The sequence below is a fragment of the Massilia rhizosphaerae genome, assembly GCF_016093545.1.
Lineage (GTDB): Bacteria > Pseudomonadota > Gammaproteobacteria > Burkholderiales > Burkholderiaceae_D > Telluria > Telluria rhizosphaerae.
Genome location: NZ_JADKYX010000010.1, coordinates 1 through 56808 on the forward strand (window position 1 = coordinate 1; position 56808 = coordinate 56808).

The window sequence follows — 56808 nt, forward strand, 5'->3', positions numbered from 1 at the left end:
ACTTGGTTCGACCGCACCAAGCTTTAGGTCAGAAGCCGCCTTCCTCTCGCTACGCAGCCAGCGCAAGACCGTATCCCGAACAACTGCCCGCTATTGAATACGACACAGGTGACGAAGTCAGAAAGGTCCTTGGCAGCGGATGCATCAGCTTTTCGGGACGGCAGTTGTTCGTTGGCGAAGGTCTGGTGGGGGAACCCGTCGCTGTCCGGCCGAGCGACACCGATGGGATCTTTCACGTCATCTTCTGTAACCGGAAAATTAGCGAAATCGATCTACGAATCGAGCTGTAAAATGACTAGACATGTGTCACCTATGTCTCTAGACATGTGTCACCCATGTCTCTGTGCCATACAACCCCGTGCCCACCATGCGTTCACGGAACGCATCCTTTTGGTGGGCTCGGGGAGCCCACCCTACTTCTTGGCTTTCAAGTCGGTCAACTCGGCCCGCAGCTTGCTGCGCTCCGCCGTCGACTTGTCCAGCTTCGCGCGCAGGTCTTCCAGCTCGGCGGCCAGGCTGTCGCGGGCCGTCGTGGCGCCCACCAGCTCCATTTCGGCGCGCAGGCGCGCGTCCGATTCGGCCGCCATGTCGGCCACCTTGCGCTCCAGTTCCTGGCGCAGCTGCGTCAACTGCTGTTCCTTGCCGTCGATGGCCAGCTGGTCCTTCGCCTTGCTGACGAGGGCGTCCATCGCGACCTGGCGCGCATTCTTCAATTCCGCGTTCAGACGCTCGATGGTTTCGTCGCGCTCGGCGATCGCCTCTTCCGACGCGGCCGTGATGTTCGCCACTTCGTCGAGCAGCGAATCGCGCTCGCCCTCGAGCGCCTCGCCCGCTTCGCGCAGGGCTTCGATGTCCGCCTCGTTGCGGGCCAAGGCCTCACGGTCGCCGGCGCCGGCCTGTTGCGCGAACTGCAGCGCCCAGTCGGCCAGGCCGGCCAGCAATTCCTGCGGCAGTTCGGCCTTAGGCGGGGCCGGCGGCTTGACGTTCGCCGCGCGCCATGCGGCCAGGTGCTTGAAGATCGCGTTCGGCGAACCCTCGCCGAGGAAGTCCTGCACCGTCTCGATGGTGACCGCTTCCCCATCCTGCTGCAAACTCTCGGCCGCGCGCGCAACGTCGTCGAATGTGACTTCTTGGCCTGCCATAAGGTGTTGACTCCTGCTTCGTTGAATTTCGGGAGACCGTATGATACTTCCCGTAGAGAAATTCCGCAGGCTTCACAGCATAAGTGTTGCGCGTGCGACGCGCCCCGCCCCGATTCATTTCACGGTTGATCACATCAGCCCGTTTGGGCGATGCGCTGCGGCAGCGGACGGATCTGGTTGCGTCCGCCTTCCTTCGCTTCGTACAGCATGGCGTCGGCCCGCAGGAACAATTCGTTCTCGCTGCGGTAGGCGGGATACGCGGCCAGGCCGCCGCTGAACGAGAAGTGGCGCACGTCGCCCGGCGCGACCTCGAACGGGTTCGCGCCGAACGCGGCGCGCATCGCATCCAGGCGGCGCCAGCCCTGCTCCAGCGTGCAATCCCAGAACACGACGACGAATTCCTCGCCGCCGAAGCGGCTCAGCAGATCGCCCTCTTCCAGGCGCGCCGCCAGGGTCAGCGACAGGCGCTTGATGACGATGTCGCCGAAATAATGGCCCCAGGTGTCGTTGATGGTCTTGAACTTGTCGATGTCGATGACGCCCAGGCACAAGGGCTTGCCTTCCAGGGCGGCGCGGCAGATCAAGGCCTGAGCCTTTTGCTGCAGGCCGACCTTGTTCAAGAGGCCCGTCGCGCGGTCCTTGCCGATGAGGTCGCGGCTGATGCGGATCTTGTCGGCGCGGTTCAGCAAGCGCCGGGCCAGCAGGTCCGGGTCGTCCATGTCGAACTGCGCGTCGAATCCGCTGTCGAGCGCGCGCCGGGCCAGTGCCGGATCGGTGCCCCGTTGCAGGAGGATGATCTCGCGCACGGGATCCGCTTCGATATTCCGCTTGAGCACGCGCACGACGGCTTCCGTCCGCTCGAATTCCACGTCGGTGATCAGCACGATGTCCGGCTGCGACTCCTTGACGCGCAGGTGCAAGGTCTGCGGGTCGGTGTGGTAGAGGATTTCCATCCGCTGCGCCAGCAGCGCCGCCTCGTCCCAGCCCGGCGGCGCGCCCAGCATGGCCACGCGCACGAGATCGGCGCGTTTCTGCTGGACGAACAGGTTGAACAGCTTGTCGACGAGGACGTCGTTGGCGATCGGCTTTTCTGCGAAAGCAAGACAATTGCTGTCGACGAGACGCTGCTGCAGGATGAACCGGCTGCCCTGGCGCACGCTTTGCAGGTAGACGTAGCGGTGGTCCGCCGGCAGGCGCTGCAGCAATTCGCCCAGCAGCAGCGTCTTGCGCTTGGCGTGCATGTCGGACTGCATGTTGTACAGCGCGTCCAGATCGATCAGGTAGAGGCTGTCGCCGTGGTCGCGCTCGACGGCATCCACGAATTCGCTCAGTTCGTGGAAAAAGCGGATGTGGAAGTCGTATTTGTGGGCGTGCAGCAGGAGTTCGGCCTGGTTATCCTTGATGAAAAAGCTGTGCGACAAGAACAAGACATGATTCTTGTACAAAGGAAGATGCCCCGCCATGTGTTACACGCCTTCAAGATGATTGACCACGGATCGCTTCGCGCCGGCCTCCAGCATACCTGTGTTTGAGACATGCATCGGTCCACACGACGGTTTTTTTTGGCGGCGCGGCCCCGATCTGCGTGTTATCAGGAAAATATGTTGCGCAGGGACAAATTATTGACGATTAGGACAGGATTCGTGGCCGCAAATGGTCCAGGCTGCCCAGCTTGTCCGGATTGCGCACGACGTAGATCGCGGCGATGCGGCCCTCCTCGATGTGGATCGACGTGATCGCATCGGGCGCACCATTGCGCCACGTCAATAGACCCGGCATGCCGTTGACGGTGATGACGTCGTGGCGGTTGTCGATGCCGGACCACTTGCGCTCGATGCCGGCCACGAGGCGGCCGACGCGGTCGGCGCCGGCCACCCGCTTGACGGTCGTCTTGACCTTGCCGCCGCCGTCGCCCGTGTAGGTCGCGTCGAGCGCCAGCAGCGCCTGCACCTGGGCCGGATCGCCGGAGCGCGACGCCTGCACGAAGCGGCCCAGCAATTCCAGGTGCAGTTCGCGGTTGACGGCGAAGCGGGGACGCTCCGCGCGCACGCGCTCGCGGGCCCGTTGCAGCACCTTGCGGCAGGCGGCCTCCGTCTTGCCCACCATCGCGGCGACCTCGGCGTAGTCGAAATCGAACACCTGGTGCAGCAGGAACACGGCGCGTTCCTCGGGCGCCAGCCGTTCCAGCATCAGCAGGAAGGCCGTCGAGATGTCGCCGGCCGCTTCCAGCGCGCGTTCGGGCGAGTCGACGGCCTCTTCCACCAGCGGCTCCGGGAGCCACGGGCCGACGTAGTGCTCGCGTTCCGTCAGCGCGCCGCGCAGGCGGTCGATCGACAGCCGCGTGACCACCGTGACGAGCCAGGCTTCCGGTATGCGCGCCTCCGCGCTGCCGCCGTTCTGCCAGCGCAGCCAGGCTTCCTGGACGATGTCCTCGGCGTCCGCCCGGATGCCGAGCATGCGGTAGGCGATGCCGAACAGGCGCGGACGCAGGCGGAGGAAGGTATCGGGTGCGGTGGCGGTCGGGGTATCCATATCCATGAGACGGGTGAAAGGCCCGTTTTGTGACAGGCCCGTCGTCCATGCATTGTAAGCGCCGGCCGCGCGGCGCGTGTCCGGGCCGTCAGGCCGCCCCGCACTCGGCGTCGAGCCGGGTGCGGGCATGCCGCTTTCCCGGCCGCACCCGCATCGGTGCGCGCGGCGTGTCGATGCGTACCGGTGTCAGCTTGCCCGCGTAGGGCGGCATGTCCGGCTCGATCTCGACCGCGCCGCCGCCCGCCGGCACGCCCGCCAGGAAGGCGCCGATGGCGATGCGGACGATCATCCGGTTGCCCGGCTCCGCCTTGAGGCTCAGCTTCTTATTGAAATACAGAAAAGTACACGACGCGCCCGACGGTGTCGTGATGTCCACTTTCTTCGGCAGGGAAAACCCGTAACGGCCCGTCGCCCACAGCTTGACGACACAGGTCCCGTGCTCCGATGACGAAAAAGTAAAGTTCATACGGCAATGCTAAACGCCGCACGACATCGGTACGTTTCGAATTTGTTCCAAACCGTAACGGCTGGAACAGTTATTTCCGCATCACATCTTCAGCTCGACGTTCACGCCGACCCGCGTGGCGCCCTGCTGCCAGCTGGATTGGCGCGCCAGGCCGCTTCCATCCTCGTACGCGCTGTCCGACGCATTGTCCATGCCGAGGATGTTGTTGAGCGTGAAGCGCAGCTGCACGTGCGCGTCCAGCTTCCACGCGGCGTAGGCGTCGACGTCGCGCCGCGTAGGCTGGCGCCGGCGCTGCGCGTCCGAGATGCGCACCCAGCCGCCCTCCCGGTAGGCCATGCTGGCGCCGAAGCTCAGCTTGTCCTTGCGGTAGTCGAGGCCGGCGTTGGCCGACATCGGCGTTTGCCCGTCCAGGCGGTTGTCGGGGCCGGGCACCGTCGACACGGCGGACCAGTTCCGGGTGACGCTGGCGTGCACGTCATAGCCGTCCGCCGCCTTGCTCACCATGCGCAGCGGCAGCTTGAGCTCGGCCTCCAGCGAATGCACGCGCGCGCGGCCGTCGTTCAGCGGGCGGTAGATCCAGCGGCCGTCCGGGCCCTGGTCCAGGCGCGTGCGGATCGTGTCGCTGATCAAGCGCTGCGCGCCGCTGACGGACACCATCGCGCCGTCCGCCCAGAATTGCTCGAACGCGACGTCGATGCCGTTCGCCAGTTCCGGCCGCAACGCCGGATTGCCGCTGGAATCGGGCGAGAAGCGCGTGTTCAACGCCGCCAGGTAGCGGCGCGCCGTCAGTTGGCCGACGGTCGGCGCCTTGAACGTGCGCGTGAGCGCGAGGCGCAACTGGCGCCCGCTCTTGTTGGGGAATTTGTACAGCGTCTGGGCGACGGGGCTCAGCACGTGGCCGCGCGACGCCGTCGCCGCCATGCCCGTCGCGGCGCTGTCCGTGCGCACGCCTTCCCAGCGTCCGCCGACGTACATCGACCACTGCTTCGTGACGTTCCACTCGTCCTGCACGAACCCGGCCAGCCGCACGACTTGCGGTTGATAACCCTCGACGACGCGGGTCGCGGGCCCGTCGTCCTGCCGGTCGCGGCGATCGAGCGTGTCGTCGTTGCGCTGGCGGCTCGCGTCGATGCCCGTCGCGAGCGCGTGGCCGTCGAACAGCGAGCGCGTGAACTTGGCGCGGAACGACGTCCGGCGCGGGCGATACACGGTATCCCAATCCCGCGCGAGGTGGTGCGTCCGGCTGGCCGAAAAATAATCCGTGACGTTGTCGTTGTCGTCGCGGCTGCGCTCGCCCGACAGGCTCAGGTCGAGCTTGCCGCCGCCGACCTTGGCGATCCAGCCGGCTTCCGCCCGCATCATCCACTGGTCGCCCGACGTCCGGCCCGGCATGTCGACCCAGTCCGGATCGCCGAACGACCCCACGCGGATGTCGTTGTGCGAGGCGCCCGACCACGCGTGGCTGCTGGCCTGCAAGCCGGCCGACAAATTCAGTTCGTTGGCGTCGTCGATCTTCCAGTTCAGGCGCGGGAACAGGACGATGCCGCGGTAGGCGCCCCCGCCCCGGTAGTTCGCCAGCCGCTGTTGCGCCACGGTGCCGTCGGGCCGCGTGAAGCGGTCGTCCGTGCGCGAATAAAACGCGTTGTGACCGCCGAACGCCGTCCCGTTCAGGAAGTACGACAGACCGCCCGTCTTCCCGCCCCACGTGCCGCCGACGGTGCTGCTCCGCTGCAGCGGCGAGCGCGACGCGTTCAGGCGCAGGTCGCGCTGCGGCTTGGCCACCACCTTGCGCAGCACGATGTTGATCGTGCCCGCGATGGCCTGCATCGAATACTCGGCGCTGGCGGCGCGGATCACCTCGATGCGCTCGATCTGGTCCGGCGTCAGCGCGTCCAGCGAAAAGCCCGGCGGCGGACGGTCGCCGTTAACGAGGATCTGCGTGTAGCCGGCGCCCAGGCCCCGCATGCGGATCGTCTTGTCCGTCACGGTGACGCCCGGCGCCCGTTTCAGCACGTCGAAGATATTGTCGTCGCCGTATTTGCGAATCTCCGCGGCCGACAGCACGGTCTTGCTCGCCGTGACGTCGCGGCGCGGGTCATAGCCGGCGGCGCCCTTCACTTCCACGCGCTGGATGGTCTCGTCCTTGTCCTTGGCCTTGGCCACGGGCTGGGCGTCGGTCGCGGGAGCAGTTTGTGCGTAGACGGCGGCGGGCGGGAACAAGGCGGCGACGAGGGCGAGGTGGAGGACGGTCGGATGCATCGTGAACTGGTGGAGGATTGCGTCAATACGTCCGGCCGCGGCAGCGGATGCGCTTGTTAAACGGACAAACCGGCCGATTATGCGCAGCCCGGCCGGTCGGCGTCAAACCGGCTGTGGCGCGCCGCACGCGTACACTCTTGATTTAGCGAAATGTCTGTTCCGTCAAGATATAATCTGACGGCCATGTTCCTGCGCCACCTCCCGTCCCTGCTGCTTGCCCTGATGCTGTTCGCGGCAGGCGGCCGCGCGTGGGCCGGCACGACGTACACGTTCAACGGCGGCGCCGTCGGATCCTGCACGCTGGCGGGCGCCACGTACACGTGCGCGAGCCTGCCGCTGCCGGAAGGGGACGACGCGATGGTCATCGCCAGCGGCTATACGGTGAAAATCACGTCGGACGTCAATTTCGGCTACAACCACGGCCTGACGATGAGCGGCACGGCGGTCCTGGCCAGCACGGGCAATCTGAACATCGGCGGCATCGCCACGAACAACCTGAAGATCGCGGGCGGCACGCTGGTCGCGGGCGCCACGTTCAGCGTCGGCGCCCAGAACCAGACGCTGACGGCCGATGTCCAGGCGGTCACGGCCAACCTCGGCACGGGCTCGAGGCTCAGCCTGACGGGCAGCGTCGCGGCCACCGGCACCGTCACCGTCGCCTCGCACGCGACGATCAACGGCCCCATCAGCGGCGCGACGGTGACGACCGGCTCTCCCGTCACGCTGAACGGGAACATCGTCGCCACGAAGTCGTTCACGCTCGCATCGGGCAGCGCCGTCACGGGCAATGTGACGGCGCCCGTCGTCAGCCTCCTCGCGTCCGGTTCGACCGTCACCGGCAACGTCACCGCGACGACGTCGCTGCAACTGGGTTCGTCCGACACCGTCACCGGCGACGTCACGGCGGGCACGCTGACCCTCGATTCGTCGGACGCCACCATCTACGGCAACGCGACGATCGACAGCGGCGTCTTCAACTGGCACGGACGGGTCACGCAGACCATCACCTGCAGCGCCGGCACCGCCGCCGGCCGCTGCGACTGCGTGACGAACAACAGCGGCTACGACGTCAACACGGCCTACGGGCCGCACTGCCAGGGCAACGCGGTCGCGCTGGACCATTTCGTCATCGGCTACGACCGGACCGGCAGCGTGTGCACGCCGTCCACCGTGACGATCACCGCGTGCGCCAACGCCGCCTGCACCAGCACGTACGGCGGCGGCGCCGACGTCGTTCTCGCGCCGACCGGCCAGGCGGTGGCGATTCCCGCGTCCGGTTCCGTCCAGGCGAGCGTGGCCTGGCCGCAGACCGGCATCAATACGCTCGGGCTGACGGGCGCCACGACGGTCAACCCGACCACGTGCTGGCGCAGCGGCGACGCCGCGCCGGGCGCCAATTGCCAGGTCGACGTGAAGAGCGCCGCCTACACGCTGAGCCTCGGCACGGCCGGCGGCTACACGTCGGACACCCCGCAAACGCTCACGATCACGGCCCAGCAGCAGTCGAACAACGGCAGCTGCGTGCCCTTGTTCAAGAACGTGCAGCGCAGTGCGACGTTTTCGTGCGCCTATTCCAACCCGTCGACCGGCACTGCGCCCGTGCGCCTGAACAACGTCGTCCTGCGCGGCCAGGCGACCGGATCGGCGTGCGACGGCGGCGGCCCGTCGATCGCGTTGGCATTCAACGGGGACGGCGTGGCCACGCTGCCGCTGCAGTACGCCGATGCCGGCAAGGTGACGGTGACGATCAACGACACCGGCGCCGGCAGTCCCGGCACGGCCAGCGTCACGCCGGTATTCGTCCCCGCCAAATTCCAGATCGCGCTGCCGGGCGGGCCCTACGTGGCCGGACAGGTATTCAAGCCGACGGTCACGGCCCTGAACGCGAGCAACAACCCGACGCCCAATTTCGGCCGCGAGTCGCCGGGCGAAAGCGTCAAACTGGACGCCGCCGCCTGCAAACCGAACACCGGCAACGGCCAGATTCACACCTCGGCGCAGATCGACGGCGGCGTCGAGACCTTCGACGCGACCTGGAACGAAACGGGCACCATCGATCTCGTGGCCAGCCTGCAGAGCGGGAGTTATCTCGACAGCAAAATGGCGCCGCTGGGCGCGACGACCAACACGATGGCGCCCGACTGCTCGGGCGCCGCCGGCCCGTTCAGCCCCGCCTTCTTCACGGTCGACGTCGACCCGGCCTGGCAGCGCAAGGCGTCCACCACGGCCGGCACGTCGCTGCAATATTATTCCGGCGAACCCGCGATCACGCTGACGGTCACGGCGCGCAACCAGCAGAACGGCGTGACGCAGAACTACACGGGCAGCTACGCGCACGACCTGACGTTCACCGCCATGGACCCGGTGCACGACGCGCTCGTGGGCGTCAGCGGCAAATTCAGCCGCTCGACGGGTTATCCGGCTTCGGACCTCACCGGCACGGCGCAGATCCGCGCGCTGGACTTCGGCGCCAACGGCGCGGCGCCCGGCGTCGCGACGTGGACCGGCAGCTTCACGTTCGCCAAGAGTCGCACGGCCCAGACCCGCCTGCGCGTGCGCGTGTCGGAACTGCCGTCCCTCCCGCACCCGGCCAGCTCCGCAACGATTCCTTCCGATGTCGGCGCCGAGCCGATCCTGATGATCCGCAGCGGCCGCGTGCGCCTGCCGAGCCGCTTCGGCAGCGCCGACACGCTGCTCAAGATTCCCGTCTCGCTCGAGTACTACACGGGCCAGACCTGGGTACTGAACGCCGAGGATTCGACGACGACCATCCCCGCCGGCGCCATTTCGACCGGCGCCTTTTCGACCGGCACCACGAAGGACAAGATCACAAGCGACATCACGGCGTTCGCGAACGGCACCGCGACGCTCAGCCTCACGCCCCCCGCGAAGTCCGGCCGCGGCAGCTTCCCGTTCGCGCTCGACCTGGGCAGCGACGCCGCCAACACCTCGTGCTACGCCGCCAAGCAGGCGATGACGCCGGCAACGAGCCCCGCCGGCCTGCCGTTCCTGCGCAGCGACGATCCGTCCTGCACGGCCGCCGGCGCCGTGGATCCGTCGGCGCTCGCCACGTTCGGCGTCTACGCGCCCGAGACCAAGCGCATCATCCACATGCGCGAGGTGTTCAAATGACGGTCTCTCCCCGCGCGTCCGGCTTCACGATGGTCGAGCTGGTGGTGGTCATGATCCTCATCGGCGTGCTGGCGGCGATCGGCATTCCGCGCCTGATGGGCGACAAGACCATGGAGGCCGCCGTGTTCGGCGACCAGGTCGTCAGCGGCCTGCGCCAGGCGCAGAAGATCGCGGCGGGCCACCGCCGCACCGTGTGCGCGAGCGTCGGACCGAAGGCGGTGATCGTGCGCCTGAAGGACTGCGGCAGCGCCGGCATGCCGCTTACCGGTCTCGCCGACGACGCATTCGCGACGACGGACAGCGTCCTCGCCGTCACGACGGCGACGCTGTACTTCCAGCCGGACGGCCGCATCACGACCGACGCCGCGGGCACGGCCGTCGTCGCGGGCGGCACCGTCGCCATCACCGGCACCGTGGACGGGCAAGCGACGACGTTCCGCACCATCCACGTGGAAGGATCGACCGGCTATGTCGAATAGATTCGCGCGCAGCGCCGGCGTCACGCTGGTCGAACTGATCGTCGCCCTCGTCATCGTGGGCGTGGCGCTGGCGGGCATGGTCGCCGTGTACACGGCCACGACGCGGTCCAGCGTCGACCCCGTGATCGTCCAGCAGATGCAGGCCGTCGCCGACAACATGATGGAAGAGATTTTGATGAAGCCCTTCGCGCCGCCGGACCCGGCCAACGACGCGCCGGGCAACGCGGCCGGCGGCGCCCGCATCAATTTCGACAACGTGAGCGACTACGACGGCTACGGCCAAGGCTTGACCGGCATCCGCGACGTCGAGGGCAATCCGATCCCGGGACTGGAGGGCTACACGGTGGCCGTCAGCGTCCAGAACACCGCGTTCGCCGGCATCGCCAGCAAGGACGCCCTGCGCGTGACCGTCACGGTCGCCATCACGGGGTCCAACCCGAGCTACCCGCAACCCATCGTGCTGACCGGCTGGAGGACCAACCCATCATGACCCGCCAGCGCGGCTTCACCCTCGTCGAACTGATCGTCGTGATGGTCATCGTCGGCGTCATCGCGGGCGTGCTCGTGCTGCAGCTGCGGCCGGCCATGCAGTCGTATCTCGCGATCCGCCAGCGCGCCAATCTCACGAGCCAGGCCGACGCCGCGCTGCGCCGCATCGTCGCGGAAGTGCACGCGGCCGTGCCGAATTCGCTGCGCTACACGCGGGATCTGCAGCAGCAGTCCGAGTGCATCGAGTTCGTGCCGACCAAGGACGGCGGCCGCTTCCGCACCGACATCGACACGCGCACCGGATCGGGCAAGCCGCTGGTCCCCGGCGCGGCCACGACGTCGTTCGACGTGCTGACCGACCTCGACGGGTCCGACGCGCAGGGCGACCTGGTCGTCGTCGGCAACGTCAACCGCGACGATGCCTACGACGCGGCGAAGGTCGGGATCATCGATACGATCGCCGGGCCGACGGCGGGCGTCGCCACGCACACGATCACCCTGAAGACCGCGACGACCTTCCCGGCCGGCTACGACGGCGGCCGTTTCGTCGTCGTGCCGCAGAGCGAACCGGCCGTGACCTACACGTGCACGAATCCGGGCACGGACGCCAACGGCACGGGCACCGGCACCATCTACCGCGTCACGGGGTACGCGCCCGGCATCGCGCCGTCGACGACCTGCCCGACGGGGCCGGCCATCCTCGTCACCAAGGTCAGCGATTGCAACATCCTGTACCACGAAAACGAAGGCGCCACGCAGCAGAGCGGCTACCTGCAGCTGCGCCTGGGCCTCGCGGAGGGCGGCGAAGCGGCCCGGCTGACGATGGGCGCGCACGTGGAGAACGCGCCATGAGCACGCGGCGCGCCGGCGGTTTCGCCTACATCGCGGCGATCGTGTTCCTCGTCGTGCTGGCGGGGTTCGCGCTCGCGGCGCTGCGCCTGTCCGGCACGGCGCAGGCCACCGTCGACCAGGCGGTGCTGGGCGCCCGCGCCAACCAGGCGGCGCGCGCCGGCCTGGAATGGGCGTTCTACCGCCTCAAGACGCCGGGGGCCACCTGCACGGCGCTGGACAACCCGCCGGACTTCAGCGCGGACACCGGCTACCGCGTCGCGCTCACCTGCGGCATGCTGACGTACGGCGAAGGCCAGAAGTCCAACGGCGACGCGCTGATGAAGAACATCTTCCAGCTCACGGCCACCGCGTGCAACATCGGCAGCACGTGTCCCGCGGACGACGCCAGCGTCGCGAGCCCGGACTACGTCGAGCGCAAGCGCAGCGCGTCGATCTGCATCACGGCCGACGGCGCCGACTGCTACTGACGGGGATCCCATGACCGCGCCGACCTCGCCCGACCCGCGCCGCCTCCTGCCTACGCTCACGGCATTCGACGCGCTGCTGACGGACGGCCGCGCGCGCCGCGTCGAAGGCTGGCGCCGCGGCGCCGTCGAATTCCTCTGGTTCGGGATCAAGGAAGCGCGCGCTTGCCTGTTCGCCGGCCTGTTCTTCGCGTGCGTGTTGCTGGTGCCGCGCGCGGGCCTGCTGGGCGTGCCGCGCTACGACGTGCTGCTGGTGGCGGCGCTGGCGATCCAGGCCTGGATGCTGGCGAGCGGCCTGGAGACGCGCGACGAATTGAAGGCGATCTGCCTGTTCCACGCGCTCGGGTTCGCGCTGGAGGCGTTCAAGACGTCCGGCGCCGTGCACTCCTGGAGTTATCCCGACTTCGCCTATACGAAGGTGCTCGGCGTGCCGCTGTTCTCGGGCTTCATGTACGCGGCCGTCGGCAGCTACATCATCCAGGCGTGGCGCCTGCTCGACCTGCGCGTGCGTCATCATCCGCCGCACTGGATGGCGGCGCTGGTGGCGGGCCTGATCTATGTGAATTTCTTCACGCACCACGCGCTGGGCGACGCGCGCTGGTATCTGGCGGCCGTTGCGCTCGGCCTGTACGCGCGCACGACCGTCAGCTTCCGCCCGCTGGACCGCGAGCGGCGCATGCCGTTATTGCTTGGATTCGTGCTGACCGGGTTCTTCATCTGGCTGGCGGAGAACCTCGGCACGTTCTGGGGGTTATGGCGTTATCCGAACCAGTTGGGGGCCTGGTCGGCGGTCCACGTCAGCAAGTGGAGTGCGTGGTCGCTCCTGGTCATCATGACGTTCACCATCGTGGCGAACCTCAAGCACGTCAAGGCGCGGATCCACGTGCCGGAGTCGTGACGTCAGGCCAGCACCATCGCGACGGGCAGCGCGCACAGCACGAGCATCACGCCGATGCGCACGCGGCGGGCGCGCTGCTTGTGTTCCTCCAGACGGGAAACGCGGAATCCTGCAACTTTGCTCATGGAAGTCCTCTCATGTGATCTGAATAGCCAATCATAGTATGGAGCCGGAGAAACCCGCGACACGAATGGCTTTCCCCGGCATCCGATTCCACCCGCGCAATTTAAATTGCAGCTGGGTAAAAGATCAGATTACACCGCCTGGCGACACAAATCCATGAGCGAACACACACAAACGTAAAATCCGCGAAACCGTCTGTTTTTTTCCACGACAGTCCGTCAGCGCCCGCCGCCGCACGCCACGGCGCTGCCGTCCGACGACTTCTCGCAATAGGTCGCGCGTCCGCCGCAGGCCACGTCGTTGCCGGATGAGGACTTGAGACAGTAGTTGGCGAGGCCGCCGCAAGCGACGCGCCGGCCGTCGGCCGATTGCTCGCACATGGTGGCCCGTCCGCCGCAGGCCACGCGGTTGCCGTCGGCGGATTTTTCGCAGAAACTCGCCCCGCCTTGCCCCGACGTGCCCTCCGGATGGCCTCCCGCGGCGATCACGCAGCCGCCCAGCAGTGCGACGAGGGCGGCGGCGGACAGCGCGGTACGGCAGGCGGATTTCCAGTATATCGACATCATTCAACGTTCCTCGAGGTAAAAGCGACATCGTACCCCGGCGGAGCGGCTTCATTTCTCGCGGAATGTCACACCGGTCAGCTGCGGTCGACGACGAGGGCCAGTTGCCCGTCGCGCACGACGAATTCCGATTCGCCGCGCAGCATCAGCCGGGTGCCCGCCGGCGGTCCGCCGGGCAGGTCGATGGCCAGCTGCCCGCGCCATGCGACCGCCGCGACGAGCGTGTCGCCGCGGGGCGCGAGCGCCGTGACCCGCTGCTCGCGCTGCGCGAACATCGTTTTCGCCTGCTCGGCCAGCACGCGGAAAGCGTCGCGGCCATCGCTGGCCGCCGTCAGCTGGCCGCCGGACCAGTTCTCGAAGCGCACGTCGGGACTCAGGGTCTCGAGCATGCCGTCGACGTCGAAGGCGTTGTAGGCGGCCACGTAGCGCTCGATCAACGCCAGTGCCGCGGGAGCGATCGTCTGGTGGGACATGCGGATCTCCTTGTCGAGGTTCAGGCGAAGCGCCAGGCGATGGCGGAGGCGTCGTCGGCCGGCTTGGCCGCCAGGCCGGCGGCCTCCTTGCCGGCCTCGAACGCGCGCAGTTCGTCGAGCAATGCGTCCAGCCCGCGCGCGCGGCAGGCGTCGAGCAGGCTGGCGTCGCCGTGCACGCCGTAGGTGTCGACGAGGCGGTACAAGCCGTCGGACGACAGCAGCAGCAGCGCGCCCGGCACCGCCGTCGCCCGCGCCGCGCGCGCCGCGAACGGGCCGCGCGGTTGCAGGCACAGGACGGCCGGGCGGCCGGCCGTGTTCTGTTCGTGGCGGCGCGCGCGCAGCATGGGCAGCAAGCGCGTCCAGCGTGCGGCCGGATCGACGACGCCCTCGGCGACGAGCGCCGCGACGGCCGCCTGCGTGGCCTGCTCCTGCGGATTCTCGAACGGGTCGAGGTCGCGCACCGTACCGTCCGGCGCCTGCAGCAGCACCTTGCTGTCGCCCAGGCAGAACAATTCCAGCGCGTGGACGCCGGCGGCATCCGGATCGCGCACGCGCACCCAGGCGAGCGTCGCGATGGGCCAGGCGTACGGCGGCACGTCGGCGCCGCCGCCGGCCGCGCGGTAGGCGGCGCGGGTGCCGGCCAGCGCTTCCAGCACGAGCGCTTCCTGGCTCGCGTCGGCGCGCAGCACGCGGCCCAGGTCCTGCGCGAACCGCCGCACGAACCACGCCGGATCGCTGGCGCCGGCCGGCACGCAGCGGTCAAGCGTGAGCGGCGTCGCGCCGTCCATCAGCACGAGGTCCGTGCAGCCCTCGCGCTCGAACACGACGACGAGGTCCTCGTTGATCCGGCCCTTGCCGGCCGACGAAGCGAGGCTGTAGCGCATGCGATCTCCCGAAGTGTTGTCGACGTTACTATAAGCGATCCCGGTGACGCACGGATGACCTCGCGTGCGGTGAGAGTTGGTGAGTATTGACGGCGGGTTTTGCCTGTACGATCCGGGAAGAGCCATTCCGGCTCGACTTCACGAGGAACCCATGACAGCAAGCCAATCCATCCAGACCTGCTTTCAGAAATACGCCACGTTCAACGGCACCGCGAGCCGTTCCGAGTACTGGTGGTTTTTCCTGTTCACCCTGGTCATCAGTAGTGCCATCGCCGTGTTCAGCAACAAACTGTCGATCGTGTTCTCGCTCGCGACGCTGGTGCCCTCCTTCGCCGTCGCCGCGCGCCGCCTGCACGACACCGACCGGAGCGGCTGGTGGCAGCTGATCATTCTCGTGCCGCTCATCGGCTTCATCGTCCTGCTCGTGTTCCTGGCCCAGGAGGGCAAGTCCAACCGTTACGGCACGGCGCCCGCCTACGCGGCCTGACGCCCGCTACAGCAGCCGGATCCCCGGCAGGTTCCGCAACGACGTCTCGCGCATCACCTGGACGAAATCCTCCAGGTAGGCGTCGTCGCGGCCCGCGTCCTTTGCGCCCTTGCGCGTGACGGCGTACAGGCGTCCCGTCAAGCCGTCGGCGCCGATGCGCTGCTGCGCCACGTAGCCGCGCTGCAGGTACGTCTGCACGGCCCACAGCGGCAGCGCCGCGAAACCCCGTCCGCTGGCCACCAGCTGCAGCATCGCCACCGTCAGCTCCGTCGTGCGCCGCGCGGGTTCCACGCCGGCGGGGCGCAGCACCTGGCGCACGAGGTCGAGCATCTCGTCCGGCACCGGGTACGTGATCAGGGTCTCGCCCGCGAAATCCCGCGCTTCCAGGTGGTCGCGCGCCAGCAGCGGATGGCCCAGCGGCAGGATGGCGACGATGTCGAACTCGAACAACGGGTGCACGGCGACGTCCCGTTCGTCCACGTCCACTTCCGACACGATGGCGACGTCGGCCCGGTCCTGGTGCAGCAGGCCGACGGGGTCGGACTGGAAGCCCGACACGATGTCCTGTTCCACTTCCGGCCAGCGCAGGCGCAGCGCGTCCATCGACGGCATCAGCCAGTCGAAGCAGGTGTGGCATTCCACGGCGATGCGCAGCTTGCCCGCGCCGTGGCCACCGAGCCGCGCGACGTCGCGCTCGGCCTTTTCCACGGCCGGGATCACATCCTGCGCCAGTTCCAGCAGGCGCCGCCCGGCCGGCGTGAACGCGACGGGCGCCGACTTGCGCTCGAACAGCGTCAATCCATAGAACTCTTCCAGCGCCTTCAACTGGTGCGACAGCGCGGACTGCGTCACGTTCTGCAGCGCCGCCGCGCGCGACACGCTGCCCCCTTCAGCGAGGGCCAGCAGGGTGCGCAGGTGGCGCAGGTCGAGGATCGAGGTCGGCATGAGCGGAATTCATGTGGTCAGAAAAATAATTCGTTTGAATTATGCCGGCTGCTCATCGATGATGACAAGACTTATTCATCCAGACGAGGCAGTAACATGATCAAAACTCATATTCTTGGCTATCCGCGCATCGGCGCCCAGCGCGAGCTGAAATTCGCGCTGGAGCGCCACTGGCGCGGCGAGACCGACGCGGCGGCGCTTGAAAGCGTCGCGCGCGACCTGCGCGCGCGCCACTGGGCCGAGCAGCGCGCGGCCGGGCTGGACATCGTCACCGTGGGCGACTTCGCGCTGTACGACCAGGTGGCGGACCACGTGCTGCTGTTCGGCTGCGCACCCGGGCGCTTCGGGTTCACGGGCGCGGAGACGCCGCTGCAGCAGTTGTTCACGCTGGCGCGCGGCGTCGCGACGGAAGCGGAGGGCAGCTGCGGCTGCGGCCACGCCCATGCCCCGGCGGGCAGCCCGGCGCTGGAAATGACCAAGTGGTTCGACACGAATTACCACTATCTCGTGCCGGAATTCGACGCGGCCACGCGCTTCGCCCTGGCGCCGCAGCGCCTGCTCGACCAGGTGACGGAGGCGCGCGCGCTGGGCCACCCGGTCAAGGTCGGCCTGATCGGCCCCCTGACGTTCCTGTGGCTGGGCAAGGCCAAGGACGGCGCCGCGCGCCTCGCCCTGCTCGAGGCGCTGCTGCCGCACTACTGCGACCTGTTGGCGCGCCTGAAGGCGGCCGGCGCGGACTGGGTCCAGCTGGACGAACCGATCCTCGGCCTCGACCTGCCCGGCGACTGGTCGCTCGCGTTCGAGCGCGCCTACCACCTGCTGCACGGCGCCGGCGTGCCGCTGCTGCTGGCCACGTATTTTTCGCCGCTGCAGGAAAACATCAGCCTCGCGTGCAAGCTGCCGGTCGCGGGCCTGCACGTGGACGGCGTGCGCGCGCCGGAAGAACTGCGGCCCGTCGCCGACTGGCTGCCGGACCACAAGGTGCTGTCGGTCGGCATCGTCGACGGCCGCAACATCTGGCGCGCCGACCTCGACGCCTGCCTGGCGCGCCTCTTGCCCGTGCTCGAGCGCCGCGCCGGCGCGCTGTGGCTGGCGCCGTCGTGCTCCCTGCTGCACGTGCCGTTCACGCTCGCGCAGGACGCGGCGCTGGACGCCGAACTGCGCACCTGGCTGGCCGGCGCCCGCGAAAAGCTGGACGAGCTGCAGATCCTGAAACTGGCGCTCACCGGGCAGGACCAATCCGCGGAATTGAGCGCCGCCCGCGCCGCGCTGGCGGCCCGCCGCGCGAGTCCCCGCGTCGCCCGGCCCGACGTGGCGGCGGCGCTGGCGGCACTGCCCGCCGACGCGGACCGCCGCGCGTCGCCGTTCGACCGCCGCCAGGCCGTGCAGCGCACGCGCTTCGACCTGCCGGCGTTCCCGACGACGACGATCGGCTCGTTCCCGCAGACCCCGGCCATCCGCGCGGCGCGCGCCGCCTGGCGCCGCGGCGAACTGGCTGACGCGGATTACGACGCCGCGATGCGCGCCGAGATCGCCCACGCCGTGCGCGTGCAGGAAGACCTCGGGCTGGACGTCCTCGTGCACGGCGAGGCCGAGCGCAACGACATGGTCGAATACTTCGGCGAACGGCTGGACGGCTTCGCGTTCAGCGCCAACGGCTGGGTGCAGTCGTACGGGTCGCGCTGCGTGAAGCCGCCCGTACTGTATGGCGACGTGGCCCGCCCCGCGCCGATGACGGTGGCGTGGACGGCCTACGCGCAAAGCCTGACGGCAAAGCCGATGAAGGGCATGCTCACCGGTCCCGTCACGATCCTGCAATGGTCGTTCGTGCGCGACGACCGGCCGCGCGCCCTCACCTGCGCCCAGATCGCGCTGGCCATCCGCGCCGAGGTGACGGACCTGGAGCGGGCCGGCATCGGCATCGTGCAGATCGACGAGCCGGCGCTGCGCGAAGGCCTGCCGCTGCGCCGCGTCGCCCGTGACGCCTACCTGGCGTGGGCCGGCCGCGCATTCCGCATCGCCGCCGGCGGCGCCGCGGACGCCACGCAGATCCACACCCATATGTGCTACGCGGAGTTCAACGACATCCTGCCCGCCATCGCCGCGCTGGACGCCGACGTCATCACCATCGAAACGAGCCGCTCGGACATGGAGCTCCTCGAGGGCTTCGGCGCGTTCGCCTACCCGAACGAGATCGGTCCCGGCGTGTACGACATCCACTCGCCGCGCGTGCCGGCGACGGGCGACATGGTACGCCTGCTGCGCAAGGCCAGCGCCGTCGTGCCGGCCGAGCGGCTGTGGGTGAACCCGGACTGCGGCCTCAAGACGCGCGCGTGGCCGGAGACGGAAGCCGCGCTGCGCAACATGGTGGCGGCCGCGCGCCAGCTGCGCGCCGCCTAGGCCGGATGGATGCCGCGGGTGGTGAAATACGTTTCCAACGCGTCGCGGTCGCCGGTGCCGTCCACCATGGCGACATAGGTGTCCGGCCGCACGAGATAGGCGGCGTCGCGCGCGAGGCCCGCCGCCTGGCAGGCGTCGCACCAGTCGTAGCGGTACAGCGCCAGGCCGCGCCCGGCGCACCACGCTTCCAGCGCCGGCCGCACCTCGCCGTACACGTGCACCTGCCATGCGATCGTCTCCAGCGGCACGTGGTTGTCCGGGCCGCCGTAGCCGGTCCACGGCAGGCGGTCGCCGCCGCGCACGTGGCCGACGTGGCCGGCGGACAGCGGGCTGTCGGGATAATGGATGCCCATCTGCGACAGCACGCGGAACATGAAGGACCGGACCGGCTCGATGCCGTAGGCGGCCGACGCGAACAGCGGCGCGATGCGGGTCCGGACGAAGTCGGCGAATCCGCCCTCGGCGATGACGAACGAGAACACGCGGTCCGTCGTCTCCACCAGCTTGCGGGCGAAGGCCTTGCGCTCGGCCTCGTAGGTGTCGATCAGCGACTCGGGCGCGCGGCCGCGCAGCACGTGCGCGAGCTTCCATGCCAGGTTCACGGCGTCGCCGATGCCGGTGTTCATGCCCTGGCCGCCGGCCGGGCTGTGCACGTGGGCCGCGTCGCCCAGCAGCAGCGCGCGGCCGCCGCGGTAATGGCCCGTGACGCGGTGGTGCACGCGGTAGGTCGAGAACCAGTTGACGCGTTCGATCGTCAGGCCCAGGCTCGCGATGGCGCGCTGGCGCACGTCGTCGAACGCGAGTTCGTGGCCCTGCTTGAGCGCCTCGTCGCGCACGGCGCCGACCAGGCGCGCGCTGCCCTGCAGGTCGTACGCGAACAGCGCGGCGAAATCGCCGTCTTCCAGCGACAGGTGGATCTCGCCGTTCGCGGACGGGCCGGACACGTCGACGTCCGCCACGTAGAACGTGTGCTCGTACGTGCCGCCCTCGAAGCCGGTCCCCATCTTGTGCCGCACGAGCGAGTGGGCGCCGTCGCAGCCGGCCAGCCACTTGGCCTTGCACACGGTCTCGCCCGCGGGCGAGCGCAGGCGCGCGACGACCGCGTCGGCATCCTGGTCGAAGCCCAGCAGTTCGGTGTTGCGTTCGACCCGCACGCCCTCCTCTTCCAGGCGGCGCACGAGCACCCGTTCGTGGCGGTCCTGCGGATAGATCAGCACGAACGGATACGGCGTCAGTTCGCGGCCCGCGTCGCGGAACGACAGGCGCGCGCGCCGCTCGCCCTTGACCCACATGTTGATGGCCGGGTTGCGCAGGCCGGCCTCCACGATCTCGTCCGCCAGGCCGAGCTGGCGGTACAGCTCCAGCGTGCGCGCCTGCACGGCCATCGCCCGGGAACTGGTGCCGGGGCCCGCGCTGCGGTCCACGATGCGCACCTTGATGCCCTGGCGCGCGAGCCACAGGGCCAGCACGAGGCCGGTCGGTCCGGCGCCCGCAATCAATACTTCGGTCTCGTCCACAATCGCCTCCGTAGCAACAGAGTTGATGACAGGAAAGCGCCACGACAGGCGCCGTACCACAACGATACCGTATGTTACCGTCAGCCGCCGGACTTCAGGCGCGCCATCAGCTTGCGTGCGTCTTCGGCCTGGGCGAACCGCATGTCGCCCGCGAGCAGGCCGTCCAGTTCCTTGCGCGCGCCGTCCTTGTCGCCGCTGGCCGCCAGCGCGGCCGCCAGGTGGTAGCGGATGTCGCGCGCCTTCGGGGCCAGTGCGCGCGCGTCGCGCAGCACCGTCACGGCGCGCGCGGCGTCGCCCTTGCCGACGAGGATCCAGCCCAGCGTATCCATCACGTCGGGCCGTTTCGGCGCGAGCTTCAACGCCGCTTCGGCCGTCGCCTGCGCGCGCGCGTCGCCCAGCGCCTGGTAGCTGACGGCGAGGTTGTTCAGCACGACGGCGTTGTCCCGCTGGCGCCGCGCGACCGCTTCCAGCTGGGCCGCGGCGCGCTTGAAGTCGCCCGCGGCGATCCACGTCTGCGCGCGGTACGCTTGCACGCGCAGGTCGTCCGGATGCGCCGCCAGCCACGCGCCCAGGCGGCTGTCGGCTTCCGCCGTGCGGCCGGCCTCGCGCAGCGCGTTGTCGATCTTGATCGCGAGTTCGTTGGTCGCGTGCAGGGCGTAGGCGCGCAAGAACGGGGCCAGCGCGGCGGCCGGCTGGCGCTTCGCCATCAGGATGTCGCCCTGCAGCTGGTAGCCGGCCGCGCCCTGCGGATGCTGGCGCTGCATGTGCTCCGCGATCATCAGCGCCAGGTCGGGCGACCCTTTGCGCACGTACAGCGCGGCCAATTCCAGCTGGGCCGACGGGAAGTCCGGCTGGATCGCGAGGACGCTCTTCAGGTCGTCCTCCGCCTGCGTCGTGTTGTTCTGCATGAGGCGCAGGGCCGCCACCTGCATCAGCGCGGGCGCGGAGCGCGGCAGCGCCTGCGCCAGCTGCTTGTACGATTCCAGCGCGGCCGGCAGGTCGCCGCCCGCCAGCTGCGCCTTGCCCAGCAGGTCGAGCAGGTCCGGATTTTCCGGATGGCTCACCTGCAGGCGGCGCGCGAGCGCCAGTGCCTTGTCGGCGCGGCGCGTGCGCAGGTATTGCGCGCACAGGTCGACGCCGGGGCCGATCGCGCGCGGGTCGACCGCCGCGGCCTGTTCGAGCCAATGCGTGACCTGGGCGGTGTCGTGCGCCCGTTCGGCCAGCGCCGCGAGGCCGGCCATCGCCTCCACGCTGGTCTTGTTGCGGCCCAGGAAATCGGCGAGGACCTGGCGCGCGTGCGCCGGTTGCTGCGCGTCGAGCGCCAGTTGCGACAGTCCGGCGGCCGCGCGGTAATAAGCTGGATCGAGCTGCAGCGCATGCGCGAAGCTGGCGCGGGCGGCGTCGGGCTTGCCCTGCGCCGCCAGCACCTGGCCCGCCAGCGCATAGGGCAGCGGCTTGCCGGGCTGCGCCCGTTCCAGCGCGCGCGCCGCGTCGAGGGCGGCGTCGCGCCGGCCCAGCTTGAGGTTGGCCTGCACCAGGGCTTCGCTGGCCTCGGGCGCGTTCTTGTCCAGCTGCGTCGCGGCCTGCAGCTCGCGCACGGCGTCGTCCGTTTCGCCTTCGCCGAGGCGCGACAGCCCCAGGCCCGTGCGCAACGACGCCGACGTCGCGTCGAGCGCGGACGCGCGCGCGAAGAACTCGGCCGCCTGGCCGAAACGGCGGGTTTGCAGATTCGCGTCGGCGGCCAGGCCGAGCACCTGGGCGTCGACCTGGCGCGCGTCCAGCACGGGTTCCAGCACCGTGCGCGCCTCGTCCGCGTGGCCGGAGCCGATCAAGGCCTGCGCCAGCAGCTTGCGCGCGTAGACGTTGCCGGGATTGCGCTCGAGGAAGCGGCGGAAATACTGCTCCGCCTGATAATACGATCCGAGCCTGAGGTCGACGGCGCCCGCCAGCAGCACGCTCGGCATATGGTTGGGGACGGCCTTGAGCACCTTGTACAGCACGTCGCGCGCGGCGTCCGGCTTGTTGGTCGTATAGTCCAGCAGCGCCTGCGTGTAGCCCACCAACAGGCTGCCCGGCGCCATCTTGGCGGCCAGGTCCAGCTCCGCCTGCGCCATTTGCGGGCGGTGCAGGCCGATCGCGAGATACGCCTTTTCCACGTGGGCCGTCCGGTGCTGCGGGCTGATGGCCAGCACGCGGTCGTACAAGGCCAGCGCCTGGGCCGGCTGGTCGCCCGCGCGCACGAGGTCCGCCTTGAACATCAAGCCGTCGACGTTGCGCGGATCGCGCGCCAGGATGCGGTCGGCGTAGGCGTGCGCGACGTCCGCATGTCCCTCGACGATCGCGAGCCGGCCCATGCCCACGAGCGCCGCCGGATCGTCCGGCTTGTGCGCCAGCACGTGCTCGTACGCGGTGCGGGCCTCGTCGTTCCGGCCCAGCGCCAGCCAGGCGTCGCCGCGCGCGGCGGACAGCGCCGGATCGTCCGGTCCGTCCCGGGTATCGTCCAGCGCCTTGCGGTGCTGCCCTTCCATCACGAGCGCGGCGGCCAGCGCGGCCAGGGCGGGGCCGCGCGCGTAACCGCGGTCCAGCGCCTGGCGCGCTTCCTTTTCCGCCGACGTGCTGTCGCCGAGATCGAGATAGGTGCGGGCCAGCAGGTAGCGCGTCTCCGTGCTGGCCGGCTCCGCCTCCAGGGCATTCTTGAGGACGATGAGCGCGCCCTTGAAATCCCCCTGGCCGCGCAGTTGGACCGCCTGGGCGCGCTGCTGGGCCGCCGTCGGCCGGTCGCAGCCGGGCAGCGTGGCGGCCAGCGCCGCCACGAGCAGTGCGCCGGCGAGCCGGCGCGCGGCGGCGGTACGCATTATTGAGGGAGATCGGGAGGGCATCGGTGATCTTGTTATAGATTAAACGCCTATTCTCGTGGCGCAAGCCGAAATATGGCAAGCAAAACCCATCCGGTATGTCCGCAATACGACGGCGGGGATTTTCGTTGCAAAAAAATCACTGTCGTTATTGATATTAAATAATTTATTTACAAGTTGTGTTTATCTGTGGCATGATCTCGGCTGAAACTGGTCAAACTGCGAACCTACGAGGAGAGTCTGTGAACAAAGCGATCAAGCTGGCCGCCGCCGCGGCCGCCTGTGTCCTTGGCTTCAGCCAGGCCGGCGCTGCCACGATCCTCGATTCCGGGATGACCGATTACTACGGCGCCGACAACAAGGGCGCGGCCGACGTGATCGGCGGCAGCACGTACGATATCTCGCAGGCCGCGATCGCGCGTGCGGGCAACGTGCTGACGATCACCGTCACGACGGGCTTCGCCGGCAACGCGGGCGCGGACGCGTCGTGGGGCAAGGATCCGCTGACGAACACCTACGGCACGGGCATCGGCTATGGCGACGTGTTCCTGTCGGATACGTGGAACGCGGCGGGCACGGGCACGGACCACTACGCCACCGACAATGCCAAGAAGGGCACGGTGTGGGACTACGGCCTGGCGCTCGACAACCGCTGGAGCAACTCGGGCGGCACGTTCAAGCTGTACGCGCTGAACGGCGCGACCAATGCGCAGAACATCATCAACTCCAACAGCTTCATCACCTGCGGCACGTCGTGCAACTACCGCGAGAACCACGAAACCGCGGTCAACACGAAATCGGGCACGGTCAAGGACACGGGGCTGGCCGGCACGTGGACCGTCACGACCGACAAGAACCCTGCCCTCGGCTACCTCACCTTCAAGATCGACCTGACCGGCTCCGAACTGCTGGACTACAGTTCGTTCGCCATGCACTGGGGCGAGACCTGCCAGAACGACGTGATCGAAGGCCTGGCGATGAACGTGCACGTGCCGCTGCCGGGCACCGCCGCCCTCCTGCTGCTCGGCCTGGGCGCGCTGGGCGTCGCGCGCCGCCGCGGTGCACCGGCCCTGCCGCCGGGCGCCGCCTGACCGCCTGATCGCCTGATCTTTCGATCAGTGTCCTCGCGGCGCGCCGCGGGTAGACTCGCGCTGTCATCCCCAACACGCGAGGTCCCATGGACAACCTTACCCAAGACAATGCCGGCGTCGTGCAGGAATTCGGCGCGCTCGCGCCGGTGCGCATCGGCCTGCCCGAACAGACCCGCTCGCAGAGCGTGCGCGCCCTGAACCGCCTGCTGGCGCACACGATGGCGCTGCGCGACGCGTACAAGAAGGCGCACTGGCAGACGTCCGGCGCCACGTTCTACGAACTGCACCTGCTGTTCGACAAACACTACGAGGAACAGGTCGCGCTCATGGACGCCCTCGCGGAGCGCATCCAGACGCTGGGCGGCGTCACGTTCGCGCTGGCGGGCGACGTGGCCGGCGAATCGTCGATCGCGCGCGCCCCGCGCGGCCGCGAATCGGCCCACGCCCAGCTGGAGCGCCTGGCCGCCGCCCACGAGACGATCCTGCTGGACGCCCGTCCGCTGGCCCGCCAGGCGGCCGACGCGGGCGACGACGGTAGCAACGACCTGATCGTCAGCCAGGTCGTGCGCGCCAACGAGCTGCAAAGCTGGTTCGTCGGCCAGCACCTCGCGCTGCGCCCGGAGCGGGGCTGACGGCATATCCGTTCGTATAGCTGGACCTGAGGCGCCTTCGTCCCGACAATGCGCAAGGCGCGGCACCGTCCGCGCCGCCGATTCACGGACGAGGAGCCTTGCATGACCACCGACACGCGCCCCATCACGCTGCTGATCGCGGACGACCATCCGCTGATCCTGGCCGGCCTCGCCGCGCTGATCCGCACCGAGCCGGGGCTGGAACTGGCCGGCGAAGCGAGCGACGCGATCGCCGCCGTCGACCACTATCTGCGCCTGCGGCCGGACGTCATGCTCATCGACCTGAACATGCCGGGCGGCGGCGGGCTGGAGGCGATCCGCAAGATCCGCGCCCTCGTGCCGGACGCCCGCATCGTCATCCTCACGACCTACGACGGCGACGAGGACGTGCACCGCGGCCTCATGGCCGGCGCCAGCGCCTACCTGCTCAAGCAAGCGGGCCTCGACGAGGTCGTGCAGTGCGTGCGCCAGGTGGCCGCCAACCGCCGCTACCTGTCGCCCGGCCTGGGCGAAAAACTGGCCGGGCGCGTGGACGCCAACCGCCTGTCGCGGCGCGAACTCGAAATCCTCGCGCATCTGGCGGCCGGCATGAGCAACAAGATGATTGCGCGGACCGAGAACATCGGGGTGGGGACTGTGAAGTATCACGTCAACAATATACTGTCCAAGCTGGACGTGTCGTGTCGGACCGAGGCGGCGTGCGTGGCGGCGCGCAGGGGGTTGGTGCACGCGTTTTAGTGGTGTTTGTCGGGCTTCGTTTGGCGGTGGTGGAATTCGGGGTCAGAGCGCAAAAAGGCAAATTCGCGCTCTGACCCCGGCTTCGCTTTGGGGTGGTGGTGTGCCGGTTGGTGGCGGCGGTTTGTTGTACAATCGGCCACCGTAAGTTCCTCCGCAAGACATTCCATGACCCCACCCAGCGCCACGCCGATCCGCGTGCTGATCGCGGACGACCACCCGATGATGCGCGAAGGCATAGCCGCTTCGCTCACGGCGCACGGCGGCATCGAGGTCGTCGCGCAGGCCAGGGACGGCGACGAAGCCATCCGGTTGTTCACGAACCGGCGGCCGGACGTCGCGCTCCTCGATCTGCAGATGCCCGGCAAGGACGGCCTGGAAGCCATCCGCGCGATCCGCAGCCTCCATCCGGACGCCCGCCTCGTCGTGCTCACGACCTTCGACGGCGACGCCCGGATCGCGGCCGCGCTCAAGGCCGGCGCGTCCGCCTACCTGCTGAAGAACGTCCCGGGCCGCGACCTGGCCGCCACCGTGCGCGAGGTGTACGCCGGCTCGCACGTCCTGCCGCAGGCGCTGCGGCGCGAAGTGGCGCTCCACTACGCGGGCGACGCCTTGTCGCCGCGCGAGCTGGACGTGCTGCGCCTCGCCGCCCAGGGCCACTCGAACCGCGCGATCGGGCAGCATCTGCACATCGGCGAGACGACGGTCAAGACGCACATGAGCGCCGTCCTCGTGAAGCTGGGCGCGAACGACCGCGCGCACGCCGTCACGCTGGCCGTGCAGCGCGGCTTCATCGACCTGTGACCGGCGCCGCGCCGATATAGGCTTCCAGCCCGGCCACGAGCGCGTCGAACGCGACGCGGCAGCGCGCGCTGGCGCGCAGGTCCTCGTGCATGGTGACCCACGTGTCGAGCGGGAACCCGAACGCGTCGGGCAGCACCCGCACGAGCGCGGGCGCGCGCGCGGCCAGCGGCACCTGGCACACGCCGATGCCGGCGCCGGCGCGAATCAGTCCCAGTTGCGCCGCGTCGTTGTCGGTGCGCAGCGCGAAGCGGTCGCGGGAAAATACCTGCAGCGACTTCGCGGCCTCGCGCAGGAACGGCGTCGGCCGGTCGTAGCCGATCAGCACGTGCGCGGCCAGGTCGTCCAGCGTGGCCGGCGTGCCGTGCCGCGCGAGATAATCCGGATGCGCGTGGAATCCCAGTTCGATGGCGCCGACACGGCGCGCCACCAGTTGTTCCTGGCGCGGCGCCGTCATGCGCACGGCGATGTCGGCCTCGCGCTGCAGCAGGTCGTGCACGCGGTTCGACAGCACCAGCTCGATCTTCAAGGCCGGATGGCGCCGGGCCAGGTCGGCCACGATGGCCGGCATCACTTCCACGCCCACGACTTCGCTGACGCTGATCCGGATCGTACCGGTAGCCGCGTCGACGCGCTCGCGCAAGCCGGACGCCGCCCGCTCCAGCGCGGCGGCCGTGTGTTCCATCGCTTCCGCGAGCGGCCGCAGCGCGTGCGCGGCCTCGGTCGGCAACAGGCCCGCCTGCGAACGCGTGAACAGCACGAGCCCGAGCGCGCCCTCCAGCGCCGCCACGTGGCGCCCGACCGTCGGCTGGGCGACGCCCAGCGCCCGCGCCGCGCCAGACAGCGAGCCTTCGCGCAGTACGCCGAGGAAGGCGCGATACAGTTCCCATTCGATGCCGGACGTCATAGTGCTCTACAAATTTGAATAGTCGTTGGTACTTCTTATGCAATTCCATTGAGCCAGACGGACCGCTAAGCTGTCAACACTTTCAACGCACGGAGGACGGCATGAACGGATCGAACGAACGGAACACGGCACTGGTAGTGGGCGCCGGCGGCGGCATCGGCGGCGAGGTGGCGCGCCGGCTGGCGCGGGCAGGCTGGCGGGTGCGGGGCCTCAAGCGCGGCCTGGCCGCGGAGACGGTCGACGCGGACGGCATCGCCTGGATGACCGGCGACGCGATGGAGCGCGCCGACGTCGCACGCGCCGCGCAAGGCTGCGCCGTCATCGTGCACGCCGTGAATCCGCCCGGCTACCGCGACTGGGGCAAGCTCGTGCTGCCCATGCTGCGCAACACCATCTCGGCTGCCGCCGCCAACGGTGCGCTCGTCGTCCTGCCCGGCACCGTGTACAACTACGGGCCGGATGCGTTTCCCGTCGTCGCCGAAGACGCGCCCCAGCACCCCGCCACGCGCAAGGGCGACCTGAGGGTGCAGATGGAAGCGGCGCTGGAGGCCCATGCGGCCGGCGGCGGCCGGGTGCTGGTCGTGCGCGCCGGCGATTTTTTCGGGCCGCGCGCCGGCAACAACTGGTTCGCGCAAGGGCTCATCAAGCCAGGCAAGCCAGTCGGCCGCATCGCGAATCCGGCCGCGCCGGGCGCCGGCCACCAATGGGCCTACCTGCCCGACGTGGCCGCGACGATGGTCGCGCTGATCGAACGCCGCGCCGACCTCGCGCCGTTCGCGCGCTTCCACATGCAAGGCCATTGGGACCCGGACGGCACCGCCATGTGCGACGCCATCCGCCGCGCCGTCGAACGCCGCGGCGGCCGCGCGGGCGTCGGCGCGTTCCCGTGGTGGCTCGTGCGGCTCGCGACGCCGTTCAACGAGACGCTGCGCGAACTGTGGGAGATGCGCTACCTGTGGCGCCAACCCGTGTGCCTGGACAACCGCCGGCTCGTCGGCGTGCTGGGCGCGGAGCCGCACACGCCGCTCGACGAGGCCGTCGAGCGCACGCTGGAGGGACTCGGCTGCCTGCCGGCGCCGGTGCCCGTCGGCGGCGCGGCCGCGATCTGTTAAGCTCGGCCTCGGCGACCGCCGGGCACGCACCGGCCGCCCCATGAAAACGCAAAGGAGACGACATGACAGTGGCCCTTCCGCGCTCCGCCGCCTGGTCCACCCGCTACCTGCTGTTCATCGCCGGCATGGGCGGGCTGCTGTACGGGATCGACGTCGGCATCATCGCCTGCGCGCTGCCCTACCTGGAATCGACGGCCGCGCTGGCGTGGAAGCTGAATGCACAGCAGCTCAGCTTCATCGTGGCGGCCGTGCTGCTCGGGTCCGTGCTGTCGTCGCTGTTCGCCGGCGTGCTCGCGGACGTCGTCGGTGTATCTCGCCGAATGCCTGGACGCGCGCCGGCGCGGGCGCGGCGCCGCCCTGTTCCAGCTGCTGCTGACGGTGGGCCTCGTGGCCGCCGCGTTGATCGGTCTCGTGCAGGCACGCCCACGATCTTCTTTTTCGGCGCCGCGTGCACCGTCGTGTACTTCCTCGCCTCGGCCTTCCTGCTGCCGGAAACGCGCGGCAAGACGCTGGAAGAGATCGAAGGATTTTTCGCGCGGCCGGCCGCGGAGTGAATGCCGGTCACGCGTGGACGAGGATGTTGACGAGGCGCCCGAACGGATCGCGGATGAAGAAGCGGCGCACGCCCCACGGTTCGGCCGCCGGGCCATATTCGGGGGCGAGGCCGGCCGCGGCCACGCGGCGCAGGACCTCGTCGAGGTCGTCCACCTCGATCGACAGGTCCGGCACCGGCGTGCCGGAACCGCCTTCCGTCGCGAAGCTCAACTGCGGCGCCGGGTTGCCGCCGCCGCTGCCGGCCAGGGTCACGATCCAGCCTAGATCCATCACGACTTCCATGTCGAGGATGTCGCCGTAGAACACGCGGGCGGACGCGAGGTCCGCGGCGTGGACGTTGGCGACGATGCGTCTGACGCCCATCTCATTCTCCTTTCGATGCAGGTGCGCGGTGCGCGGCGACGCCGTCCAGCACCGCCAGGATGTCCGCCGCCATCACCGGCTTGACGAAATGCCGGTCGAAGCCGGCGGCCAGCGCGCGGTCGCGGTCGTGCGCCTGGCCGTAGCCGCTGACGGCCACCAGCGGCACGTCCGCCATGCCCGGCAGCGCGCGCAGGCGGCGCGCCAGTTCGTGGCCGTCGAATTCGGGCAGGCCGATGTCGAGCACGCACACGTCGGGCGGTTGCGCGTACGCGTGCGCGAGCGCCTTGCCGGGGCTGTGCCACACGGTCGCCCGGTGTCCCACGGCCTCGATGTACATGGCGAGGATCTGCGCGGCGTCGACGTTGTCGTCCACGATCAGCACGTCCAGCGCCTCGGCCGGCGCCCGCGTGCCCGTCGCCACCGGCTCGTCGCTCCCGTCGTCGCCCTCGCTGCGCAGGCGCGGCAGCACGACGGCGAAGCGGCTGCCCCGGCCCGGTCCGTCGCTGTGGGCGGTCACGGTCCCGTCGTGCAGTTCCACGAGGCTCTTCACGAGCGCGAGCCCGATCCCGAGGCCGCCCTGCGACCGGTCCGCGCTGCGCTCGGCCTGGGAAAACAGCTCGAACGCACGCGCCGTCAGGTCGGGCGTCATGCCGATGCCGTTGTCGACGACGTCCACGGCCACGCTGTCCGGCGCCAGCCGCAGGTGCAGGTCGATGCGGCCGCCGTCCGCCGTGTACTTCGCGGCGTTGCAGAGGATGTTGGCGAACACCTGCACGAGCCGCTTGCGGTCCCCCGTCACCTGCGCGTCGTCGGACGGCAGGTGCAGTTCCAGGTGGTGGTTCTTCGCCCTGACCTGCGGCCGCACCTGTTCCACCGCTTCGGCGATCACCCCGGCCAGCAGGACGGGCGCGCGTTCCAGCGTGATCAGCCCGCGCGTGACGCGCGAGACGTCGAGCAGGTCGTCGATCAACCCCGTCATGTGGCGGGCCTGGCGGCCGATGATCGTCGTCACCTGGCGCACGCGCTCCTCGTCCGGCCGGCCGACCTTGAGGAAGTCGGCCGCCGCCGTGATCGGCGCGAGCGGATTGCGCAGCTCGTGCGCCAGCATCGCGAGGAATTCGTCCTTGCGCCGGTCCGCCTCGCGCAGGGCACGCTGCGCTTCCTGGATCGACGTCACGTCGACCACCACGGCCAGGCCTTCCGTCGGCGGATCGTCGGTCGTGATCGACGCCATCTGCACGCTCACGCGGCTGCCGTCCTTGCGGAAGTATTCCTTGACGAGGCTTTCCACGCGTCCGGTCGCGCGCAGCCGTTCCACCGCGCCGGCCGACGCGTCCGCCCACTCGGGCGGCGTCATGGCGCGCGAATGCAGGCCGTCGCGTTCGAATTCCGCGCGCGTGTAACCCACCATGTCGAGGAAGGCCTGGTTGGCGTCGATGAGGGCGCCGTCCATGCGATAGCGCACGATGCCGACGACGTTCGACTCGGCCAGGCGGCGGAACCGCGCCTCGCTCGCGCGCAGCGCCTCCTCGTTGCGCTTTTGCTGGTGGATGTCCGTGCACGTTCCCATCCAGCGCACGATGCGCCCGTGCCCGTCGCGCACCGGCAGCGCGCGCCCCAGCAGCCAGCGGTATTCGCCGCTGTGGTGGCGCATGCGGTACTCGATCTCGTACGGCTCGCCGGTCGCGAGCGACGCCTGCCACGTCTCCCAGGTGCGCGCGCGGTCGTCCGGATGCAGCATCCCGCTCCAACCCACGCCGTCCGTCGCGCCCTCTTCCGTGCCGGTGAATTCGTACCAGCGCCGGTTGTAGTAATCGTGATAGCCGTCCGGCCGCGTCATCCACACCAGCTGCGGCATGGCGTCCGTGAACACGCGGAACGCGGCTTCCGTCTCGCGCTGCCGGGTAGTCTCGGCGACGACGCAGGAAAAGCCGCGCACGACGCCGTCGAGGTCGCGCAGCGGCGCGAACGCCAGGTTGAGCCACGGCGGCGCCGCGGCGCAGTCGGCCAGCGCCCCCACCGGCAGCTCGACCTGGAACGCCGCGCCGGCCAGCACGCGCGCCACGTGGGGCTGCAGTTCCGCCCACGCCTCGGGCCAGTCGCGCAGGCTGCGTCCCAGCGTCGCCGGATGGCGCGCACGCAGCACCGCGACGGACGCGTCGTTGTACAGCATGCAGAGCGCGTCGCCCCATGCGAGGAACATCGGAATGGCGGCGTCCAACATGAAACGCGCCGCGTGGGCCAACGCGGGCGGCCAGGCGGACGGCGCGCCGAGCGGCGAATCCGACCAGTCGCGCTCGCGCAGGCACTGCTCGACGCCGGCCACGTGGGCGTCGGCGGAAAAATCGTTCATGGGTTCCAGTCAAAGTCACGCGTCGACCGCGACGCAAAGCGCATATTAAAACGGTTTCGGCCGGGCCCCGTGCACGGTACACCCGCGCGCCGGGGTGTGTCGTGGATGCAGGCGTTCTCCGTGTTACCATCGGCGGCGCCGAGTACGGCAAGCCAGCGCAATGGGAGAATCCACGACATGCCGCTACAACGCCCCGACGACGTGCTCCACGCCTTCCAGGCCGCCTGGAACGACCACGACCTGGACGCCTTCCGCGCCCTGTTCCACCCCGACGCGTCCTTCGTGAACCGCTTCGGCCACTACGTGCGCGGCGCCGACGCGATTGTCGCCATGCACGCGCCGATCCACGCGACGATCTACAGCGATTCCACGCTGGCCAACGAATTGATCGCCGTGGACGCGGTCGGCGCGGACGGCGCCATCGTCCACTTCTGGAGCCGGCTGACGGTCGGCGCGGCCCATCCGGCCGGCCCGCACGCCGTCGACACGCTCATCCTCGCCGTGCTCACCCGGGTGGACGGAGCCTGGCGCATCCGGGCGCTGGAAAACGTCACGCTGACGAACCCGCGCACGGGCGAGACCGTGCTGCGGGACGGGCCGAGCGCATGACGGCGATCGTGAAGCGGCTCTTTGCCGTCGCCGTCGCGATCTGCACCACGGCCCCCGCGCACGCCGACGGCGCCGCGGCACCACCTCCGCTCACCGCATTCGTGCACGTGAACGTCGTGACGATGGACGACCCGCAAGTCCTGCGCGACCGCACGGTGCTCGTGAAGGACGGCACGATCGCGGCGATCGGCGCGGCGCTCCCCGTGCCCGCCGGCGCGGCCGTCGTCGACGGTGGCGGCAGCGCCTACCTGTCGCCCGGCCTGGCGGACATGCACACGCATTCCACGACGAAGCGGGACATGGCCGTCTATCTCGCCAACGGCGTGACGACGGTGCTCAACATGGGGGATGCGACGCCGGAATTCGTCGGGCAGGTCCGGCCGGCGATCGAGCGGGGCCGCCTTCCCGGTCCCCGCGTGGTCGTGGCCTGGCGCGTGGACGGCAGCCAGCGCTACGGCAACGTCATGGTGACGTCCGCCGACGAAGCCCGCGCGCTGGTGCGCCTGGCGCAGACGAACGGCTATGCCTTCATCAAGGTGTACAACGACCTGTCGAAGGAAGCGTTCGACGCGTTCATCGACGAGGGCCGGCTCCGCCACGTGCCCGTCGTCGGCCACGGCGTCACCAGCGTCGGCATCCTGAAGCAGCTGGCCGCGGGCCAGGTGCTGGTCGCGCATACCGAGGAATTCCTGTACACGGGATTCACGCAGCCGCCCGCGGCGTACCCGAACCAGGCGCCGGCCGTCGCCGAGATTCCCGCCATGGTCCGCACCGTGCGCGCGACGGGCGTCTACGTGACGGCCGACCTGAACACGTATGCGACCATCGCCCGCCAGTGGGGCAAGCCGGACGTGCTCACGGACATGCTCGCGGCGCCCAGCACGCGCTACGTGTCGCCGGACCGCCGGCTCGACTGGCGCGGCGAGGACTACGTGCGCCGCCACGGCTCGCTCGACGCGCGCCTGGCCTTCCTCGGCCGGTTCACTAAAGCGCTGGCGGATGGCGGCGTGCCGCTCGTCGTCGGCACGGATGCGCCGAGCATTCCCGGCATCGCCCCGGGATTTTCCATGCACGACGACCTCGATCGCCTCGTCGCCGCGGGATTGACGCGCCGGCAGGCGTTGACGGCGGCCACCCGCACGCCGGGCGAATTTGTTTCGAAGTATGTACCCGGCGCCCAGCCGGCGGGCGTCCTGCGCGTGGGCTACCGCGCGGACATGATCTTGAGTACGGGCAATCCGCTCGACGACCTGGCGACCTTGCGCAAGCCGCTCGGCGTGATGGCCGCGGGCCGCTGGCATGCACGACCGGAACTGGATGCGCTGCTCGACACGGTCGCGAAGCAATACGAAAGTGTCTGCGGCAACACCGCCCACTGAGACACAGCGGAATCGGGCCGCACCTGGCAACGTAGAACGTTCGACCGCATTCCCCCTGGCATTCTTCGTAAGGCGGTCCCCGCATTGCCGCGCGCAAATGAAAAGCGCGGCGTGTTCAGGATGTGTACGATTGTTTTTAAGTCAAACAATCGTTTCGATTCCATGGCCGGCGAGAACCCACCTGCGCAGGACGCGGGCGACAAGGACAAGGAGGACAAACCCCAGGTCTCGCCCGAGAAGAAGCGCAAGATCCGCAGGGCGCTCATCGTGGGCGGCGGCGTCGTGCTGCTGGCCGGCGGCGGGTGGTTCGCCTACCACGCGCTGGTCGGCAAATACCACGAGACGACGGACGACGCGTACATCCAGGCCGACGCGGTGACGGTGTCGTCCAAGGTCGGCGGCTATGTCGACGCGGTCCTCGTGCGCGAGAACCAGGACGTCCAGGCCGGCCAGGCCCTCGTACGCATCGACCCGCGCGACTACCGCGCGCAAACCGAGCAATTCCAGGCCCAGGTCGACATCGCCAAGGCCAATGCGGACGCGGTCCGCGCCCAGATCGCGGAGCAGGAATCCAGGGTGGCCGCCGCCCGTGCCCAGCTGGCGGCGGCGCGCCAGAACGCGGCGTTCACCGCGGGCGAGGCGCGGCGCTACGGGCCGCTCGTGGCGATCGGCGCCGAGAACGCCCAGGCGCTGGCCGACCGCCGCAATCGCGCCGCGCAGGCGGCCGACCAGGTCGCGGCGCAGCGCGCGCAGCTCGTCAACGCCGAGCGGCGCATCGCCTCGCTGCGCGCCCAGGTGCGCCAGGCCGAGGCACAGGGCGAGGCGGCGGCGGCCCAGCTGAAAGCGGCCGGCGTCGACCTGCAGGCGACGACCGTCGCCGCCAGCATCGCGGGCCGCGTGGGCGACGCCACCGTGCGCGTGGGCCAGTTCGTGCAGCCGGGCACGCGCATGATGACGCTGGTGCCGGTCGGGAGCCTGTACATCACGGCCAACTACAAGGAAACGCAGATCGGCCGCATGCGCGTGGGCCAGCCGGCCGAGATCAAGGTCGACGCGCTGCCGCACGTGAAGCTGCGCGGCCGCGTGGAAAGCATGGCGCCCGGCACCGGCGCCCAGTTCTCGCTGCTGCCCCCGCAAAACGCCACCGGCAACTTCACCAAGATCGTCCAGCGGGTCCCGGTCCGCATCGCGCTCGACGCCAGTCCCGAGGTGCGGCAGGTGCTCGTGCCCGGCCTATCCGTCAAGGTCACCGTCGACACGAGCGACGCCAAGGACGCCATCAAGGACGTGCGCCAGGACGAGAAGGCGCACCAGCAGCGGGAGGACGGGCGATGAGCGGCGCCGAGCCGCGCGCCGACGCCGCCGCCTGGCTCGCGGTCGCCGCCGGCACGCTGGGCGCGCTGATGGCGACGCTGGACATCTCGATCGTGAACTCGTCGTTGCCCACGATCCAGGGCGAGATCGGGGCCAGCGGCACCGAAGGCACGTGGATCGCCACCGGCTACCTCGTCGCGGAAATCGTCATGATCCCGCTGTCCGGCTGGCTCGAACGCGTGTTCGGCCTGCGCACCTTCCTGCTTTCCGTGGCCGCGCTGTTCACGGGGTTCTCCGTGCTGTGCGGCCTGTCGACGTCGCTGGGGATGATGATCGCGGGGCGCGTGGGCCAGGGCATCACCGGCGGCGCGATGATCCCGACGGCGCAGACCATCATCGCCACGCGGCTGCCGCGCAGCCAGCAGCCCATCGGCACGGCGATGTTCGGCGCCACCGCCATCCTCGGCCCCGTCGTCGGTCCGCTGATCGGCGGCTGGCTCACCGAAAACCTCAGCTGGCACTACGCGTTCTTCCTCAACGTCCCGATCTGCATCGGGCTCGTCGCGCTGTTGCTCGTCGGCCTGCGCCACGAGCCGGCGCGGCTGGACCGGCTGGCGGACGCCGACTGGATCGGCGTCGTCGGCCTGGCCGCCTTCCTCGGCGGGCTCACGGTGGTGCTGGAAGAAGGCGAGCGCGAACAGTGGTTCTCGTCCCCGACCATCGTGTGGATCAGCATCGTGTCGGGCGCCGGTTTCGTGCTGATGATGATCGGGCAGCTGACGGCGCGCCGGCCCGTGATCCAGCTGCGCCTTCTGCTCGACCGCCAGTTCGGCAGCGTCGTCGTCATGGGCATCACGGTCGGCATGGTCATCTACGGCACGTCCTACGTGATCCCGCAATTCCTCGCCGCCATCGCCGACTACAACGCCCTGCAGGCCGGGAAGATCGTCGCGCTGGGCGGCGTGCCGTCGCTGTTGATGATGCCCCTCGTGCCCCTGATGATCCGCTGGATCGACATCCGCCTGGCCGTCGGCTTCGGCCTCTCCGTGCTGGCCATCAGCGCGTGGCACGAAACAGACCTGACGGCGCAGGCGGCCGGCGGCGAGTTCGTGGTCTCGCAGCTGTTCCGCGGCGTCGGCACGATCTTCGCCATGGTGTTCCTCAACCAGGCCGCGATCCAGTCCGTCACGCGCGAACACGCGAGCGACGCGGCGGGCCTGTTCAACGCCGCCCGCAACCTGGGCGGCTCGCTCGCGCTGGCCGGCATCGCCGTCATCCAGGACCGGCGCCTGTGGCTGCATGCGCGCCGGCTCGAGGAGTCGCTGAACGCCAACGGCGTCGCCGTCGGCGACTACCTGGCCGCGCAGGCGCATGGCCTGGGCGGCATGCCGCAGGCGCTGCGCGGGCTCGCGGGCACGATCCAGCTGCAGGCCCTGACGATGACGTACATCGACCTGTTCTGGATCCTGGCCGTGTTCATCGCCTGCGTGATCCCGCTCGTGCTGTTCCTGCGCCCGCTGCACGGCGGCGCGCCCCTCGCGGGCCATTGACGGCAGCGCACCATGCGACACGCGACGATCCTCGTTCCCCTCATCGCCGCCGCCGTGCTGGCCGGCTGCCGCACCGTGGGCCCCGACTACGCGGGACCGCCGGCCGCGCCGCGCGCCGCCCCCGCGTTCGCGCGCGCGGGCGAGCTGGCCGGCGCCCCGCCCGATGCCGCGCCGGCGCCGTGGTGGACGGCGCTGGGCGACCCGACCCTCGACCGGCTGGAAGCGCGGGCGTTGCGCGCCAACCCGAACCTGGACGTCGCGCGCGCGCGCCTGCGCCAGGCCCGGGCCGCGCTGCGCGGCGCGCGCGCGAACCTGCTCCCCAACGGCACCGCCACGGTCCTGGCGGCCCACGCGCGCCTGCCGCCCATCGGCGACAAGATGGGCGGAAGCGGCGGCAGCGGCGGCGGCTTCCGCATTCCGTCGTCGCTGAACCTGTACAACGCGGGCTTCGACGCCACGTGGGAAATCGACCTGTTCGGCGGCCAGCACCGCGCCTTCGAGGCGGCCGGCGCCGCCGCGCAGGCGGCCGAGGCGGGCGTGCTGGATGCCCAGGTCAGTCTCGCCGCCGAAGTGGCGCAGGCCTATGTGCAGTTGCGCGCGACGCAGGCCCTCATGACGCTGGCCGACGCCGCCGTCGCGCGCCAGCAGCGCATCGTCGACCTCACGCGCCGACGCGTGGCGGGCGGCACCGCGTCGACGCTGGACCTCGTCCGCCTGCAAGGCCAGCTGGAAACGACGCGCGCCGAATCCGAACCGCTCGCCGCCCAACTGGATGCGGCCCGCGACGCGCTGGCCGTGCTGGCCGGCGCCGCGCCCGGCGCGCTGGACGCGGACCTGGCCGCCGCCGGACCGGCCAAGGTGGACGCCGTCCCGCTGCCGCCGGCCAGCGTCCCCGTCGGCGATCCGGCCGGGTTGCTGCGCCGCCGGCCCGACATCCGCGCGGCCGAGCGCACGCTGGCGGCGCGCACGGCCCAGGTGGGCCAGGCCGAGGCGGCGCGCTTTCCGCACCTGACCCTCCTGGGCCTGATCGGCATCGGCGGCACGCATCCGTCCGACCTCACGCGCCTGGACGATCCCACGGCCATCGCCGCGCCCCGGCTGAGCTGGAACGTGCTCGATTTCGGCCGCAACCGGGCGCGCGTCGACCAGGCCGAAGGCCTGCGCGCGGAAGCCGAGGCCCAGTATCGCGCGGCCGTGCTGAGCGCGCTGCGCGACGCCGAGGACGCCCTGGCCCGCTTCCGCCAGGGCCGCGCCACGGTGGCGACGGTGGCGCGGGCCCGCGCCGCCGCGGACCAGGCCGCGCGCCTGACGGAAGCGCGCCGGCGGGCCGGCACCGCGAGCCTCATCGACGTGCTCGACACGGAACGCCAGCTGCTGGCGGCGGACGAGAACCTGGCCGCCGCCCGCGCCGCCCTCACGACGGATTTCATCTCTCTGCAAAAGGCGCTGGGGCTCGGCTGGTCCGGCGCGGCGCCCGCCGTGGCGGCGCAACCGTAACGCAATCCGCACCCGCGAAAAACGTCTTGACGATCGCGCAACGCCGGTGCTACTGTACTACCCGTACTAGTACAGTGAATTGAACATGAACCCACGCACTCCTTTGATGCTGCAGATCGTGACCGGCGACCCGCGCCCGATCGCCCGCCAGATCACCGACGGGATCAAGCGCCAGATCGCGGGCGGCGGCCTGGCGCCGGGCGACGCCCTGCCCAGCGTACGCGGACTGGCCCAGCAGCTGGGCATCAATCCGAACACGGTGGCCAAGGCCTATGCGGAACTGACGGCCGAAGGCTGGCTTCTGGCCCGCAGCGGGCTTGGCCTGTTCGTGGCGGAACAGCGCCAGCGCCTGTCGGACGCCGAACGCGAACGCCGCTTCGGCGAAGCGGTCGACCGTTTCGTCAGCGACGTCATCGGCCTCGATTATGCGCAGCAGACCATCCTCGACCGCGTCGCGGCCGAGCTTTCCCACTACGCGAACAAGAAAACCGCATGAGCGACTACGCCATCGACACCCATGAACTCTGCCTGACCTACAGGCACAAGCCGGCCCTCGACCACCTGACCTTGCGCCTGCCGCGCGGCGGCGTGCATGCCTTCATCGGCGCCAACGGGGCCGGGAAATCGTCGCTGTTCCGCGTGCTGCTCGGCTTCGAGCCGGCCGCCAGCGGCAGCGCGCGCATCCTCGGCCACGACTGCGCGCGGCTCACGCCGGCGCTGCGCGCACGCATCGGCTTCGTCAACGAAGAGCACACGCTGCCCGGCTGGATGCGCGTGCGCGACCTCACGACCATGCAGCGGCACCAGTATCCGCGCTGGAACGAGGCCTGCTTCGACGAGGTGCTCAGCCACTTCAACGTCGAACCCGGCCAGCGCATCGCCGAGCTGTCGCGCGGCGAGCGCGCGGGCCTGAACCTGGCCGTCGCGTTGGCGCAGGGTCCGGAATTGCTGATCCTCGACGAGCCCACGCTGGGCCTCGACGTCGTCGCCAAGCGCGCCTTCCTCGACGCGCTGCTGCAGGTCTCGCTGGTCGACGCCGGCAACACGGTCGTCTACTGCTCGCACCAGATGGACGAGATCGAGCGCGTGGCCGACAACCTCGTGATCCTGGAACGGGGCCGGCTGCGCTACATGAGCGGCCCGGACGACTTCTGCGACCGGGTCCGGCTGTGGGTGGCCGATTTCCCGACGAAGACGCCGGACGTACGCACGCTCCCCGGCGTGCTGCAGGTCCAGTCGATCGACCACCTGACGCACGTGGTCGTGTTCGACCAGGACGACGGCTTCGGCGCGCGCCTCAAGCTGCTGGGCGCGCGGTCCGTGCACGCCATGCCGCTCGGCCTGGACCGCGCCGTCAACGCCTTCCTCGCCCATGGCCACGCCCGCCCCGCGGCCACGCCCGCCGCCGCCACCCCGCTTGCCGCATAAGGACATCCCATGCTCGACTTCTTCCTGGCCGAACTGCGCCGCTTCCGGATCGGCGCCGCCGTGTACTGCCTGGCCAACCTCGCCGGCCTGGCGATGCTGCAGCAGATCGTCGACCTCCCCAACGGGGCGGTCGGCCTGCACGTCATCATGGCGGGCTTCTACATGCTCTCGGGTCTCGCGCTCGCGGTCTTCCAGTTCGGCAGCTACCGCCGGCCGGCCCGCTGGATCTGGCTGCAGCACCGGCCCGTGCACCGCGCCCGCATCCTCGCGGCGCTCGTGCTGGCGGCCACACTCCTCATCGCCGTGGCGGTGGCGCTGCCGCTGGTCGCGCTGCTGCTCGCGCTGCGCCATTACACGCACAACGTCGTCGACGCGCGCCACTTCGCCGGCGCGGCCTATCTCGCATTGTCGGCGCTGGCCGCGTGGCTGGCCGGCGGGTACACCGTGCTGCACCGCAGCCGCTGGGCCTTCATCGTGCTCGTGCTGCCCGTCGTCCTGACCATGCGCCTCGCCACGGCCGCGACGGTCCTGGGCCTGACGGCGGCGTGCGCCCTCGTCCTGCTGGGGCTCCTGTACACGGTATTCCGCCCCAACCGCAGCGCGGCGGACGACGCCGTCGCCACCGCGGCCTCGGCTCTCCCGCTGCAGGTCTGTTTTTATGTCGGCCTGGTCTGGGCCGGGTCGATGCTGTACCAGGGCGGCCTGCTGGCCACCGGCAATCATCCGCAGGTGAACGGCATTCCGCAGGCCGGCGGCGTCGCCGAAGCGCGCCGTTTCGTCGCGGCGGACGCGTTGAAGGCAGGCCTTGCGGGGAGCCCGGACCCGCGCGCGGCAGGGTGGCGCACGGCGCTGCAACCGCGGACGGACGCGGCGGGCGCAATGTCGAACTCGCACACGGTCGCGTCGTTTCGTTGGATCGTCTATCAATACGGCGTGCGCGGCCTGATGACGTCGAAGGGCATGGAAACGTTCCGCGACGGCGAAACGCTGTGGACCTTCAGCCATGACCGCATGCGGTTCCACGGCGTCAACGGGCGCACCCGCGCGGACGAGGGATGGTTCGGCACCGGCGGCGCCGGCACGCGCAGCCCGTTCGTCACGGTACCTGTGGCGGAACGCGACAACGCCGGCGGCACGTGGATCGTCGACGCGCACGACCTGTACCGGATCGACGAACCGGGCCAGCGCCTGCAGCACGTCCTGCACGTGGACGGGCAAGAGCAATTGGGCGGCCGTGTCGGCGTCGTGGGCGGGCGCATGCTCGTCCTGACCAACCGCCGCCTCGTGGTGCTCACGCCGGCGACGACGGCGCCGCCGGCCGCGGCCGACGTGCGGCTGCCGCTGCCATACGGCGACCTGGAATCGATGAGCGCCGGCGAGGTCCCGGACGGCACCCTCGTCACCTTCGTGTTCGGCCACCGCCAGGCCGACGGCTCGTCCGCGTCGCAGCAGGTGACGTACCTGGTCGACCAATCGGCGCGGGTGCAGGAAGTGGGGCGCCGCGCGCTGGCGCACGACTTCCCGGCGCTGTTCGAGCACAGGTCGTGGTGGGTCTCGCCCCTGCTTGCCGCGCTCGTCAAATTGCCCGACCTGCTGGTCGACGACGGCACCGTCCCCGACTACGGCGCGAGCCGGTTCGCGCCCCTGCTGCACGAGCATCCGCCGGTCGTGTGGACCGCCGCGCTCGCGGCGCTGCTGCTCTCCGGCGCGGGCGCGGCATGGTGGACGCGGCGTGCGGGCCTCGGCCCAAGGATGCGCACCGCGTGGTGCCTGGCCTGCCTGCTGCTGGGCGTGCCGGCCCTGCTGTCGCTCATGGTCCTGCAGCCGCGCCGAGGCGTCGCGACGGCCGCCGCGCCGGCGCGGATGGAGGCGATGAAAACCTGACAAGGCACGGGCGGGCGGATTTATACTGCCGGTTTTACCACTCCGCCAAGGAAGTCATGACCCGTCGCTCCCTGCCCGCACGCCTGCCCCTGCTTACCCTGCTGGCGGCCCTCGCGTGCACCGCCCTGCCCCCGGCCGCCGTCCACGCGGCCGACGACGCCAAGCCCGCCCCGCGCGACCTGCGCGCGCTGTACACGAAGTACGAATACCGTATCCCGATGCGCGACGGAACGAAGCTGTTCACCGTCGTCTACGTGCCGAAGGACGCGTCGAAGCCCTACCCGTTCCTCATCAACCGCACGCCTTACGGCGCCGGGGTCCAGGCCGACGGCGAGCTGCACTACGGCGAGGACTGGTATCCGAAGCAGATCGGACCGTCGAAGGAATTCGAGGACGCCGGCTACATCTTCGTCAAGCAGGACGTGCGCGGCCGCTATATGTCGGAGGGCAAATGGCAGGAGATGACGCCGCACGTGAACCCGCGGCGCGCGGCCGGCGAAGGCCAGGAAAGCCAGGACATGTACGACACGATGGAATGGCTCCTCAAGCACGTCCCGAACAACAACGGCAAGGCCGGCATCTGGGGCATCAGCTACCCGGGCTTCTACACGTCGGCCAGCATCATCGATTCGCATCCGGCCATCAAGGCCGCGTCGCCGCAGGCGCCCGTGACGGACCTGTACATGGGCGACGATTCCTACCACGGCGGCGCCTTCATGCTGGCCGCGAACTTCGGCTTCTACGCCTCGTTCACTGAGCAGAAGAACCCGACGACCTTGCCCAGGACGTGGGACGACTTCGACTACGGCGCGGCCGACGCCTACGACTTCTTCCTCGCGCACCGCACGCTGGCGAGCATCCTCGGCACCCTGACGGACCGGCAGCGCGCCCTGCTCGCGCCCACGATCGACCACGACACGTACGACGCGTTCTGGCAGACCCGCGCCATCGCGCCGCACCTGAAGAACATCAAGGCGGCCGTGCTGACGGTCGGCGGCTGGTTCGACGCCGAGGATCCGCAAGGCCCGTTTTCGACCTACCACGCGATCAAGAAGTACAACCCCGGCATCTTCGACGGGCTCGTGATCGGGCCATGGGTGCACGGCGGGTGGGCGCGCTACGACGGCAAGCAGCTGGGACGCGTGTCGTTCGACAGCAAGACCGGCGAATACTTCCGCGAACACATCCAGTTCCCGTTCTTCGAACAGCAGCTCAAGGGCGTCAAGCCCGCGCAACCCATCGCGCCGGTGACGGCGTTCGAGACGGGCAGCAACGTGTGGCGCCGCTACACGACGTGGCCGCCGGCGCAGGCGCAGGCGCGCACGCTGTATTTCGGCCCGCACGGCACCTTGACGTGGCAGCAGCCGCCGGCAGGCAGCGGCTACGACGAATACGTGTCCGATCCGAGCAAGCCGGTGCCGTACATCGGCTACCCGGCGACGTCCGTGCCGCAGGAATACATGGTGTCGGACCAGCGCTTCGCCGCCACGCGCCCGGACGTGCTGGTGTACCAGAGCGGCGTGCTGCAGGAGGACGTCACCGTCGCCGGTCCCGTCACGCCCCGGCTGTTCGTGTCGACGACGGGCACGGATGCGGACTGGGTCGTGAAGCTGATCGACGTCTACCCGGCCGAGTACCCGAGCACCGGGCAGCCGGCGCACGGCAACGACGTGGCGCCGCCGCGCGGCACGATGGCCGGCTACCAGCAGCTCGTGCGCGGCAACCCGCTGCGCGGCAAATTCCGCAACGGCTTCGACAAGCCGGAGCCGTTCGTGCCGGGCAAAGTCGAGGCGATCAGCTACCAGCTGGGCGACGTCAACCACACGTTCCGCCGCGGCCACCGCATCATGGTGCAGGTGCAGAGCTCCTGGTTCCCGCTCGTGGACCTGAATCCGCAGACCTTCGTCACCATCCCGAAGGCGAAGCCGGAAGACTTCAAGGCCGCCACGCAGCGCGTCTACCGCGCGGCGCAGACGCCGTCCGGCCTGCAGCTGCTCGTGCTGCCGGCGCACTGATCCCGGCTCAGGGCTCGATGCGCGTGCTCGATATCACGGTGCCCGTGCCGTCCGCCACGTCCAGGTAGGCGCAGCGGCGGCCGGCCTGCTTGCCTTGTCGGCGAATCCAACACATTCTTGCCAGGCTGGCATGCACGACTGGGCGATGACGGTGTAGAAACCGTCATTTCCGGCGATTGCGCCGCGGGCCTAGCGCTTGTTCGGGGCCGCCGCGCGCGCCTGCTGCCAGGGCGTGCCGGCCAACGCCCGCGCGCACTCGGCGCACGGCTCGAACGGATTGCAGGCGTGGTCCAGCTCGACGTAGTTGGCGCCCACGACGACCTTCGCCGCGGCGGTGTCGACACGGCCGCCGCCGTCGCCCTCCTTGAGCCATTTGGCGAACGGCTCGAGCGCGACGCCGGCCGGCACGTACCAGCGCTTGCGGCCGGGATTCCAGCGTGCGCCGAGGGCGCGGGCTTCGTCTTTTTCTGCGTAGGGAACGTTCAGGAAAGTCATCGATCGTCTTCAGGGTGCCGGATGCGGTCGCGGGCGCGGGATGCCGATGCTAACCGATCCCGCGTCCGGGCGCAAACGGCGCCGCGCCGCCCGCCGTTGCCGGGCTGCGCACGTTCCGCTATGATCGATTCACCAACCGATCGGACCGCCCATGCCCCTCGACCGCCACCCGCCCGTCATCCGCACGCTGCACCCCGCCGACTGGCCCGTCTACCGCGACCTGCGCCTGCGCGCCCTGGCCGACGCGCCCGGCGCCTTCTGCAGCACGTACGCGGAAGAATCGCAGCGCACCGACGACGCCTGGACCGCCCGCCTCGCCGCCCCGGCGCTGGGCGCGCACCAGCAGGGCTGGCCGTTCGCCGCGGAGCTGGACGGTACGCCCGTCGGCCTCGCATGGGTCAAGATGGACGCCGATAGCGCCGGGAACGCGGCCACCGCCAGCCTGTACCAGGTGTGGGTGGCACCCGAAGCGCGCGGCCGCGGCGTCGGCGCCGCGCTGGTCGAGGCGGCCATCGCGTGGGCGCGGGCACGCCGCGCGCAAGCCCTGCACCTGCAGGTGACGAGCGGCGACGGCGCGGCCGCGCGGCTGTACCGCCGCATGGGTTTCGTCGACGACGGCGCGCCCGTGCTGCGGCCGGGCACCGGCGTGTCCGAACAGGCGATGGTGCTGGCGCTCGCAGGCTAGTCGCCCTGCCAGCGCGCGACGAGCCACAGCGACAGCTTCTGCAACCCGAGCAGCACCACCGTGGTCGCGAGCGCGAGGAAGAACAGCGCCAGGTTCGACGCATCCCCCGCCTTGAGGCCGAAGCCGAGGGCCGTCGACACGGCCGGCGGATGGACGGCATCGAACACGATCATCCCGACGATCGCAAGCACCATCGCGGTGCCGGCCGACAGATAGCCCGGGCCCAGCACGACGGCCGCGGCCGCGCCGACGCACGCGGCGCCCACCTGCGACACGATCAGGGTGCGCGCCGTGTTGACGATGTGGCCGGGGTCGAGATAGATCAGGAAGGCGCTGGACGCGAGCGACGCGAACAGCAGCCGCTGGCGGCTCAGCGCCTCCACGAGGGCCAGCACGAGCAGCACGGTCGCCGTCGGCGCGAGGGCCAGCAGCAGCTCGCGCTTCAGGCCCAGGCGGCGCCGGCGCGGCATGCCGCCGTCAGCCACGGCGTCCCTCCGGCCGGTTGCGCAGCGCGGGTTCGGCGCTGGCCGTTTCGTCCTTCAATTCCCGGCTGAGGAAGTAGTTCAACGCCGTCCGGATCACCGCGATGGCGGCCAGCTTGCCGATGCGGTCCCACGTCGGCGCGATCGACGTCGACAGGATGTCGGCCGCCAGCTGCAGTTCCAGCGCCAGCGTGAGGTAGCGCGCGAACGCGAGCCGGATCGGGACGAAACTGCCGCCGCCTCCCGACAGCGCGAAACGCACGAGCGCGACGATCACGATGACGACGCCGGCCGCGATCACGAACGCGCCCAGCGCCTCGACCAGCAACCGCAACCACTCCACCCATGCGCGGACCTGCGCTTCCGTCTGTTCGAACATCCGTTCCGGCCTCGCCTATCGCTCGTACCGATAGGCTAGCACGTCACGCGGGTCACACGATTGGAAGCCTGCGTTTCAGCGGCACAGCGCGTCCAGGTTGCCGACCGGTTCCACGGCCGGCAGGCCGGACAGGTCGATGCCGGCATCCTGCGCTTGCCGTTCCATCAGCGCGCCGTTGCCGAAATGCGGGCTCGGCGCGCGGTACGCGGCGTCGGACTGGGCCTGGTCCAGCGTCACGTAATGCGCGCCAGCCGCGTCCAGGCGCTTCATCACTTCCGGCAGCGTGGCGGCGCTCCATGCCCCCATGTGCGTCAGCAGCACGAGCGGAATCGTGCGGCCGTACACGCGCTGCGACATCGCCTTCGTGCGGACCAGTTGCTGGTCGACGCGGCGGAAGTAGCTGGCCTTCATGCCGGCGATCGCCGCCGCGTCGTTCTTCGCGAGGCAGCGGGCATACGTTTCCGTGTAGGCCCAGTCGTCGAATCCCAGGCTGACGTCGGCGATGCGGTAGCCCTGCTTCTTCAGCCAATCCAGCGCGCCGTCGTGGCGCGCGCCGGTGCCGGCGGCGTCGAGGAACGGATAGCGCAGCACGTGCCAGTCGTGGCCCGCCATGTGCTTCTTCAGCACGGCCTCGCCGGCGCGCGCGTCCGCCTCCCACGCCTCCAGCGACGGCGCCTGCGACAGCCCCAGATGGCTGTACGTATGGTTGCCGAGCGGGTAGCCGGCCTGGCGCCACACGTCCAGCGCCGCTTCGCTGGCCGGATTTTCGGCGATGCGCTTGGCGTTGACGAAGCCCCAGGTTTCCGGCACGCCGTGCGCCTTCAGGGTATCGACATAGGAATGCGCGATGCCGGCCCAGGTCATCCCGGCCGGCAGCGTGCCGTGGGCCGGCAGGTCGTCGGCCGTGACGGCGACGTCGAATCGGTCGGCGGCCGATGCGCCGGCGGTGCCGGCCAGCAGCAGCGCGCACAGCAAGATACGTGGTTTCAAGGGATCCTCTCGTCTTCGCGGTTGTTGATGAATTAGTTCGACGAGTGCAATTATTGACCGGATCGCATGGCCGAGGCAATGATCGTGAAATCAACGGTCCCCGTATTGACGGGCGCCGTTCGTTGCGCCGATTGACTTCGCGTTTCCCGGCAGGGTACGATGAAATCGATTCCAACCGCGACTATCACCGCGCCGACCCGGAGACCCCATGCATCGCCCAACCCTGCTCGCCTGCGCCGCGTTCCTCGCGGCCGGCACCGCGCACGCCGCCGCCGCCGGCATCGACGTGAACCAGCTGGGCTTCCTGCCCGCCGCGCAAAAGCTGGCCGTCGTCCCGGCCGGCGCGGGCAGCACCTTCAAGATCGTCGACGCGGCGAGCGGCAAGGCCGTGTTCGAGGGCACGCTGGGTCCCGCGGCGACGTGGGACGCGTCCGGCGAGAGCGTGCGCATCGCCGATTTCTCCGGCCTGCGCACGGCGGGCACCTACCGCATCGCGGTCGCCGGCCAGCCGGATTCGCCGGCATTCGTCATCGGCGCGGACGCGTACCGCGCGCTCGACGCCGGCGCGATCCATGCGTACACGCTGCAGCGCGCCGGCATCGCCCTCGATGCGCGCGTCGCCGGCCCGTATGCGCGGGCGCTGGGCCATCCTGACGACAAGGTGCTCGTGCACGCGTCGGCGGCTTCGCCCAAGCGTCCGGAAGGCACCGTGATCGCGAGCCCGAAAGGCTGGTACGACGCGGGCGACTACAACAAATACATCGTCAACTCGGGCATCAGCACCTACACGCTGCTGGCCGCCTACGAGCACTTCCCGGCCTGGTTCGACAAGCTCGCGCTGAACGTGCCGGAATCCGGCAACGGCATGCCGGACATCCTCGACGAGGTGCTGTGGAACCTCGACTGGATGGCGACGATGCAGGATCCGGACGACGGCGGCGTCTATCACAAGCTGACGAACAAGCGCTTCGACGGCATGGTGATGCCGGACCGCGCCACCGCGCCGCGCTACGTCGTGCAGAAGACGACGGCCGCGGCCCTGGATTTCGCGGCCGTGATGGCAGCGGCGAGCCGCGTGCTGGCGCCGTTCGATGCGAAGGCGCCGGGCCGCTCGCAGCGCTACCTGGCCGCCGCGGAAAGCGCGTGGCGCTGGGCCGTCGAGCATCCGGCGGTCACGTATCGGCAACCGCCCGACATCGCGACGGGGACCTATGACGACGAGAAGCTGGACGACGAATTTTCCTGGGCCGCATCCGAGCTGTATATCGCGACGGGCAAGGACGACTACCGTGCGCGCGCCCTCGCCGCCGCGCCCGGCGTGCAGACGGCGCCCGGCTGGAGCGATGTGCGGCCGCTCGGCTGGATCTCGCTCGCGCAGCAGCGCGCGCACCTGAAACATCCGGACGACGCCGACGGCGCGCGCCGCCATATCCTGGCGGCGGCCGACGAGCTGGTGGCGCGCCGGCAGGCGTCGCCGGTCCGGCTGCCGATGGCGACGTCCGACTTCGTCTGGGGCAGCAATGCGGTCGCGCTGAACCAGGCGCTGATGCTCGTGCAGGCCTACCGACTCACGCACAAGGCCGCGTACCTGGACGCGGCGCAGTCGGCGTTCGACTACACGTTGGGCCGCAATCCGCTCGGCATGAGCTATGTGACGGGCTTCGGCGCCCGCTCGCCCATGCATCCGCACCACCGGCCGTCGGTGGCGGACGGCATCGCGGCGCCCGTGCCGGGCTGGCTCGTGGGCGGACCGAACCCGGGCCAGCAGGACGCCAAGGACTGCCGCGTGGGCTACGCGTCGAAGGCGCCGGCCCTGTCCTACCTGGACAATGCGTGCGCCTACGCGAGCAACGAGGTGGCCATCAACTGGAATGCGCCGCTCGTGTACGTGGCGGCGGCGCTGCAGTCGCTGGAGCGCTGACCGGCGGGCCTTACCAGCCCATCTTCTTGCGGATGAAGGCCGTCAGGATCTCGGCATTGTTACGCTGGTGCTTCAGGCGCGGATGCTGGCCATAGCCTGTGAAGGGGAAGAACACCGTGTCGATGCGCGCGTCGCCGTGCTTGTGCATGTCTTCCACGGCCGACTTGATATAGCCCGGCCACACGGAACCGGGGCGCGTCGCGTCCATGCTGCCCAGCGCGCACACGATGTACGCCTTCGGATAGAGCTGGCGGATGCGCTTGACGAAGGTTTCGTACGCGGCCACGCGCTGCGCATCGTTCGGTTCCGGCTGCAGCTTGTGGTGGTCGCCGATCAGCCACCTGTCGTTCTGCAGCAGGTTGATGACGACGACGTCCGGGGTCCAGCTGGCGAAATCCCAGTGCGTGTCGTTATTGCCGACGGCGCTCAACTGGTCGTAGAAGTCGGGCATCGTGAACGGGAACCAACTGATCATGATGCCGATGCCGCTCTGCGACGTCTGGTGCAGTTCCGCGCCCAGGTTGCGCGCCGTGATGCCGGCATACGACAGGAAGCTGTTCTTGTCGCGGACGACGTCGTCGCGGCCATTCATCGGCGCCTCGTCGCCCATGCCGCTCGTGATGGAATCGCCGAAGAATTCGATGCGGCGCTTGGGACGGGCCGGCGGCGCCAGCATCTGACCGCCGTCCGCCAGTTCCAGCCCGCGGAACACGGTCGCGCCCTCTTCGCCTTCGGTGCGCTTGGTGATCAGGAAGCTGTGCTGGCCCGGCGCGAGGCCGGCCGCCACGTCGTATTTCTTGCTGCCCTGGCCCGCTTCGATGATCAGCGGGCTCGCCGTGTCGCCGTCGAGGAAGACGTTGAAATAATTCTTGCCCTTCTCGTCGTCCAGCGTGAGGGACAGCGACGTGCCCGTGAAGTTGCCCGCGATGGACGTGTTGGGCCAGGTGATGACGGGTGCGGCCGGCTTGGAAAAGTCGATGCGGCCCGTGTACAAGAGGTTCTTGTCGTCGGGCGCCACGGCGACGCCGGCGAATGCGAGGCCCGCATGCATGAGCGCGGCCAGGAAGAGAGTCGTAGTGAGTCGTTTCATTGGGGAGCTTTCAGGAATGCGGGCAGTCTGTCGAGGGTGATCACGTCCGGGTCGTGATAGACCTTCGTCTTGTGCGCCGCCGTGTTGTAATAATCGCCGGACCAGAAGTTATTCCGGTCGGCCGCACCAGGAGCCGCGCGGCCGTCGTTCCACGTCAGGAACCACAGCCAGCGCGCGCCGTCCCGCCGCATGTTGTCGGGATCGGGGATGTAGCTGTTCTCGCTCAGCGCCACCGGTTTGGTGGCGGCGCCGATGGCGGCCATGCGCCGGTAGACGTCGACCTGCGACTTGTAGGTCTTGCCGTCGGCGTCGTCGTACACGTCGTAGCCGACGATGTCGACGACGACGTCGCCCGGATACCAGGCCGCGTCCTGGCCGTTCCACACCCAGATCAGGTTGTGCAGGCCGTGGCCGTTCACCAGCCGGTCGAACAGGTGGCGGTACAGCAGCACATAGGCCTGCGCGTTCGGCACGCCGTCCGTGCGCTTGCGGCCCCACCAGAACCAGCCGTCGCCGCGGTCGCCCGACGCTTCGTGCAACGGCCGCCACAGCACCGTCACGCCCGCCGCCCGCAGCTTCGCGAGTTGCACGGCCAGGCGATCGATGTCGGCGTCGAGCGCGCGCCCGGCGGCGCTTCCGGTGTCCAGCCGGCCGTCGCGCACGGGGATCGTGAACGCCGTGTTCTTGCGCGCATCCGGCTCGCGCGCATAGAAGTTGCCCTGCGTGCCCGCCGGCGCCGACGGATCGCGCCAGTGCCAGCAGAACGTCACGAGGCCACCGCGCCGCGCCCACGCGATGGCTTCATCGACCTGGTGCGCGCCATCGCCAGTCGACCACGTGTTCATGAAGTCGAAACCCATCAGCGCCGGATACTTGCCGGTGGCGTCGAGCACACGTTGCGTCATGTCCACGCCGTCGTTCCACGTCAGGTCCTGCTGGCCGGCGATGGTGTGCCGGCCCCAGGTCTGGCGCAGCCACGCGAATTCCGCGCGCGTGCGCGCATCCGCCCGCGCGTCCACGGGCGCGTCGCGCACGGGCGCGGCGCCGGCCTGGCCGTGCAGGCCGGCCAGCAGGAGCGCGAGGGCGACGCCGGTCTTCACAGCTTGACGGTGACCGGCTTGCCGTCGTACGTCACGGTCTTGTCGGCCGCGTCCATGTCGGCGCTCGTGGACACGCCCGGACGCAGCAGGCGCACCTTGATCTGGCGCGTCGCCGGCATGCCCTTGTACTGGCCGCTGCGCGCGCCGATCGTGACGGTGCCCGCCTTGTCGTCGTAGGCGAACGGAATGCTGCTGTATTCGCCCCGCTCGTACGCGTTCGTCACGCCGTCGTCCTCGTACAGGTAGGCCTGGCCGTTGGCGCCGGCGTAGACCTGCAGCACGATCGGCGCATCCGGCTTCTCGTCCACGTATTGCATGACCGGGCCCGTCGGGATCACGGCGCCCGCGCGCACGAACACCGGGATGCGGTTCAACGGTGCCGGAACGGTCGCGCCGGTGCCGCCCGCGTAGCGCTTGCCGGTATCGAAGTCGTACCAGTCGGCGCCCGCCGGGAAGTAGACGGTGCGCTCGCGCGCGCCGTAACTCGTGACCGGCGCCACCATCAGCGCGTGGCCGAACAGGTATTGATCCTTGATGTCCTTGACCTTGGCGTCGTGCGGGAAGTCCATCACGAGCCCGCGCATCATGGTGCCGTTGCGGTAATGCGTGTCGGCCGCCATCGTGTAAATGTACGGCATCAGGCGGTAGCGCAGCTTCAGGTAGCCCACCATGGAGTCGCGCATCGCGTCGTCGCCGGCCGCGATGTTGTAGATCTCGCGCTTGACCACTTCGCCGTGCGAACGGAACAGCGGCGAGAACGCGCCGAACTGGAACCAGCGCAGGTTCAGCTCACGCCATTCCTTCATGTCTTCCGGCTTGGCCTGGTGCTTGGCCGTCACGCGGTTTTCCTGGGCCGAGCCCACGTCGCCGTACTGGAAGCGCGTCTCCTGCGCATAGCCGCCGATGTCGTGCGTCCAGTTCGGGATGCCGGACATCGAGAAGTTCACGCCCGACGCGATCTGGTCGTACAGATTGTTCCAGCGCCCAGCGGTGTCGCCGCTCCACACGGCCACCGAATTGCGCTGGATGCCGGCGAAGCCCGAGCGCGACAGGATGAACTGGCGCTTGTCGGGCTGGTCGCGGCGCAGGCCGTCGATCATGCCGCCCGAGTGCACGAGGCTGTACGGGTTGAAGGTGATCTCGCCGGGGCCGTAGACGGTCGGGCCGATCAGCTTCTTGAAATCCTCCAGCCGCGAATTCGACAGGACGTCCGGTTCCGTGTTGTCCATCCACCAGGCGTCGAAGCCCTTGTCGACCAGCTTGTGCTCCAGCTGCCGATAATAGATGTCGCGCGCCTCCTTCGTGTACGGGTCGTAGTGGCTGTTCTTGTAACCCTTGCCGACCCAGTCCAGCGCGCCGTCCTCGACGTTCTTCGTCCACATATGGCCCTTGGCCGCAAGCTCCTTGTAGTTGGCCGTATTGGCGTAGAACTTGCCCCAGATGGAGATCATAATGTGGGCGTGCTGCTTGTGCACCGCGTCGACCATGCCCTGCGGATCGGGGAAGCGGACCTTGTCGAAGTCGTGCGAACCCCAGCCGTCTTCCGGCCAGTAGAACCAGTCCTGCACGATGTTATCGAGCGGCCAGCCGCGCTTGCGGTACTCCGCGACGGTGTCCAGCAACTGCTGCTGCGTCTCGTAGCGCTGGCGCGATTGCCAGAAGCCGTACGCCCATTTCGGCATCATCGGCTGCTGGCCCGTCAGCAGGCGGTAGCCCCCGATGACGTTGTCCATGTCGTCCGCCTGGATCACGTAGTAGTTGACCGCTTCCGCGATCTCCGACGACATCGTCAGCGAATGGCGTTCCGGCGCGGGCAGCGGATCGTTGTGCGTCATCGCGATCATGCCGCCCGACGGCTTCCACTCCAGGTGCAGCTTGACCGGCTTGTTCGGCTCGAACTTGACCTCGAAATTGTGATACCACGGGTTCCAGCCCTGGCGCCACACGTCCATGACCTGCTTGCCGTCGACCGTGAGCGTCGCGTAATCCGACGCGTACAGCTGCATCTTGTGCACGCCGGCCTTCGGGCTGGCCATCGCGCCGTCCCACACGACCTTGACGTGCTTCCCGCCCAGCGCCTTCATCGGCGGCAGTTCTTTCGGCCAGTTCTCGGCGACGTCCTTCAGGTACTGGTAGGCGATGTCCTTTTCCTGCCGCGTGAACGCGAGCTTGCCGTCGATGTAGTAACGGGCCGTGAGGCCGCCCGGCTTGCCCTGGTCGTCGGTCAGCTCAAGGTCGCGCGACAGCCAGGCGTAGGGCTTGGCGTCGCCGAAGCGGCTGATGCCGTTGTTGTCCCACAAGAGACCATAGTTCTTGTCCGAGACGACGAACGGCACCGCGGCGATCATATTGTGCTGCTGCAGCAGCACGTCCTCGCCGTTGTAATTCATCTGCGCGTTCTGGTGCTGGCCCAGGCCGTAGAACGCGTCGTGCGTGCCGTAATTGAAACCTTCCTTGATGGCGAGGTACGGCTTGCCGCCGACCTGGATCGGCGCCATCGTTTCCGCGGCCTGGGTCAGGAACGGTTTGCCGGCCGCGTCGAAGAAGCGGACCTGGCCATCCTTCAGCGACACCTCGGCCGAGATCCTTTTCGCCGTCAGCGTGACGGCGTCCTTGCCGTTCGCGACCGCGAAGGCGCAGCCGCACGGCTTGGCGACCGTCATCAGCGAAGGCGTCAGCCGCTTGTCCGGGTTGTCGAGCTTGACGACGTGGACGATGTTATCGGCCATCAGCTCGAGGCGCACGAGCTTCGCCGGGCCGCCGTCCGGGCGCACGTCGATGCCGGTGGCGGTCTGCTGGACGGTGCCCGCGAGGGCCTGGCTGCCGGCGGCCAGCAGCATGGCCGCGGCGGCGATTCGGGTGAATTGCATGGTTGTCTCCTCTCAGTACGTCCCCATCCGCACCTTCAGCACGGTGGGCATGGCCGGCAGGTTCAGGCCGTAGTCGGTCTGGTCGCCGTTCCAGTTGCGCTCCATGACCCATTTGCCGTCCGGGTCGTAATGGCCCTCCTCCACCCGCGCGAACATCGCGGGCTTGCCGGCATTGGGGCCGGTGCCGGACAATTTGACGCGGATCTTCTGACCCACGATGACGAACTCGTTCGGGCCGATCTGCGCGATGGCGGCGCCGCCGGACGGGTGCTCGGTGCCGTCGGGGTAGTCGTTCTTGTCCTGCAGGTAGTCGCGCTCGCCGAACTGGAATTCGCGGAACGACAGGCGCGCGTCCCAGCCGTTCATCGCGACGGTCTGCGGCTTGCGGTCGTCGCCTTCGGCCACGCCGTAAGTACGGCCTTCGTACGCCCAATTGGCCCACACGCGCTGCATCGGCGCGAACACGTCGTAGACCTTGGCGAACGGCTCGACCATGCGGCGGTCGGTGAACTTGGAGCCGAGCGGGTAATTGCTGTACGAGGCGTAGTCGATGCCGAACGGCGCCACGCCCAGCGCGCCCTTGCCGATGATCTCGTAGACGTAGCGCGCATAGCCGGCCGCGTTGCCCATCTCCGGCACCATCAGCGGGTTGTCCGGGCGCTTGAACAGCTGCAGGGTCGCCGCGACCTTGTCCGACTGCGGCAGGTAGATGTCCGGACCGGCGAAGTCGATGTGCGGCGCGGCGGCCTTATAAATGCCGATCACGTCGTAGGTCGGTCCGCCGCTGGCGAAATCGCCCTTCCACGGCGGGGTCGGTTCGTTCACGTGCGGGTCGCGCAGCGCATTGTTCACGTACATCGGTAAATCGTATACCGCGCGGCCGGCCTTGGCGATGTCTTCGATGTAACTGGCGATGGCCCACGTGTGAAAATACTGTTCGGCGTAGTCGCCGTACACCTGGCTCCACGTGCCCTGTTTCGGACGGCCTGCGGGCGGCGGCTGGTGCGCGACGACGGCGGCCGGCACCGGCTGCTGGAACGCGGCCTGGGCGCGCGCCGCGTAGTCGCGCGCGACGCCGTAGGTACCCACTTCGTTCTCGACCTGCACCATGATCACGGTGTGCTGGCCGGCGTCGATCTTCTTGATGTGTTCCATCAGCGCCACGAACGCCTTCTTGTCGGCGGCCCGCGTGGTGTCGCCAAATGGCGACAGGCAGTAGCTCGTCTTGCCATCCTTGTCGATCATGCGCGGGAAGCGCTTGTTGTCGAACTTGACCCATTCCGGCGCGTAGGCCGGCCCCGTATTCTTCCAGGTGCCGAACCACAGCAGCACGAGGCGCGTCTTGTGCTCGCGCGCCTCGCGCACCAGCGTGTCGACGTAGCCGAAGTCGAACGTGCCTTCCTTCGGTTCGATCTGTTCCCACGCGACCGGGATCTCCAGCGTGTTCGCATGCGCATCCTTCAGCGCGGCCCACACCTTGGGCAGCGCGGCCGGGTAGTTGCTGGAATTCTGGGCCTGGCCGCCCAGCACGAGGAACGGCGCGCCGTCGACCATCAGGGCATAGTGGCCGTCCTTGCCCACGATGCGGGGCATGTCCGGGGATGGGGCCGCGGCGTGGGCGGCGTGGGCGGCGAGGAGCAGGCTGGCCGCCACCAGGCGGAAGGATTTGGTTTTCATGCGCGAACGGGTCTCCAGTCGTGGCATTGTTGTAAAAAGCGGATGCCCGCACGGCCACCCGTCACGGACTCGCTGATATCGTAGAAGACGGCGCTCTTCATTGCAAAGGCGCTTGAAACTGCGCCGCGTCCAGCACGCGGCTCTCGCCCGGCCGCAGCTTGACGGCCACGGTCCGGTCGTCGTAGCGCACAAGGGCCGTCCCGCCGCCGGCGGCCGCGCGCACGACGGCATCCACGAGGCGACCGCGCGTCCAGCGCATGCCGACCTCGAATCCGCCCCGTGCGCGCAACCCTTGCACCGCGCCGTCCGGCCACGCGGACGGCAGCGCCGGCAGCAGCTGGATCATGCCGGTCTGCGACTGCAACAGCATTTCCGCGATGGCGGCCGTGGCGCCGAAATTGCCGTCGATCTGGAACGGCGGGTGCGCGTCCAGCAGGTTCGGATACGTGCCGCCCGCGTTGTTGTGTTCCGAACCGGGGCCGGCCTGCTGGGCCGCGCGCGCGCCGGGCGTGGCGAGCAGGCCGCGCAGCATCGTGTAGGCGTGGTCTCCGTCGTACAAGCGCGCCCAGAACGCCATCTTCCACGCCATCGACCAGCCGGTGCCCGCGTCGCCGCGCGCGGTGAGCGTGCGCTTGGCCGCCGCGGCGAGCGCCGGCGTGCGCGCGGGGCTGATCTGGCGGCCCGGGAACAGGGCGAACAGGTGCGATACGTGGCGGTGCGTGTCGCCCGGCGTGTCGAGCACCGGGTCCTTCTTTTCCTCGAGCCATTCGAGCAGCTGGCCCCAGCTGCCGACCTTCGGCGCCGCGAGCCGGTCGCGCATCCGCGCCAGCCGGTCGCGCAGCGGCTTGTCGACGCCGAGGATGCCGGCCGCTTCCACCGTGTTGTTGAACAGGTCCCAGACGATCTCCTGGTCGTACGTGACGCCATCCTCGACGGGGCCGTGCTCGGGCGACCAGCCCTGCGGCGCGACGAGGCGCCCGTCCGGCAGTTCCTTCAGGTAGTCCTGCCAGAACGCGCTCGCCTCCTTCATCATCGGGTAGGCGACGTCGCGCAGGAACGCCTTGTCCTGCGTGAACGCGTAGTGTTCCCAGAAGTGCTGGGCGTACCAGGCATTGGCCGTCTTGTTCCACAAATAGCCCATCGCGCCGAACGGATTCGATTCGGTGCGCAAGGTCCAGCCGCGCACCGGCTTGCCGTCCGCGGTCTTGAACGCGGCCGCGGTTGTCCGGCGCCACACGGGCGCCACGCTCGTGACGAAACCGAAGAACGGCCGCGCCGTCTCGGACAGGTTCGTCACTTCGGCCGGCCAGTAATTCATCTGGACGTTGATGTTCGTGTGGTAGTCCGATTTCCACGGCGGCGTGAGGCTGTTGTTCCACAGGCCCTGCAGGTTCGCGGGCAGCGAGTCGCGCGAACTGGACACGAGCAGGTAGCGGCCGTACTGGAAGTACTGCGCTTCCAGTTCCGGATCGTTGCCCGCCTTCGTGTACGCCAGCACGCGCGCGTCCGTCGGCATGGCGCGGCGTTCCGGCGCGCTCGCGCCGAGGTCCAGCTGCACGCGGTCCAGCAGGCCGGCGACGTCGCGTTCGTGCTCCGCGCGCAGTTCGGCGACGGGACGCGCGGCCGCGGCCGAGACCTGCGCCGTCACCCGCGCCAGCGGCGCTGCGCCCTGGAAGCGGCGCGCGGCGTCCGCCACGTAGCTCGTGCCGGCGCCGACGATCACGGTGAGCGCGTCGCAGCCGGAAAACACGACGCGGCCATCCTGCACGGCCGCCTTGCCGCCCTCGTTCAGCACCTGCACCTGGCTCGCATAATCCAGCACGTTCGCGGTGGGCGCCTCGCCCGGCAGGGTCCAGCCGGCCAGCGTGCCGCTCGCGTACAGGCGATTGTTCGCGGCCGCAAGGTGCGCGCCGTGGCGGTCGGACAGCGCGATC

The 56808-nt window shown here is 69.4% G+C and carries 48 protein-coding genes and 2 pseudogenes (1 of these 50 only partly in view); 26 read left to right on the plus strand and 24 right to left on the minus strand.

Going from position 1 to position 56808, the window contains the following annotated elements; all coding sequences use genetic code 11:
• Positions 1–290, plus strand: a pseudogene (locus tag ISF28_RS30555) (IS481 family transposase); the annotation flags it as partial.
• Between the two features lie 123 nt (positions 291–413).
• Here ISF28_RS30555 and ISF28_RS15705 read toward each other — a convergent pair.
• From ISF28_RS15705 to ISF28_RS15725, 5 genes are all read right to left on the minus strand, one after another.
• Positions 414–1142: a DNA-binding protein gene (locus tag ISF28_RS15705; protein ID WP_198118114.1), complete on the minus strand. Its 729-nt coding sequence runs from the start codon at positions 1140–1142 to the stop codon at positions 414–416.
• Between the two features lie 134 nt (positions 1143–1276).
• Complete coding sequence (locus tag ISF28_RS15710) at positions 1277–2569, minus strand: GGDEF domain-containing protein (RefSeq protein ID WP_229519120.1); 1293 nt, start codon at positions 2567–2569, stop codon at positions 1277–1279.
• A gap of 202 nt (positions 2570–2771) precedes the next feature.
• The gene (gene sigJ, locus ISF28_RS15715) at positions 2772–3674 is read right to left on the minus strand and encodes an RNA polymerase sigma factor SigJ (RefSeq protein ID WP_198118116.1); all 903 of its coding nucleotides are present in this window, start codon (positions 3672–3674) and stop codon (positions 2772–2774) included.
• A gap of 88 nt (positions 3675–3762) precedes the next feature.
• A complete protein-coding gene (locus ISF28_RS15720; protein WP_198118117.1) occupies positions 3763–4140 on the minus strand; it encodes a hypothetical protein in 378 nt (125 codons plus the stop codon).
• An 81-nt stretch (positions 4141–4221) separates the two neighbouring features.
• Complete coding sequence (locus ISF28_RS15725) at positions 4222–6399, minus strand: TonB-dependent receptor plug domain-containing protein (protein ID WP_198118118.1); 2178 nt, start codon at positions 6397–6399, stop codon at positions 4222–4224.
• Positions 6400–6582: 183 nt separating this feature from the next.
• Between ISF28_RS15725 and ISF28_RS15730 the strand changes: the two genes are divergently transcribed.
• The 6 genes from ISF28_RS15730 to ISF28_RS15755 are packed head-to-tail and all read left to right on the plus strand — an operon-like array spanning position 6583 to position 12713.
• Complete coding sequence (locus tag ISF28_RS15730) at positions 6583–9531, plus strand: polymer-forming cytoskeletal protein (RefSeq protein ID WP_198118119.1); 2949 nt, start codon at positions 6583–6585, stop codon at positions 9529–9531.
• Positions 9528–10010 carry a prepilin-type N-terminal cleavage/methylation domain-containing protein gene (locus ISF28_RS15735; RefSeq protein WP_198118120.1) on the plus strand — a complete coding sequence of 161 codons (483 nt, stop codon included), beginning with the start codon at positions 9528–9530 and terminating at the stop codon, positions 10008–10010. Before ISF28_RS15730 ends, ISF28_RS15735 begins: the two co-directional genes overlap by 4 nt.
• Positions 10000–10500: a prepilin-type N-terminal cleavage/methylation domain-containing protein gene (locus tag ISF28_RS15740; RefSeq protein WP_198118121.1), complete on the plus strand. Its 501-nt coding sequence runs from the start codon at positions 10000–10002 to the stop codon at positions 10498–10500. The genes ISF28_RS15735 and ISF28_RS15740 overlap by 11 nt, the downstream gene beginning before the upstream one ends.
• Positions 10497–11351, plus strand: a complete 855-nt coding sequence (locus ISF28_RS15745) for a prepilin-type N-terminal cleavage/methylation domain-containing protein (protein WP_198118122.1) — start codon at positions 10497–10499, stop codon at positions 11349–11351. Before ISF28_RS15740 ends, ISF28_RS15745 begins: the two co-directional genes overlap by 4 nt.
• The gene (locus ISF28_RS15750; protein ID WP_198118123.1) at positions 11348–11818 is read left to right on the plus strand and encodes an MSHA biogenesis protein MshP; all 471 of its coding nucleotides are present in this window, start codon (positions 11348–11350) and stop codon (positions 11816–11818) included. The genes ISF28_RS15745 and ISF28_RS15750 overlap by 4 nt, the downstream gene beginning before the upstream one ends.
• Positions 11819–11828: 10 nt before the next feature.
• Positions 11829–12713, plus strand: coding sequence for a DUF817 domain-containing protein (locus ISF28_RS15755; protein WP_198118124.1), 885 nt, complete (start codon positions 11829–11831; stop codon positions 12711–12713).
• Between the two features lie 2 nt (positions 12714–12715).
• Here the strand turns inward: ISF28_RS15755 and ISF28_RS30915 are convergent, their stop codons facing one another.
• The 4 genes from ISF28_RS30915 to ISF28_RS15770 form a co-directional block, all read right to left on the minus strand.
• On the minus strand, positions 12716–12838 hold the full coding sequence (locus ISF28_RS30915) for a hypothetical protein (RefSeq protein ID WP_267876959.1): 123 nt from the start codon (positions 12836–12838) through the stop codon (positions 12716–12718).
• A gap of 216 nt (positions 12839–13054) precedes the next feature.
• Positions 13055–13402 carry a hypothetical protein gene (locus ISF28_RS15760; protein WP_198118125.1) on the minus strand — a complete coding sequence of 116 codons (348 nt, stop codon included), beginning with the start codon at positions 13400–13402 and terminating at the stop codon, positions 13055–13057.
• A gap of 74 nt (positions 13403–13476) precedes the next feature.
• Positions 13477–13872 (minus strand): nuclear transport factor 2 family protein, encoded by a 396-nt coding sequence (locus ISF28_RS15765; protein ID WP_198118126.1) that lies wholly within the window; start codon positions 13870–13872, stop codon positions 13477–13479.
• 20 nt (positions 13873–13892) lie between these two features.
• Positions 13893–14756 (minus strand): protein phosphatase 2C domain-containing protein, encoded by an 864-nt coding sequence (locus tag ISF28_RS15770; RefSeq protein WP_198118127.1) that lies wholly within the window; start codon positions 14754–14756, stop codon positions 13893–13895.
• A 151-nt stretch (positions 14757–14907) separates the two neighbouring features.
• On the opposite strand from ISF28_RS15770, the gene ISF28_RS15775 reads away from it, so the two are divergent.
• Positions 14908–15243 (plus strand): DUF805 domain-containing protein, encoded by a 336-nt coding sequence (locus ISF28_RS15775; protein WP_198118128.1) that lies wholly within the window; start codon positions 14908–14910, stop codon positions 15241–15243.
• A gap of 6 nt (positions 15244–15249) precedes the next feature.
• On the opposite strand, the gene ISF28_RS15780 is transcribed toward ISF28_RS15775, so the two are convergent.
• Positions 15250–16188, minus strand: coding sequence for a LysR family transcriptional regulator (locus tag ISF28_RS15780; RefSeq protein WP_198118129.1), 939 nt, complete (start codon positions 16186–16188; stop codon positions 15250–15252).
• Between the two features lie 96 nt (positions 16189–16284).
• Here ISF28_RS15780 and metE point away from each other — a divergent pair, with 96 nt between their 5' ends.
• Positions 16285–18588, plus strand: a complete 2304-nt coding sequence (gene metE / locus ISF28_RS15785) for a 5-methyltetrahydropteroyltriglutamate--homocysteine S-methyltransferase (RefSeq protein WP_198118130.1) — start codon at positions 16285–16287, stop codon at positions 18586–18588.
• On the opposite strand, the gene ISF28_RS15790 is transcribed toward metE, so the two are convergent.
• The gene (locus ISF28_RS15790) at positions 18585–20105 is read right to left on the minus strand and encodes an FAD-dependent oxidoreductase (RefSeq protein ID WP_198118131.1); all 1521 of its coding nucleotides are present in this window, start codon (positions 20103–20105) and stop codon (positions 18585–18587) included. The genes metE and ISF28_RS15790 overlap by 4 nt on opposite strands.
• A gap of 80 nt (positions 20106–20185) precedes the next feature.
• Positions 20186–22960, minus strand: coding sequence for an XrtA/PEP-CTERM system TPR-repeat protein PrsT (gene prsT, locus ISF28_RS15795; protein WP_198118132.1), 2775 nt, complete (start codon positions 22958–22960; stop codon positions 20186–20188).
• Positions 22961–23202: 242 nt separating this feature from the next.
• Here prsT and ISF28_RS31200 point away from each other — a divergent pair, with 242 nt between their 5' ends.
• The 4 genes from ISF28_RS31200 (at position 23203) to ISF28_RS15815 (ending at position 26222) form a co-directional block, all read left to right on the plus strand.
• Positions 23203–24051, plus strand: coding sequence for a PEP-CTERM sorting domain-containing protein (locus ISF28_RS31200; RefSeq protein ID WP_198118133.1), 849 nt, complete (start codon positions 23203–23205; stop codon positions 24049–24051).
• Positions 24052–24137: 86 nt separating this feature from the next.
• Positions 24138–24683: a Dps family protein gene (locus ISF28_RS15805; RefSeq protein WP_198118134.1), complete on the plus strand. Its 546-nt coding sequence runs from the start codon at positions 24138–24140 to the stop codon at positions 24681–24683.
• Positions 24684–24785: 102 nt separating this feature from the next.
• Positions 24786–25421, plus strand: coding sequence for a response regulator (locus ISF28_RS15810; RefSeq protein ID WP_198118135.1), 636 nt, complete (start codon positions 24786–24788; stop codon positions 25419–25421).
• Between the two features lie 165 nt (positions 25422–25586).
• Positions 25587–26222, plus strand: coding sequence for a response regulator transcription factor (locus ISF28_RS15815; protein ID WP_198118136.1), 636 nt, complete (start codon positions 25587–25589; stop codon positions 26220–26222).
• Here ISF28_RS15815 and ISF28_RS15820 read toward each other — a convergent pair.
• Complete coding sequence (locus ISF28_RS15820; protein WP_198118137.1) at positions 26209–27126, minus strand: LysR family transcriptional regulator; 918 nt, start codon at positions 27124–27126, stop codon at positions 26209–26211. The two genes, ISF28_RS15815 and ISF28_RS15820, sit on opposite strands and share 14 nt — an antisense overlap.
• Positions 27127–27227: 101 nt before the next feature.
• Here ISF28_RS15820 and ISF28_RS15825 point away from each other — a divergent pair, with 101 nt between their 5' ends.
• Together ISF28_RS15825 and ISF28_RS15830 are read left to right on the plus strand one after the other, a co-directional pair.
• Positions 27228–28238, plus strand: a complete 1011-nt coding sequence (locus tag ISF28_RS15825; RefSeq protein WP_198118138.1) for an NAD-dependent epimerase/dehydratase family protein — start codon at positions 27228–27230, stop codon at positions 28236–28238.
• A gap of 62 nt (positions 28239–28300) precedes the next feature.
• Positions 28301–28792, plus strand: coding sequence for a hypothetical protein (locus tag ISF28_RS15830; RefSeq protein WP_229519121.1), 492 nt, complete (start codon positions 28301–28303; stop codon positions 28790–28792).
• 7 nt (positions 28793–28799) lie between these two features.
• On the opposite strand, the gene ISF28_RS15835 is transcribed toward ISF28_RS15830, so the two are convergent.
• Together ISF28_RS15835 and ISF28_RS15840 are read right to left on the minus strand one after the other, a co-directional pair.
• Entirely contained in the window at positions 28800–29156 is a 357-nt protein-coding gene (locus ISF28_RS15835; protein ID WP_198118139.1) for a VOC family protein, read from the minus strand.
• Position 29157: 1 nt separating this feature from the next.
• The gene (locus ISF28_RS15840) at positions 29158–31509 is read right to left on the minus strand and encodes a hybrid sensor histidine kinase/response regulator (RefSeq protein ID WP_198118140.1); all 2352 of its coding nucleotides are present in this window, start codon (positions 31507–31509) and stop codon (positions 29158–29160) included.
• A gap of 177 nt (positions 31510–31686) precedes the next feature.
• Between ISF28_RS15840 and ISF28_RS15845 the strand changes: the two genes are divergently transcribed.
• From ISF28_RS15845 to ISF28_RS15885, 9 genes and pseudogenes are all read left to right on the plus strand, one after another.
• On the plus strand, positions 31687–32118 hold the full coding sequence (locus tag ISF28_RS15845) for an SgcJ/EcaC family oxidoreductase (protein ID WP_198118141.1): 432 nt from the start codon (positions 31687–31689) through the stop codon (positions 32116–32118).
• Positions 32115–33497 (plus strand): amidohydrolase family protein, encoded by a 1383-nt coding sequence (locus ISF28_RS15850; protein ID WP_198118142.1) that lies wholly within the window; start codon positions 32115–32117, stop codon positions 33495–33497. The genes ISF28_RS15845 and ISF28_RS15850 overlap by 4 nt, the downstream gene beginning before the upstream one ends.
• A 162-nt stretch (positions 33498–33659) precedes the next feature.
• Positions 33660–34832 (plus strand): HlyD family secretion protein, encoded by a 1173-nt coding sequence (locus ISF28_RS15855; RefSeq protein WP_198118143.1) that lies wholly within the window; start codon positions 33660–33662, stop codon positions 34830–34832.
• On the plus strand, positions 34829–36361 hold the full coding sequence (locus ISF28_RS15860; RefSeq protein ID WP_198118144.1) for an MDR family MFS transporter: 1533 nt from the start codon (positions 34829–34831) through the stop codon (positions 36359–36361). Before ISF28_RS15855 ends, ISF28_RS15860 begins: the two co-directional genes overlap by 4 nt.
• 12 nt (positions 36362–36373) lie before the next feature.
• On the plus strand, positions 36374–37858 hold the full coding sequence (locus ISF28_RS15865; RefSeq protein WP_198118145.1) for an efflux transporter outer membrane subunit: 1485 nt from the start codon (positions 36374–36376) through the stop codon (positions 37856–37858).
• 85 nt (positions 37859–37943) lie between these two features.
• Complete coding sequence (locus ISF28_RS15870; RefSeq protein WP_229519122.1) at positions 37944–38354, plus strand: GntR family transcriptional regulator; 411 nt, start codon at positions 37944–37946, stop codon at positions 38352–38354.
• A pseudogene (locus tag ISF28_RS31205) lies at positions 38351–38849 on the plus strand (ATP-binding cassette domain-containing protein); the annotation flags it as partial. The gene ISF28_RS15870 and the pseudogene ISF28_RS31205, both read left to right, overlap by 4 nt.
• 446 nt (positions 38850–39295) lie before the next feature.
• A complete protein-coding gene (locus ISF28_RS15880; protein WP_198118148.1) occupies positions 39296–41170 on the plus strand; it encodes a hypothetical protein in 1875 nt (624 codons plus the stop codon).
• Positions 41171–41226: 56 nt separating this feature from the next.
• Complete coding sequence (locus ISF28_RS15885) at positions 41227–43185, plus strand: CocE/NonD family hydrolase (RefSeq protein WP_198118149.1); 1959 nt, start codon at positions 41227–41229, stop codon at positions 43183–43185.
• A 189-nt stretch (positions 43186–43374) separates the two neighbouring features.
• On the opposite strand, the gene ISF28_RS15890 is transcribed toward ISF28_RS15885, so the two are convergent.
• Positions 43375–43680, minus strand: a complete 306-nt coding sequence (locus ISF28_RS15890; RefSeq protein WP_198118150.1) for a DUF5710 domain-containing protein — start codon at positions 43678–43680, stop codon at positions 43375–43377.
• 151 nt (positions 43681–43831) lie between these two features.
• Here ISF28_RS15890 and ISF28_RS15895 point away from each other — a divergent pair, with 151 nt between their 5' ends.
• Entirely contained in the window at positions 43832–44365 is a 534-nt protein-coding gene (locus ISF28_RS15895; protein ID WP_198118151.1) for a GNAT family N-acetyltransferase, read from the plus strand.
• On the opposite strand, the gene ISF28_RS15900 is transcribed toward ISF28_RS15895, so the two are convergent.
• The 3 genes from ISF28_RS15900 to ISF28_RS15910 all read right to left on the minus strand — a co-directional run bounded on the left by ISF28_RS15900 (position 44362) and on the right by ISF28_RS15910 (position 46216).
• Entirely contained in the window at positions 44362–44850 is a 489-nt protein-coding gene (locus ISF28_RS15900) for an HPP family protein (protein WP_198118152.1), read from the minus strand. The genes ISF28_RS15895 and ISF28_RS15900 overlap by 4 nt on opposite strands.
• Complete coding sequence (locus tag ISF28_RS15905) at positions 44843–45226, minus strand: DUF1622 domain-containing protein (RefSeq protein WP_198118153.1); 384 nt, start codon at positions 45224–45226, stop codon at positions 44843–44845. Before ISF28_RS15905 ends, ISF28_RS15900 begins: the two co-directional genes overlap by 8 nt.
• Before the next feature lie 75 nt (positions 45227–45301).
• Positions 45302–46216: a polysaccharide deacetylase family protein gene (locus ISF28_RS15910; protein WP_198118154.1), complete on the minus strand. Its 915-nt coding sequence runs from the start codon at positions 46214–46216 to the stop codon at positions 45302–45304.
• A gap of 208 nt (positions 46217–46424) precedes the next feature.
• Here ISF28_RS15910 and ISF28_RS15915 point away from each other — a divergent pair, with 208 nt between their 5' ends.
• Positions 46425–48137 (plus strand): glycoside hydrolase family 9 protein, encoded by a 1713-nt coding sequence (locus ISF28_RS15915; protein ID WP_198118155.1) that lies wholly within the window; start codon positions 46425–46427, stop codon positions 48135–48137.
• A 10-nt stretch (positions 48138–48147) separates the two neighbouring features.
• Here ISF28_RS15915 and ISF28_RS15920 read toward each other — a convergent pair whose 3' ends face one another.
• The 5 genes from ISF28_RS15920 to ISF28_RS15940 form a co-directional block, all read right to left on the minus strand.
• Positions 48148–49227 (minus strand): SGNH/GDSL hydrolase family protein, encoded by a 1080-nt coding sequence (locus tag ISF28_RS15920; RefSeq protein ID WP_198118156.1) that lies wholly within the window; start codon positions 49225–49227, stop codon positions 48148–48150.
• Entirely contained in the window at positions 49224–50327 is a 1104-nt protein-coding gene (locus ISF28_RS15925; protein WP_198118157.1) for a glycosyl hydrolase, read from the minus strand. Before ISF28_RS15925 ends, ISF28_RS15920 begins: the two co-directional genes overlap by 4 nt.
• Complete coding sequence (locus ISF28_RS15930; RefSeq protein WP_198118158.1) at positions 50324–53197, minus strand: glycoside hydrolase family 31 protein; 2874 nt, start codon at positions 53195–53197, stop codon at positions 50324–50326. The genes ISF28_RS15925 and ISF28_RS15930 overlap by 4 nt, the downstream gene beginning before the upstream one ends.
• 12 nt (positions 53198–53209) lie before the next feature.
• Entirely contained in the window at positions 53210–54874 is a 1665-nt protein-coding gene (locus ISF28_RS15935; RefSeq protein WP_198118159.1) for a GH35 family beta-galactosidase, read from the minus strand.
• 97 nt (positions 54875–54971) lie between these two features.
• Positions 54972–56808 carry the 3' portion of a glycoside hydrolase family 95 protein gene (locus ISF28_RS15940; RefSeq protein WP_229519123.1) on the minus strand. 491 nt of this gene lie beyond the right edge of the window, so 1837 of the gene's 2328 nt are visible here — the last part of the coding sequence; its start codon lies beyond the right edge, outside the window — the gene reads right to left on this strand; the stop codon is at positions 54972–54974.

What these genes read in the sequence shown, in the direction of transcription:
- ISF28_RS15930 (WP_198118158.1), bottom strand. Translation starts at nt 53,197, where the DNA reads ATGCAATTCACCCGAATCGCCGCCGCGGCCATGCTGCTGGCCGCCGGC.
- ISF28_RS15920 (WP_198118156.1), bottom strand. Translation starts at nt 49,227, where the DNA reads ATGAAACGACTCACTACGACTCTCTTCCTGGCCGCGCTCATGCATGCG.
- ISF28_RS15725 (WP_198118118.1), bottom strand. Translation starts at nt 6,399, where the DNA reads ATGCATCCGACCGTCCTCCACCTCGCCCTCGTCGCCGCCTTGTTCCCG.
- ISF28_RS15890 (WP_198118150.1), bottom strand. Translation starts at nt 43,680, where the DNA reads ATGACTTTCCTGAACGTTCCCTACGCAGAAAAAGACGAAGCCCGCGCC.
- ISF28_RS15885 (WP_198118149.1), top strand. Translation starts at nt 41,227, where the DNA reads ATGACCCGTCGCTCCCTGCCCGCACGCCTGCCCCTGCTTACCCTGCTG.
- ISF28_RS15850 (WP_198118142.1), top strand. Translation starts at nt 32,115, where the DNA reads ATGACGGCGATCGTGAAGCGGCTCTTTGCCGTCGCCGTCGCGATCTGC.
- ISF28_RS15720 (WP_198118117.1), bottom strand. Translation starts at nt 4,140, where the DNA reads ATGAACTTTACTTTTTCGTCATCGGAGCACGGGACCTGTGTCGTCAAG.
- metE (WP_198118130.1), top strand. Translation starts at nt 16,285, where the DNA reads ATGATCAAAACTCATATTCTTGGCTATCCGCGCATCGGCGCCCAGCGC.
- ISF28_RS15780 (WP_198118129.1), bottom strand. Translation starts at nt 16,188, where the DNA reads ATGCCGACCTCGATCCTCGACCTGCGCCACCTGCGCACCCTGCTGGCC.
- ISF28_RS15845 (WP_198118141.1), top strand. Translation starts at nt 31,687, where the DNA reads ATGCCGCTACAACGCCCCGACGACGTGCTCCACGCCTTCCAGGCCGCC.
- ISF28_RS30915 (WP_267876959.1), bottom strand. Translation starts at nt 12,838, where the DNA reads ATGAGCAAAGTTGCAGGATTCCGCGTTTCCCGTCTGGAGGAACACAAG.
- ISF28_RS15735 (WP_198118120.1), top strand. Translation starts at nt 9,528, where the DNA reads ATGACGGTCTCTCCCCGCGCGTCCGGCTTCACGATGGTCGAGCTGGTG.
- ISF28_RS15840 (WP_198118140.1), bottom strand. Translation starts at nt 31,509, where the DNA reads ATGAACGATTTTTCCGCCGACGCCCACGTGGCCGGCGTCGAGCAGTGC.
- ISF28_RS15755 (WP_198118124.1), top strand. Translation starts at nt 11,829, where the DNA reads ATGACCGCGCCGACCTCGCCCGACCCGCGCCGCCTCCTGCCTACGCTC.
- ISF28_RS15770 (WP_198118127.1), bottom strand. Translation starts at nt 14,756, where the DNA reads ATGCGCTACAGCCTCGCTTCGTCGGCCGGCAAGGGCCGGATCAACGAG.
- ISF28_RS15815 (WP_198118136.1), top strand. Translation starts at nt 25,587, where the DNA reads ATGACCCCACCCAGCGCCACGCCGATCCGCGTGCTGATCGCGGACGAC.
- ISF28_RS15810 (WP_198118135.1), top strand. Translation starts at nt 24,786, where the DNA reads ATGACCACCGACACGCGCCCCATCACGCTGCTGATCGCGGACGACCAT.
- ISF28_RS15865 (WP_198118145.1), top strand. Translation starts at nt 36,374, where the DNA reads ATGCGACACGCGACGATCCTCGTTCCCCTCATCGCCGCCGCCGTGCTG.
- ISF28_RS15880 (WP_198118148.1), top strand. Translation starts at nt 39,296, where the DNA reads ATGCTCGACTTCTTCCTGGCCGAACTGCGCCGCTTCCGGATCGGCGCC.
- ISF28_RS15760 (WP_198118125.1), bottom strand. Translation starts at nt 13,402, where the DNA reads ATGATGTCGATATACTGGAAATCCGCCTGCCGTACCGCGCTGTCCGCC.
- ISF28_RS15835 (WP_198118139.1), bottom strand. Translation starts at nt 29,156, where the DNA reads ATGGGCGTCAGACGCATCGTCGCCAACGTCCACGCCGCGGACCTCGCG.
- ISF28_RS15775 (WP_198118128.1), top strand. Translation starts at nt 14,908, where the DNA reads ATGACAGCAAGCCAATCCATCCAGACCTGCTTTCAGAAATACGCCACG.
- ISF28_RS15860 (WP_198118144.1), top strand. Translation starts at nt 34,829, where the DNA reads ATGAGCGGCGCCGAGCCGCGCGCCGACGCCGCCGCCTGGCTCGCGGTC.
- ISF28_RS15765 (WP_198118126.1), bottom strand. Translation starts at nt 13,872, where the DNA reads ATGTCCCACCAGACGATCGCTCCCGCGGCACTGGCGTTGATCGAGCGC.
- ISF28_RS15895 (WP_198118151.1), top strand. Translation starts at nt 43,832, where the DNA reads ATGCCCCTCGACCGCCACCCGCCCGTCATCCGCACGCTGCACCCCGCC.
- ISF28_RS15820 (WP_198118137.1), bottom strand. Translation starts at nt 27,126, where the DNA reads ATGACGTCCGGCATCGAATGGGAACTGTATCGCGCCTTCCTCGGCGTA.
- ISF28_RS15830 (WP_229519121.1), top strand. Translation starts at nt 28,301, where the DNA reads ATGACAGTGGCCCTTCCGCGCTCCGCCGCCTGGTCCACCCGCTACCTG.
- ISF28_RS15805 (WP_198118134.1), top strand. Translation starts at nt 24,138, where the DNA reads ATGGACAACCTTACCCAAGACAATGCCGGCGTCGTGCAGGAATTCGGC.
- ISF28_RS15855 (WP_198118143.1), top strand. Translation starts at nt 33,660, where the DNA reads ATGGCCGGCGAGAACCCACCTGCGCAGGACGCGGGCGACAAGGACAAG.
- ISF28_RS15745 (WP_198118122.1), top strand. Translation starts at nt 10,497, where the DNA reads ATGACCCGCCAGCGCGGCTTCACCCTCGTCGAACTGATCGTCGTGATG.
- ISF28_RS15870 (WP_229519122.1), top strand. Translation starts at nt 37,944, where the DNA reads ATGAACCCACGCACTCCTTTGATGCTGCAGATCGTGACCGGCGACCCG.
- prsT (WP_198118132.1), bottom strand. Translation starts at nt 22,960, where the DNA reads ATGCGTACCGCCGCCGCGCGCCGGCTCGCCGGCGCACTGCTCGTGGCG.
- ISF28_RS15915 (WP_198118155.1), top strand. Translation starts at nt 46,425, where the DNA reads ATGCATCGCCCAACCCTGCTCGCCTGCGCCGCGTTCCTCGCGGCCGGC.
- ISF28_RS15730 (WP_198118119.1), top strand. Translation starts at nt 6,583, where the DNA reads ATGTTCCTGCGCCACCTCCCGTCCCTGCTGCTTGCCCTGATGCTGTTC.
- ISF28_RS15935 (WP_198118159.1), bottom strand. Translation starts at nt 54,874, where the DNA reads ATGAAAACCAAATCCTTCCGCCTGGTGGCGGCCAGCCTGCTCCTCGCC.
- ISF28_RS15750 (WP_198118123.1), top strand. Translation starts at nt 11,348, where the DNA reads ATGAGCACGCGGCGCGCCGGCGGTTTCGCCTACATCGCGGCGATCGTG.
- ISF28_RS15825 (WP_198118138.1), top strand. Translation starts at nt 27,228, where the DNA reads ATGAACGGATCGAACGAACGGAACACGGCACTGGTAGTGGGCGCCGGC.
- sigJ (WP_198118116.1), bottom strand. Translation starts at nt 3,674, where the DNA reads ATGGATACCCCGACCGCCACCGCACCCGATACCTTCCTCCGCCTGCGT.
- ISF28_RS15740 (WP_198118121.1), top strand. Translation starts at nt 10,000, where the DNA reads ATGTCGAATAGATTCGCGCGCAGCGCCGGCGTCACGCTGGTCGAACTG.
- ISF28_RS15705 (WP_198118114.1), bottom strand. Translation starts at nt 1,142, where the DNA reads ATGGCAGGCCAAGAAGTCACATTCGACGACGTTGCGCGCGCGGCCGAG.
- ISF28_RS15905 (WP_198118153.1), bottom strand. Translation starts at nt 45,226, where the DNA reads ATGTTCGAACAGACGGAAGCGCAGGTCCGCGCATGGGTGGAGTGGTTG.